Genomic DNA, 57671 nt, shown 5'->3' on the forward strand with positions numbered 1-57671 from the left:
CGCCGCTGGGGGTGGGCCGGGCGCGCGCCGGGCCGGGGGGGGGGCCGGCGCCCGGGGCCGCCCCCCCCCCCCCCCCCCACTAGGGGGTTGGGGGCTTAGCCCCCCTCTCCCCAATACCGGCCGGAGGCCGGGTCAGACGTTGGTCTGGCCCGGCCTCTTCTCGTTTGAAATCGTATATCTTCCCGATTCAGCTGCGCTGAAGACTTGAATCAGTCATAATTCGGAACGTGTCCACAGCTGCGGATTTTCAGGGCATGCTGCGTGGCGCGGCGCTGCGGGTGACGGCTCCGCGGGTTGCGGTGTTGACCGCAGTACATGAGCACCCACACTCGGATACCGACTCCATCTTGCAGCGCGTGCGCGAGACGCTCGGCGCCGTCTCCCACCAGGCGGTGTACGACGTCCTGCGAGCCCTCACCGATGCCGGCCTGCTCCGCCGGATCCAGCCCATGGGGTCGGTGGCGCGCTACGAGACGCGGGTCGGCGACAACCACCATCACGTCGTCTGCCGTTCCTGCGGCGTGATCGCCGATGTCGAATGCGCCGTCGGCGACGCACCCTGCCTGACCGCCTCGGACGACAACGGATTCGCCCTCGACGAGGCCGAAGTCATCTATTGGGGACTGTGCCCGGATTGCCGGGCAGCACAGCAACCCTCCTGAACAGCAGCCCGAATTATCACCTCCGGAAAGGAATCACCGTGTCCCAGGAACACCCGCCAATCGGAGAAGCGAACACGGAACCCGCCGCAGGTTGCCCCGTCACATCCGGTCGGCTCAAGTTCCCGACCGAGGGCGGCAGCGCCAACCGCGAGTGGTGGCCCAACCAGCTGAACCTGAAGATCCTGCAGAAGAACCCGGATGTCATCAATCCGCTGGGCGCGGACTTCGACTACGCCGCGGCGTTCAAGACCCTCGATCTGGCCGCGGTCAAGCAGGACATCATCGAGGTCATGACCACCTCGCAGGACTGGTGGCCCGCCGACTTCGGCCACTACGGCCCGTTCTTCATCCGCATGGCCTGGCACGCCGCCGGCACCTACCGCATCAATGACGGCCGCGGTGGAGCCGGCGCCGGCATGCAGCGCTTCGCGCCGCTGAACAGCTGGCCCGACAATGCCAGCCTGGACAAGGCCCGCCGCCTGCTGTGGCCGGTCAAGGCCAAGTACGGCAACAAGCTGTCCTGGGCCGACCTCATCGTCTACGCCGGCAATGTGGCGCTGGAGGACATGGGCTTCCAGACCTTCGGCTTCGGCGGCGGCCGCGTCGACCAGTGGGAGCCCGAGGAGGACGTGTACTGGGGTCCCGAGCAGACCTGGCTCGGCGATGAGCGCTACACCGGTCAGCGCGATCTGGAGAACCCGCTGGCCGCGGTGCAGATGGGCCTGATCTACGTGAATCCGGAAGGCCCCAACGCCAATCCGGATCCGCAGCTGGCGGCGGTCGATATTCGCGAGACCTTCCGCCGCATGGCCATGAACGATGTGGAGACCGCGGCGCTCATTGTCGGCGGCCACACCTTCGGCAAGACCCACGGCGCCGGCCCGGCCGATCACGTCGGCCCCGAGCCCGAGGCCGCCCCGCTGGAGGAGCAGGGCCTGGGCTGGAAGTCCAGCTTCGGCACCGGCGTCGGCAAGGACGCCATCACCTCCGGTCTCGAGGTCACCTGGACCCCGACCCCGACCAAGTGGGACAACTCCTTCCTGGAGACGCTGTACGGCTACGAGTGGGAGCTGTCCAAGTCGCCCGCCGGTGCGCACCAGTGGGTGGCCAAGAACGCCGAGGCGGTCATTCCCGACGCGTTCGACTCGTCGAAGAAGCATCTGCCGACCATGCTGACCACCGACCTGTCGATGCGGGTCGATCCGATCTACGAGCAGATCACCCGGCGCTGGCTCGAGCACCCGGAGGAGCTGGCCGAGGAGTTCTCGAAGGCCTGGTACAAGCTGACCCACCGCGATATGGGTCCCAAGGTCCGCTACCTCGGCCCCGAGGTGCCGGAGGAGACCCTGCTGTGGCAGGACCCGGTTCCCGCCGTCGACCACGAGTTGGTCGACGCCGCCGACATCGCGGCGCTCAAGGAGCAGATCCTCGCCTCGGGTCTGACCGTCGCCCAGCTGGTTTCGACCGCCTGGGCCGCCGCCTCGTCCTTCCGCGGCAGCGATAAGCGCGGCGGCGCCAATGGCGGCCGGCTGCGCCTGCAGCCGCAGGCCGGCTGGGAGGCCAACGAGCCCGATGCGCTCGCCCAGGCCATCCGCGTCCTGGAGGGCGTGCAGGAGTCCTTCAACTCCGCCCAGACCGGCGGCAAGAAGATCTCCTTCGCCGACGTGGTCGTGCTCGGTGGCGCCGCCGCCGTCGAAAAGGCCGCCAAGGCAGCCGGTTTCGATGTCGAGGTGCCGTTCACCCCGGGCCGCACCGACGCCACCCAGGAGCAGACCGATGTGGAGTCCTTCTCCGCACTCGAGCCCGCCGCCGACGGCTTCCGCAACTACCTCGGCAAGGGCACCCGCCTGCCCGCCGAGTACCTGCTGCTGGACAAGGCCAACCTGCTCACCCTGAGCGCGCCGGAGATGACCGTCCTGGTCGGCGGCCTGCGCGTGCTGGGCGCCAACCACGGCCAGTCCGCGCTGGGCGTCTTCACTACCAACCCGGGCGCCCTGACCACGGACTTCTTCGTGAATCTGCTCGATATGGGCACGAAGTGGGAGCCGACCGAGTCCGGCAACTACGAGGGCACCGATCGCGTCACCGGCGCGCCCAAGTGGACCGCCAGCCGCGTCGACCTGGTCTTCGGCTCCAACTCCCAGTTGCGCGCTCTGGCCGAGGTCTACGCCCAGGACGACAACAAGCAGAAGTTCGTCGCGGACTTCGTCAAGGCCTGGACCAAGGTCTCCAACCTGGACCGCTTCGATCTGGTCTGATCCGGGCCGGATCCGAACGCACGGAACCCCGCGAGCCGCTCGGCTCGCGGGGTTTCTTTGTGTGCCTCTTGCCTGTTCTTGGTCAGCGACCTAGTGTTGTTGGTCAGTGACCAACAAGGAGGATGTCGTGGCCGATTTCGATGTGGCGATTGCGGGAGCCGGGCCGGTGGGGCTGTGGCTGGCGGGGGAATTGCGGCTGGCGGGGGTTTCGGTGGTGGTGGTCGAGGCGCGGGAGGAGCGGGATCCGAATTCGAAGGCGCTCACGATTCATCCGCGGACCATCGAGGTGCTGGCCTCGCGGGGGCTGGCCGGGCGGTTCCTGGCGGAGGGGAGGCGGGTTCCGCGCGGGCATTTCGGGATGCTGGAGAACTGGCTGGATTTCGAGCTGCTGGATACGCCGTATCCGTTCACGCTGGTGGTGCCGCAGGCGCGGACCGAGGAGTTGCTGGAGGAGCATGCCCGTAATGCGGGAGCGGATATCCGCCGGGGGCAACGGGTTTCGGATGTCGTTCAGCACGAGGACGGCGTGACGGTTCGGATCGAGGGTCGGCCGGATCTGACCGCGCGCTGGGCCGTCGGATGCGATGGGGTGCGCAGTGCGGTGCGGCAGGCTGCCGGGATCGAGTACCCGGGAACGCCGGCCAGTGTGCTGGGCTGGCTGGCGGATGTGGAAATGACTGCGCCGCCGCAGGTTCCGGCGTTCAGTCGCTGGACGCAGGAGGGCATGGTCATGGTGGCGCCGATGCCCGGCGAGCGTTACCGGCTGGTGGGGTTGGCGCCGAAGGATATTCGCACGGACTGGCCCGGCGAGCTGACGCTGGACGAGGTGCGTGCGCGCGTGCGGGAGATCGTGGACGCCGACTGGGGGATGCATTCCCCGATCTGGTTGTCCCGCTTCGGGAATGCGAGCCGCCAGGCCGATCGGTACCGGCAGGGGCGGGTGCTGCTCGCCGGCGATGCGGCGCATCAGCACTTCCCCGCCGGCGGGGTCGGCATGAATGTCGGGATCCAGGACGCCATGAACCTGGGGTGGAAGCTCGCGGCGACCATTCACGGGCGGGCGCCGGATGGGCTGCTGGACAGCTATCACCTGGAACGGCATCCGGTGGGGGCCGCGCTGTTGCGCAGCACCCAGGCGCAGACGGCGGTCATGAGCGACTTCTCGCCGGAAGGCGCGCAGTTGCGGGCGCTGCTGTCCGAATTGATCGCTACCAGGCCGGGATTCGCGCGTCCGCTGGCCGAGCAGCTCGCCGGGCTGGCGGTCGCCTACCCGGCCGAGCCGGGCGCGCATCCGCTGACCGGCACGCGCGCACCGGATTTCGAGCTCCAGGATGGTTCGACGGTGTTCTCGGCGCTGCGTGGCGGGAGTCATCTGGTGCTCGATTTCACCGATTCGGTCTCCGCGCTCGCGAATTCGGCTGTTCACCGCGTGCTCCCGGTGTCGGGCAGGCCGGAATGGGCGGGAGTGGCCGCGGCCCTGGTCAGGCCCGACGGCTATCTCGCCTGGGTCGGCACCGACCCGTCGGGCCTGGCGGCCGCACTCGAGGCGGCGGGACTGCCGTCCTAGACTGGGTCAGTGACCAACAAGCAACCGGTGCGCACCGCGCGCGTGGGACTGGCTCGGGAGTCGGTGGTCGAGACTGCCCTGGAGATCCTGAACGAGAAGGGCCGCGACGCGGTGTCCATGCGCGCGATCGCGGACCGCCTCGGCGTGCGCATGAATACCGTCCTCTGGCATGCCAAGACCAAGAACCGGTTGCTCGAACTGATGGCGGACGAGATCCTCGGCGCCACCGACACCTCGAATCTGCCCGATGCCTGGGACGACCGGCTGCGAGAGCTCATGCACCGTGTCCGGCGCTCCCTGCTCGCCTATCGAGACGGCGCGGCGGTCGTCGCGGGCACCTATACCCCGGAGCCGGGGACCCTCCGCGTCGCCGATGCCATTGTCGCGGCCCTGCTCGACGGCGGCCTCGATGCCAAGCGCGCGGCGTGGACCTGTTGGACCATCGTGTATTTCGTGATCGGCCTCGTCCAGGAAGAACAGGGCTACCCGGCCGCCGATACGGCGCGGATGGCCGAGCACTTCTCCTCCGGCGTCTACCCGGCATTGTCCCGTGTCGCGGATCACTTGCGTGACAGCTCGTTCGACGATCGCTTCGAATACGGACTCGGTCTGATACTGGCCTCGCTGCGAGACTAGCGGCACGAATGGGGCATCCGCCCGATAGTGGTTGCTGGGTGAATGCGCGATGATCGAGATCCTGCTCGAACCCGATTCATGTCCCTCGACTGTGTAGGAGTGGCTTGTGACCTCTGCTCGAATCCTTTCCACCCTGGTGGCGGCCGGCGCCCTCCTGCTGGCCGATCCGGCCTTGGCCGCGGCCGAGCCGTCCGTGCAGGTGGTCGGCGGCCGGGAGCGCATCAAGATCGCGGTCGCCGGCACCGAGTACCCGGCCGATCGCTGCCTCGTCGACCCGGATTCCGAGCGGCACACCCAGAGCCTGCCGGTTCCGGCCTCGGGAACCCTTGTCGCCGAGGGCATTGCCGCGGGGCAGGCGCACGTCATGGTGTGGTGCCCGCAAGGTGGCGTCATCTGGCGCGGGTATGTCGAGGTGCAGCCGGGCAATCCGGTTCTCGATCTGCAGGACCGCGCCTTCGCCGCCGCGGGGAGCAGTGATCGGGTGACCGACCCGGCGCTGCGCTGAGGTCAGCGGATCGGGCCATCCAGAAGGCCCGCCGCACAACGCAAACCAGGCCCGGCAGCAAGCTGCCGGGCCTGACCTGTGGTGCTCTTACTTGGCCGGCTGCGCGTTGGGCATCGGCGAGTTGATGGTGGTGAAGTACTGGGCGGCGGCCAGGACGGCAACCGGGGCGGTGACGAAGATCTGGCCCGCCAGGGTGCCCAGGAAGCCGAGCGAGGAGGCGCCGATGAGGCAGCCGGCGAGGGGGCCGGCACCGAACATGAGCGCCAGAGGCCCGGTCAGCGCGGCACCGGCGATGCCGCCGATGACGCAGCCGACGGCCGCGCCGCCGATGCCGCCGACCAGGGTGGCGATGGAAGCGCCCAGGGCGATGGTGCTGGTCATACGGGACCAGGCGGCGACCTCACGGTCGTACTCGGACTTCCAGGGAGCCTTGTCCTCGTAAGGCAGGGCGACCGGCTTGTAGACGGCCTTGTCGATCTCGAACTGCGGCGTCAGCGTCGCGGTGCGGCCGGAGATCTCGGCGGCGATCGGGAACTCGAACTCGTCGACGCGGAACTTCAGCTCGGTGCCGGCGACGGTCGCGCCATTGGCGGCCTTGACCTTGAAGACACCGTCCTCGACCACCAGGGAACCGGCGTCGGTATTGATGATGGTGTTGGTCTCACTATTGGTGAGGGTGTAGTTGATAGCGTCACCCTCGGCGGTATCCGCCAGCGGCGCAGCGTGGCTCGCACCAGCGGTGAAGGTCGTGGCGACGGCGAGACCGGCGGCGATCAGGGCGGCCTTGGTGAATCTCACGGGGGTAGAACCTCTTTCTGTTCCCTCATCAGGACATGCGTCATCCGGCCCGGTGCATCGGTGGTCAATCGCAGTGCGGGCCATGCGAACACGGCTTCGTCCGGCCGGCGGGGGCTTGGAAACAGCTGACGTTTTGCTGAACGGCAGCTGTGAACCGGACAGCGGACACGTTAGGGTAGGTAAGCCTAAGTCGCAAGAGCTTCGTTTTGGAAGTGTTGCGCACGGGCCCGGCCCGCGGGGTCGCGGGGCCCGGGCGCAGCGTGGATCACCTGGAGAGATACGACCCTATGGATAGCCCGCGTTCGCGGTCCCGGCCCTGGTCAGGATGGTTATTGGCGGTGGCCGCGCTGGTGGCCGCCGCGCTGCTCAGCCTGCTCGTCGGCACCAAATCCATTCCGGTCGGTGAGGTCTGGAACGCATTGTGGGGGCCCGGTGAATCACCGGATCACCTGATCGTCATCGAGTACCGGGTGCCGCGGACGCTGCTCGGACTGCTCGCGGGGATCGCGCTCGGCGTGGCCGGATGCCTCATGCAGGGGCTCACCCGCAACCCGCTGGCAGATCCGGGTCTGCTCGGCATCAATGCCGGAGCGGCCTTCGGCATCACCCTCGCGGTGGCCTTCCTCGGTGCGGCCGAGATCACCTCGTACGTGTGGTTCGGCTTCGCCGGAGCCGCGGTGGTCTCGCTGGTGGTCTACCGGATCGGCACCGCGGGCAGGCAGGGCGCGGACCCGGTGCGGCTGACCCTGGCCGGCGTCGCCGTGACCGCCGTGCTGACCGGGCTCACCAAGGGCCTGATCCTGTTGAACGCGAAGGCTTTCGAGGAATGGCGGCACTGGGAGTCGGGCTCGCTGACCGGCCGCGGCTACGACGTGATCGCCGGGGCCGCGCCGTTCATCGCCATCGGCCTGATCGCCGCGATCATCGCCGCGCGCTCGCTCAATGCGGTGGCGCTGGGGGAGGACCTCGCGCATGCGCTGGGCGTCAATGTCGGCCGCACCCGGCTGCTCACCGCGGCGGCGCTGACCCTGCTGTGCGGCACCGCCACCGCGGCGGTCGGCCCGATCACCTTCGTGGGCCTGGCGGTGCCGCATATCGCCCGCTGGATCGTCGGACCGGATCAGCGCTGGATCGTGGCCTATTCGATGGTGCTCGCGCCGATCCTGGTGATCGGCGCGGATGTGCTGGGCCGCGTGCTCATTCCCTCCGATGAGGTGCCGGCCGGACTGGTGAGCGCCTTCCTCGGCGCACCGGTGCTCATCTACCTGGCCCGGCGGGCGCGAACGGGGGCGGCGGCATGAGCAACGGAATCGATTTCGGGCGTACCCAATTGGTGGTGCGCACCCGCGGGCTGACCGCGCGCGTGGGCGTGCGGACCGTGGTGGTGTGCGCGGTGCTGCTGGTGGCGGCGCTGGCCGTGGCGGTGCTGTCGCTCGGCAGCGGGGACTACCCCATTCCGCCGGACCGGGTGGTGCGCGCGCTCGTATTCGGCGATCAGCGCTTCGACCGGCTCGTGGTGTGGGAGTGGCGGTTTCCGCGCGTGGTGCTGGCCCTGGCGCTGGGAGCCGCGCTCGGGGTCAGCGGCGCGATCCTGCAATCGGTGACGCGGAATCCGCTCGGCAGCCCGGATATGGTCGGCTTCAACACCGGCGCCTACACCGGTGCGCTCATCGTCATTCTGACCATGGGGGGCGGGCCCTTCCCGACGGCCCTCGGCGCGCTGGTCGGCGGTCTCGCATCGGCGCTGATCATCCAGCTATTGGCCTTCCGGCACAATGTGACCGGCTTCCGGCTGATCATCGTGGGCATCGGCGTGAGCGCCATGCTGGCCTCGATCAATACCTGGCTGATCCTGCGCGCCGATCTCCAGTCGGCCATGTCGGCCGCCGCCTGGGGCGTGGGCACGCTCAATGGCGTGACCTGGTCGCAGGTCGCGCCCGCGCTGCTCATCCTGGCGGCGCTGGGATTGGCCGCGATTCCGGCCGCGCCCCGGTTGCGCACCCTGGAACTGGGTGATGACCTGGCACGATCCTTCGGCCTCGACGTGAGCCGAATCCGTCTGCTGCTCATCATGCTGAGCGTGGCGCTGACCGCCGCGGCCACGGCGGTGGCGGGACCCATCGCCTTCGTCGCGCTGGCCGCGCCGCAGCTGGGCCGCCGCCTGGCGCGCACGCCCTCCACCGCGCTGTTCCCGGCCGCGGCCATGGGCGCGCTGCTGCTGGTGGTCTGCGATTTCATCTCCCAGCGCGTCTTCGCGCCCACCACCTTGCCGGTGGGCGTCGTCACCGTCTCGATCGGCGGGCTGTATCTGGCGTATCTGCTGGTGGCCGAGGCTCGAAGGAACTAGAGGAAACTGTTCATGCACGAAAAGCGCAGTCCCGTCGCCGAGCCGGTCGCCGAGGACGCGAAAACCGCACGGCTGCGGGCGGATCGGGTTCGCCTCGGGTATCGGGGGCGGACCATCAGCGATGAGCTCTCGGTGGCTGTTCCCGACGGGGAGTTCACGGTCGTGATCGGACCGAACGCCTGCGGGAAATCCACGCTGCTGCGCGCCCTGGCGCGATTGCTCGCACCCGAATCGGGGGCGGTGTTGCTGGACGACAAGGCAATCGGCTCGTATCCGGCCAAGGAGGTCGCGCGCCAGGTCGGTCTGCTGCCGCAGACCTCCACCGCGCCGGACGGCATTCGCGTCGCCGATCTGGTGGCGCGCGGGCGCTTCCCGCATCAGACCCTGCTGCGGCAGTGGTCCAAGGCCGATGAGGAGGCGGTGGCCGCCGCCATGGCCGCCACCGGCGTCACCGAGCTGTCGGCGCGGCTGGTGGACGAGCTGTCCGGCGGTCAGCGGCAACGGGTTTGGATCGCCATGGTGCTCGCCCAGGACACCCCGATCATCCTGCTCGACGAGCCGACGACCTATCTGGATATCGCCCATCAGATCCAATTGCTGGATCTGTGCCGGCGGCTGAACCGGGAATCCGGGCGCACCGTGGTCGCGGTCCTGCACGACCTGAACCACGCCTTCCGCTATGCCGACCATCTCATCGCCATGAAGGACGGGCGGGTGATCGCGGCTGGTCCGCCCAAGCAGATCGTCACCGCCGATCTGGTGCGTGAGGTCTTCGCGCTGGGCTGCCGGATCATCGACGATCCGGAGACCGGCGCGCCCTTGGTCATCCCCTTGGCCGAGAATGCCGCGCCGGTGGCCTGAACCCCGGCCTTGACCGGCCGGAACAGGAAGGTTCCCACTTGGAATTAAACTTAGGCTAACCTATTTTGGCCCCTCCCTCGCTGGACTCATCGAGCCCGGGTGGACCGAGGGAGGGGCCGAATGTCGTTGAGGGTGAAGGGAGTTGCCGGTGGATCGGAACGGCTCGGGAGCCGACCAGGCCGGGGCGGTCGGGGCGGGATTGCCGCTCACCGGGCCGCAGCTGGGCATCTGGAACGCTCAGCGATTCGATCCGGAATCCGGCCGCTACCTGGTCGGCGAGGTCCTCGAGATCTCCGGCGACCAGCCCATCGACATCGACCTGCTGGCCGAGGCCATCCGCAAGACCGTCGCCGAATCCGAGAACATGCGGCTGCGCTTCCGGGAAACCGCCGACGGTCCGCGGCAATTCGTCACCGATGCGGCCGCCGAGCTGCGGCCGACCATCGACCTGCGGGCAGCGGCCGACCCGCTGGCCCTCGCGCACGAGGCCGTGGCCCTGGAACGGCATCGCGCCGCCGAATACTGCAAGGCCATGGTGGATCGGCAGCTGTACATCTACACGCTGATTCGGCTGAGCGACACCGAGGTGTGGTGCGTGCAGCTCTACCACCACCTGATCGTCGACGGCTACAGCGCGGCCCTGCTGTCCCGCCGCGTGGCCGGGCACTACACCTCCATGCGCCGCGGAACCAAGCCGCCCAAACAGACTTTCGGCACCATTGCCGCCCTCGTCGCCGAGGAGCAGGAATACCGCGCCGGCGAGCAGTTCGAACAGGACCGCCAGTTCTGGCGCGACCAGCTGACGCCGTGGCCGTCCCTGGACGGACGCGGACAGCATGTCGGCGGTGCGGTGGAGCGAACCATTCGCGGCGAGGCGATCCTGACCGCCGACACCCTCGCCACCTTGAAGGAATGCGCCGACAACTACGGCGTCACCTGGGCCGATGTCCTCGTAGCCTGCTACGCCGCCTTCATCAACCGCGAACTCGGCAGCTCCGACGTGGTCCTGTCCATGCTCCTCATGGGCCGCGTCGGCCGCGCCGCCCTGTCCACCCCCTCCATGGCCGTGAACGTCCTGCCCCTGCGCCTGACCGTGCGCGCCGACGACCGCCTCGGCGAACTCGCCCCGCGCGTCGCCGCGACCCTGCGCGAAGTCCGCGCCCACCAGCGCTACAGCGGCGACGACCTGGCCCGCGACTTCCACGGCTACGGCGCCGGCGAACTCCTGCACGGCGTCGGCATGAACCTCAAGGTCTTCGACTTCTCCCTCGACTTCGACGGCTCCCGCGGCGTCCTCCGCAATGTGGCGGGCGGCCCGCCCGAAGACCTCGGCGTGGTCGTCACCCCCCTGCCCGACGGCACGGTCCTGATCGGCTTTGAATCCGACGCCCGCACCAACGACGGCGACACCGTCCGCCGCCGCATCGACGGCCTGATGCGCGTGATCAACGCCTTTACCGGCGCCGACAAGCCCCCCGTGGGCGCCCTCGAACTACTCGACCCCGCCGAGCGGACGCAGTTGCTGGCCACGCGTTCGGTGCCCGCACCCACCACCGCCGTCGAGCTGGTTCCCGAGGCGTTCGACCGCCTGGTAGCCAACCACCCCGGCGCGATCGTGCTCGCCTCCGACGACATCGAGTGGACCGCCGCCGAATTCGGCTCCCACGTCAACCGCCTCGCCAACTACCTGCGCGCCAATGGAATTCGCCCCGACTCGGTCGTCGGCGTAGCCCTCCCACGCTCAGCGGAATTCGTAGTCGCCCTGTTCGCGATCTGGCAGGCAGGCGCCATCTACTTGCCCCTGGACCCTGAACACCCGCTACCCCGCCTGCGCGGCATGATCGCCGATGCCGCACCGGAATTGGTGCTGAGCGCCGGACAGCTGGCAGCGGACCTCGCCGCCGGCCCGCACGAATCACCGTCCGAAACGGCCGGCGCCGGGCTCGGCGCGCTCGACCCCGGAGACCGCGCGCGCGACGCGGCGGCCGGTGTGGCCGATATCCACCCCACCGCATACGCCGCCCGGACCGGCGCGAATGGCATCGAGGCGGGCGTGAAGGACGTCGGTTCCGGTGCCGGTGGGACCGGCACTCGCACCGGCGATATCGCGTCTGCTGCGGATGCGGTTGGAGATCGCCGGCGCGGCGAGCGGCACCGCGTGGTGGATATCGGCAGCGTGGAGTTCCAGTCGCGGCTGGAGGCCTGCCCCGGTTCACGGCGGCCGGAAGAGGCTGGCGCGCGGGTGAATTCGCGTCACGGCGCGTATTTGATCTACACGTCGGGGTCTACCGGGCGGCCCAAGGGCGTGCTGGTGGATCACGGGGCGCTGGCGCGGTTGGTGGCGGCGCATCGGGCTGGGATGTATGCCGAGACGGGGGAGCGGGCCGGGCGGGCGTTGCGGGTGGCGCATACGACGTCGTTCGCGTTCGATGCTGCGTTGGATCCGCTGTTGTGGATGCTCGATGGGCATTGTGTTCGGGTGTACGGCAGTGAGATTCGGCGAGATCCTGCCGCGTTGGTTGCGGCGTTCGGGCGGGACCGGATCGATGTCGTGGACGGGACGCCCGCTTTCGCGGCGGGGCTGCTGGATCACGGGCTGGCGGATATCGCGCCGCAATTGCTGGCGCTCGGCGGTGACGCCTGCTCGCCGGAATTGTGGCAGCGGATTCAGCGGGCGGGGATCGCGGCGGTCAATCTGTACGGGCCGACCGAGTCCACCGTCGACGCGATCACCGCGGTCGTGCGGGATGCGACGCCGCATATCGGGCAGCCGCTGCCCGGGACGCGAATCTACCTGCTCGACAATGGTTTGCAGGTTGTCGCGGACGGCCGGATCGGAGAGCTGTATCTGGCGGGGCCGCAGCTGGCGCGCGGATATCTCGGGCGACCGGACGCCACGTCGGACCGGTTCGTGGCCGATCCGTACGGCCCGCCCGGGGCGCGCATGTACCGCACCGGCGACCGTGCGCGCTGGGTGCCGGGCCGGGGTTATGAGTACCTGGGCCGCGTCGACAATCAGGTGAAGATCCGCGGACATCGCGTCGAATTGGGCGAGGTGGAGGCCGCGCTGGGCGGGCTGCCCGAGGTGCGCGCCGCGGCGGCCGATATCCGGGAAATCGCCGGGCGGCCGACCTTGATCGGATATGTCGTGGCGGGCGCGGACATCGCCTCGGATTCCGGTCGGCCCGCGGGTTCCGCGGGCGAATTCGCGCCCGGGCGGACCGCGCTGGATTCGGTCGAATTGCGTTCGAAGCTGGCCGATCTGGTCCCCGATCACATGGTGCCGTCGAGGCTCGTTTTTCTCGACGAGCTGCCGCACACCGTCAACGGCAAGCTGGACCGGGCGGCGCTGCCCGAGCCGCCGTCGGAGATCGGTGGGCGGGCGGCATCGACTGCCGCCGAGCAGTCCGTCTGCGCAGTGGTGGCGGTGGCGCTCGGCCATGACGCGGTGAGCATCGACGACGACTTCTTCGGGGTCGGCGGTGACAGCATCACCGCTATCAGCGTGAGCAGCCGGTTGCGGGAACAGGGGCTGATCCTGTCGCCGCAGGACCTGCTGACCCGGCGACCGCTGGCCGAACTCGCGGCGACTGCCGCTGCGGCCGCGACCTCCGCTGAGGCCACCGGTGCCCCGAAGGCGGAGCGCGGGATCGCTATGGCGTTGCCGCAGCGGAGCATTGACGAGCTGGCGGCGCAGTACGGGCCGGTCGCCGATGTGCTGCCGCTCTCGCCGCTGCAAGAGGGGCTGCTGTACCACGCGCTGCGTGATGGTGACGACGACATCTACACCATGACAGCGCGTTTCGAGCTGGCCGGTGCCGTGGACCCGGATCGGCTGGAGGTCGCGTTCCAGCGCATGCTGGCCCGGCATCCGAATCTGGGTGCGGCGTTCTGCTACGAGCAGTTCGATCAGCCGGTGCAGGTGGTGCCGCGCACGCCCGGATTGGGTTGGCGTGTAGCGGATTTGCGGGGCCTTGCGGTCGACGAGGCCGAGCGGGTCGCGGCGGAGCTGGAACAGCGGGCCGGTGCCGAGCGGTTCGATATCGCCGCGCCGCCGCTGCTGCGGGTGCTGCTGATTCGCGTGACCGATACCTCGCAGCGGCTGGTGCTGATCGCGCATCATCTGCTGGCGGACGGCTGGTCGGTGCCGATCATGCTGCGCGAGTCGCTCGCGCTGTACCACGGGGAAGGCGAAAAGCTGGCTGTCCCCGGCTATTACGGCGACTATCTGGCTTGGCTCGGTGCTCGCGATACCGAGGCTGCCGTCGACCGCTGGCGCGACTACCTGCTCGGAGTACCCGCGCCGTCTCTGATCGGCATTCCGGGACAGCGCTCGCATGCGGTCGGGTTGCGAGTTCCGCTGCCCGACAATGCCGCCGCAGCTCTGGAGGAGGTCGGCCGCCGCTTCGGTCTCACCATGAACACCCTGCTGCAGGGTGCGTGGTCCATGGTCTTGGCCGCTCATCTCGGCCGCACCGATGTGGTCTTCGGCACGGTCATCTCCGGCCGCCCGGCGGATCTGCCGGATGTCGAGACCACCGTGGGCCTGTTCAGCAATACGGTTCCGGTTCGCCTGCCGCTGGATCCGCGGCGGTCGCTGCCGGATCAGCTCGTCGATTTCCAGCGCACCTCGTTCGAGATGCAGGCTCAGGGCTACCTGGGACTGGCCACCGTCGAGCGGGCCGTGGGTCTGGGCCACCTGTTCGACAGCCTGGTCGTATTCGAGAACTTCCCGAAATCCGGGCTGCGCCAGCCGGAATCGCATGAACTGCGGGTGGCGGACGTCTTCGTCCACAGTCTCACGCACTACCCGATCGTGGTGACCGCGCGGCCGGGCGAGCGTTTCGATCTGCTGCTGCACCACGATCCGGCCGCGGTGCCGGAGGCGGTGGCCACCGAACTGGCGGACCGACTGGGGGCGGTGCTCGCCGCCCTGATCGCCGATCCGGACGCCACCGTCGCCGCGGTGACCGAGACGACCCGTCAGCGCGAAAGCCATGCCGACACCCTCGCCACGTGGGGCGCGACCATCGATCCCACAACACCCGCGGTGACGGCCGAATGCGTGACGATCAACTACGGCGACTTCCACGCCCGCGTGAATCGCCTTGCCCGCTGGTTGATCTCACAGAACCTCGGTCCCGAAACCGTTGTCGCGGTGGCAATGCACCGCTGCACCGATTCGGTGATCGCCGCCCACGCGATCATCCGATCCGGCGGCGTCTACCTCCCGATCGATCCCGAGCAGCCGGCGCAACGCATCGACAGCATTCTCGAAACCGCCGCCCCGGCACTGGTTTTCAGCACCACCACCGATGGCTTCGACACCGGCCGCGCCCCCGTCGTCGCCGTCGACCGGCTGGATACCACCGGATTCGCGGACTCCGAGATCTCCGATGCGGAGCGAATCGCACCGCTGCGCCCCGCGAATTCCGCCTACCTGCTGTTCACCTCCGGCTCGACCGGTGTGCCGAAGGGTGTCACGGTCGCCCACGAATCGATCGTGAACACCTTCGAATGGCTGCAGCGCCAGCAGAGTTTCGGCCCGGGCGACACCATCCTCTACCGGACCCCGCCCACCTTCGACGCCTCCCTGCTCGAACTTTTCCTTCCCCTGCTGGTCGGCGCCCGCATCGTCCTCACCCGCCCGAACGGCCACAAGGACCCCTACTACCAGGCCCAGCTCATGGCCGACGAGCAGGTGACCACCGTCCAGATGACGACCTCCATGCTCACGGTCCTGGCCGAGGAAACCGACCTCACCGCCTGCACCGCCCTGCGCTGCGTCATCACCGGCGGCGAGGCCCTCCCGCCCGCCACCGCCCACCGCGTCCGCGCCCTCACCGGCGCCCACGTCAACAACCTCTACGGCCCCACCGAGGCCGCCGTCTGCATCACCTACCACGACACCACCGACGCCGACACGACCTCCGTCCCCATCGGCCGCCCCGCCACCCGAGCCGGAGTCCGCGTCCTCGACGACCAATTGCGCCCCGTCCCAGCGGGAACGATCGGCGAGCTGTACCTCACCGGCATCCAACTGGCCCGCGGCTACCTGGCCAAGCCCACCCTGACCGCAGGCTCGTTCGTCGCGGACCCGCACGGCCACGGCGACCGCATGTACCGCACCGGCGACCTCGTGAAGTGGAACCCCCAAGGCGAACTCGACTACATCGGCCGCGCCGACAGCCAAGTCAAACTCCGCGGCCAGCGCATCGAACTCGGCGACATCGAATCCGCCCTCCTCACCTGCGAAGGCGTAGCCCAAGCCGCCGTCCTCCTCCGCGAGGACACCCCCGGCGACCAACGCCTGGTCGCCTACCTCATCGCCCGCTCCGGAGCCGAACTCGCCCCCGCCGCAGTGCAATCCGCACTCACCCAACTCCTCCCCGCCTACATGATCCCCGCCGCCTACGTCGTACTCGACCACATCCCACGCACGGCAAGCGAAAAGATCGACCGCAAGGCGCTCCCCGCTCCGGGGCATAACAGTGCACCCGCGCCCGGCAGCGCACCCGCGCCCGGCAGCGCACCCGCGCCCGCACCCGGGACAACCCCGGCAGCAGGCGCATCCCCCCGTCATCCCGGCGTGCTTTTGGCCGGGATCCAGGCGCGCAGCACACCACCGAATATGGTGGATTCCGGCCAAACCCACGCCGGAATGACGGAGGCGAGTTTGCTCGCTGACGTCCGCGCCGCCATGGCCGCGGTGCTCTCGGTCCCCGAAATCGGCGCGGACGACGACTTCTTCGCCGCCGGCGGGCATTCGCTCACCGCGGTCCGGCTGATCGGCAGACTGCGGCGCTCAGGAGTAGCGGCGGTACTCGACGACGTATTCGCCGCGCCCACCCCGCGCGCACTGGCGGCAAGGATCTCCGCGACATCCCCAGCCGGCCTCGCGTCGACCGCTGCATCGGACCTCGGCACCGCCGCTGGCCGATCCGGCGCTGCCAGTTCGGATTCGGCGGCGGCCGCCGCGTCGGGAGCACGCTCGGATGCCGTCGCCGGAGCGGTGCCGGATTTCGCGACCAGCACGTCGATGGGCCGCGAGAGCGCTGTGCCTTCGAACTCAACTGCCGTCGGACCGGCCGCGTCTGCTGCTGGGCCGGGCCCCGCGACCGGTGTGACGCACGGCTCGGGCGCCGCGAGTGTGCACCTCGGACTTGGTGCAGCGGCTGCCGCGGACCGTGCCGAATGGCTGGCCATGATGGGCAGCCGCCTCGACCATGTGCTGGAGCTGCGTGCTGCGGGATCGCTCGCGCCGTTGTTCTGTGTGCATCCGGTCGGCGGGACCGCGTGGCAGTTCGGGCCGTTGGCGCGGGTGTTGCGGGCGGATCGGGGGATTGTCGGGTTGCAGTTGCCTGCGTTGGGGGGCGATGACTTCCGGGCGGGGTCGCTGGAGGAGTTGGCCGGGTATTACCTGGGGACCATTCGGAGCATTCAGCCGGAGGGGCCGTATCACCTGCTCGGGTATTCGCTGGGCGGGAATGTCGTGCATGCGATCGCGGCGCAGTTGGAGGCGGCGGGGGAGTCGGTGGCCTTTGTGGGGCTGGTCGATTCGCATCCGCTGGCCAATCTGGTCGAGCAGGCCGGGCGGGCGCTGGGGGATCCGGCGGCGCTGGATCGGCTGTTGCCCGAATTGCCCGAGGACGCACCGGAACTCGCGGCGGCCGTGCGATCGGCGGCGGCCGAGTTGCTCGGGATGGTCGGGGAATCGGCGACCCCGCGGTATGGCGGGGCCATGAATTTGTATGCCGCCGATGACGGTTCGGCTCCCGCGCGCACCGAGGCGCAGGTGAGCGGCTGGCGGGCGGCGGGGGCGCGGCTGGTGGTCCGGCGGCTTCCGTACTCGCACTTCGGCATCGTGTCCCCAGCCGGGTGGACCGAGGTCGCGGCGCTGCTCGACGTCGATCCCGCGATCGCCGGATGAGCTTCCCCTCCGGGGATTTCCACACCGAAAGAGAAAGAACACCCAATCCAATGACGTTGTACCGAATGACGGCTCGCGTGCGCGCCGCCGTCGCGCTGCTCATCCTCGCGCTGGTCGCGGTGGTGGCCGGCTGCAGTAGCTCCTCCTCCGACGAGGCCGGCAAGTCGGGTACCCGGGAGGTGCAGACCGCCAAGGGCGCGGTCACCGTGCCCGCCGATCCGCAGCGGATCGTGGTGGTGAACGGCTCGCTCGCCGGCTACCTGTTCGACCTGGGCGCGAAGGTGAAGGCCGCGGATCCGCGCGTACTGGGCGTGACCCTGAAGCCGGGCGAGTTCCCGGCCGCGTGGTCGGAGGACGCCAAGAAGCAGGGCACCGAGGTGCTGCCCTCCGGTGACAACATCAATCTGGAGTTCATCGCGGCCCAGCAGCCGGACCTGATCATCGGTGGCGGCCAGGGCTTCCCGGGCCAGCAGTCCATCGACGGCTACGACAAGCTGGCCGCCATCGCGCCGACCGCGCTGGTGCCCTCGGACCTGCTGCAGTGGCAGGACCAGCTGAAGGTGGTCGCGGACATCGTCAACCAGTCCGACAAGGTCGACGGCCTGATCAGCAACTACAACGACAAGGTCGCGAAGGTCAAGGCCGGCATCAAGGTGCCGCAGGGCGCGGTGTCGGTCTACCAGTCGCGCAAGGATCAGAAGCCCTCGGTGATCGCCCCCGGCACCCCGCTGGCCACGCTGCTCACCGCGGTCGGCTTCACCATCGACGACAAGGTGGAAGCCAAGGCGGGCAACCCGACCCGTCCTGCGGCCGCCGACTGGGTGAACTTCAGCCCCGAACTGGCGAGCACCGTCGTCGACGCCCCCAACCTGTTCGTCGTGCAGCTCGACGGCGGCCGCAGCATCGCCCAGCTGAAGGAGGACCCGGTCATCGCGAAGCTGCCGGCCTTCCAGTCCGGCCACGTCTACGAGCTGCCCGTCACCGCGCAGCGGCCCGACTACCGCAACACCATGGCCACCCTCGATCTGCTGGGGGAGCGCTTCAAGTGACAGCCGTCGGCGGCCTGCTCATCGATACCTCGCCCCTGAAAGCCAGCCGCGGATTCCGCTGTGCCTTCGCGGCCCGGCTGGTATCGGTGCTCGGGATCGGCCTGCTCATGGTGGCCCTGCCCGTGCAGGTCTACCAGCTCACCGGATCCTCCCTGCATGTCGCCGGCGTCACCACGGTCACCGCGGTCGCCCTGTTCGCCGGAAGCCTGGCGGGCGGGGTGATCGCGGACCGGTACGACCGGCGCGATGTCATCCAATGGTCGCGCAGCGCGGCCGGTCTGGGCTTCCTGGCCCTCGGCGTGAACGCGCTGCTGCCGGATCCGCAACTGGCCGTGATCTATACCGCCGGCGTGGTCGACGGCCTGGCCGGCGGTATCAGCGGATCGGCGCTCATGGCGCTGGTCCCGCAATTGGTCGGCCGGGAGAAGCTGGCCGCCGCCGGAGCGCTCACCGCGCTCACCTCCGACCTCGGGACCATGATCACTCCGGCCCTCGCCGGTCTGCTCATTGCCGAAACCGGTGTCGGCCCGGCCTTTTTCATCGCGGCCGCCGCCACCGCCGCGACCGTCGGGCTCATCCGCGCCATCGGCCCTTCACCGGCGCCGGCCCGCAACACCCAGCATCCGCTGCGCGAACTCGCCACCGGCGTCCAATTCGCCATGCGGCACAACCTGATTCGCGCCGTCCTGTTCACCGGCCTGGTCGCCATGCTGGTGAGCGGCCCGCTGGTGCTGCTCCCGGCCTTCGTCGACGTCGAACTCGGCGGCGGCCCGACGGTGCTCGGCCTGCTGTATGCCGCGCCGGGCGCGGGTGCGGTGCTCGGTTCGCTGACCAGCGGCTGGATCGGCCGCTCGGGCCGCCCCGGCCGGGCGCTGCTGCTCGCGGTGGCCCTCATGCCGCTCGGCGTGATCGCGGCCGGACTGTGGGCCAATGCGGCCTGGGTCTTCCTCGGCCTGGCCGCCTTCGGTCTGGCCCGCGCGGTCAGCATGGTGCTGCGCTACACGCTGCTGCAGCAGCAGTCCCCGGAGGAGTTCCGGGGCCGGATCTCCGGCCTGCTGATGGTGCAGGCGGTCACCGGCTCCGCGATCGGCTCGATGGCCGCCGGCGTGGTGGGACAACTCTTCGCGCCGGACACCGCGTTCCTCGCCTACGGCATCGCGACGCTGGTGCTGGCGGGTCTCGCGGCGGCCTTCGCGGGTCCGCTGTACCGGCTGGGCGGAAACGACGGCGCCGCACCGGTTCCCGCCCCGGCCCCGTCTCATGGAAAGGAAGAAAACTGATGGATCGCGCGGCCTACGCCGAACGCATCACCGAAGTGCTCGCCGGTGAGCACGGGCACAAGGTCGGTTATCCGATCGGATTGTGCGCCGTGGAAGTAGCGCGCACCGTGCCGGTGGGCGCGGGCCTGGTGCGGATCACCTTCCGCGGTGAGGATCTCGCCGGATTCCACAGCTATGTGCCGGATGAGCATGTGCGCCTGGTCTTCCCGGGTGAGGACGGGGTGCTGCGGCTGCCCAGGAAGGACGGGCTGTCCCTGGAATGGGGCAACCCGCGCCCGGTGTCGCGCGAGTACACCGTGCGCCGCTTCAGCGCCGAAGACCGGGAACTGGATATCGATTTCGCCATCCACCCCGGCGGGCTGGCCTCGGAGTGGGCGCTGGCGGCCGTCCCCGGCACGCCGATGCACATTGCGGGCCCGCCCGGTGGCGTGGTGGTGCCCAAGACCTATGACAAGTATCTGCTGATCGGCGATATCACCGCGCTGCCCGCCATCGCCCGCTGGCTGGAATGGCTGCCGCGCGAATCCTCGGGCTGGGCGTTCATCGAGGTGACCGGACCCGACGAGGAAATCGCCATCGACGCCCCGCCGGGCTTCACCGTGCACTGGGTGCACCGCGGTGACGCCGAGCCGGGTACCGGCGACGCGCTGGAGAAGGCCGCCCGCACGGTGGAAATTCCTGCCGGGGAACGGGTTTACGCCTGGCTGGCCGGTGAGTCGGGCGTGCTGAAGCCGATGCGCCGCTGGGTGCGCACCGAGCTCGGCATCGGCCCCAAGGACTGCCTGATCGCCGGGTACTGGAAGCGCGGCGTCGCCGACTACGATCGAGACGAGTGAGGGATCATGACGAACGAAACGACCGCCCTGTCCGAGCGGGTCATCGAGGATGTGGCGGCGGCGCTGGGCGTCGGCGCCGATGAGCTGACCGTCGAGACGAATCTCCTTGACGCCGGCCTGGATTCGGTGCGGATCATGTCGCTGGTGGAGAAGTGGCGGGCCGACGGGTTCGAACACGTCGACTTCCCCAGCCTCGCAGCGGATCCCGTGCTGGGTTCGTGGATCGACGTGCTGTCTTGACGGGTGGCGCGGCCGTCTCCGCGCCACCCCGCGGTGCGGTAGCCGCACGGCCCTCGCGGGCTGTGCGGCTATTGCCGTCAGTTCCGTTGCGCTCCTTCGGCGAGCACCTGGCGCAGTTCCTTGCGGCTGATCTTGCCGACGCCGGTCTCCGGGAAGTTCTCCACGACCACCACCGAATCCGGCATCTTCCAGGCCGCGACACCGCGCTCCCGCACGAAGGCGCGCACGGTCATGAGGGTGAGCTTCGCGTCCGCGTCGACCGGCTGGACGAAAGCGCAGATGCGCTGCCCCAGTACCGGATCCGGCGTACCCACGATCACGGCGTCGCGCACGCCCGGATGCGCGAGCAGGTGGCCCTCGAGCTCCTCGGCCGACACCTTCTCGCCACCGCGATTGACCCAGTCGCCGGCGCGGCCGCGCACCTCGAGATTGCCGTCGGGGCGCAGGCTCACGATATCGCCGGTGCTGTACCAGCCGTCGGCGGTGAAGCTGCGGGCATTGGCCTCGGCATTGTCGTAGTAGCCGCGAATCGTGTACGGGCCCTGGGTGAGCAGATTGCCGTCCGTGCCCGGCGGCACCTCGACGCCCTGGTCGTCGACCACCTTGACCCGGTCGTACTCGGACATGGGGCGGCCCTGGGTGGCGATCACCACGTCCGTGGGATCGTCCAATCGCGTGTAGCAGACCAGTCCTTCGGCCATGCCGAACACCTGCTGCAAGGTCACCCCCAGCGCCGGTCCGACACGTTCGGCGAGCTCCTCGGGGCAGCGCGCACCGCCCACCAGCACCACCCGCAGGCTGGACAGATCCGGAGTGTTCCCGGCCTCGGCCCGCTCCACCCACAGCCGGGCCAGCGGCGGCACCAGGCCGGTGATGGTCACCCCGAACTTCTCGATGAGCGGAAACGCCGTCGCCGGTGTGGGATCCGGCGTCATGGCCACGGTGCCGCCCGCCCACAGCGCGCCCAGAATGCCGGGCGAGCTCATCGGGAAGTTGTGCGCCACCGGCAGTGTCGCGAGATACACGCTGTCGCTGCCGAGTTCGCAGATCTCGGCGCTGCGCCGCACGCTGAACAGGTAGTCGTCATGGGTGCGGGGGATGAGCTTCGGAATGCCCGTGCTGCCGCCGGACAGCTGCAGGAACGCCACGTCACCGGCATTCAGGACCGGCAGTTCGCCCGGCTCGTCGCGGAACTCGGCGATATCGTGCGCACCCGCGGGCAGGTCCGCGTCGCCATCGCCGACGACCACGAGATGCTCGAGCGAGGCGACCTGCTGCCGGATCGAATCCGCCAGCGCCGCATAGTCGAACAGCTGATGCTTGCCGCAGGTGATCACGGCCTTCGCCGCGCTGGCGGTGGCGATCGGCACCAGTTCGGCCTGCCGGTGCGCGGGCAGGCAGAACACCGGCAGCGCGCCCAGCCGGAACAGCGCGAAGATCACCTCGACGAATTCGGCCCGGTTCGGCAGCTGCACCAGCACCCGGTCCTGTCGGCCGATGCCGAGCCGCGCCAATCCGGTGGCCAGCGATCGGGAGCGCCGATCCAGTTCGGCGTAGCTCCAGGAATTGGCCGTATCGACCACGGCGATCGCCTCGGGCGTGGCGGCCGCCCGGGCGGCCAGCATGTCCCCGAAGGTCTCGCCGGTCCACAGGCCGAGCTCTCGATACCGTTGGGCGTCGGCCGCCGGCCACGGTGTGAAGCCGGGGAGCACGGTCGATGACATTGCAGGACACCTCTTTTCAGCAGATTTCGGACGGCGCGCTCGGTGCCGGAAAGCTAACTTTGCGAACGAGCGCAACCTATTCTTATCAGGTTAGGCTAACCTTATGGTCATGATCGATTCGGGTGAGCGCGTGGTCGTCGTGACCGGAGCCGCCGCGGGCATCGGAGCCGCCGTCGCGGCGGCCCTCGCGAGCGACGCCGGCGCGATATCGCTGTGGGACCGAGATCCGCGGGTCCATGACGTGGCACGGGAAATAAGCGCCGGCACAAAGGCTTCCGTCACCGCCGTCGAGGTGGACGTCACCGACCGTAGCGCAGTCGCGGACGCCTTCGACAAACTGGTGGCCGAGCACGGCCCGGCCGATGTGGTGGTGCACGCGGCCGGAATCATGCTCGCGGGCACCGGCCTGGACACCACGCCGGAGGATTGGGAGCGGTCGCTGGCGGTCAATGCCACCGGCACCATGCACGTCACCCAGCGGGCCGCCAACGACATGGTCGCGGCGGGCGGCGGCGCCATCGTCGTCGTGTCCTCCAATGCGGCGAGCACTCCGCGCGTCGGCATGGCCGCCTACTGCGCCTCCAAGGCCGCGGCCACCGCCTTCACCCGCGCGCTCGCCCTCCAGGTCGCCCCGCACGGCGTCCGGGTGAATCTGGTCTCGCCCGGCTCCACCGACACCCCCATGCTGCGCGGCATGTTCGCCGACGGCGACCAGCCGCTGGACGAGGCTTCCCACACCGCCCTGCTCGATGGTGATCCGACGGCCTACCGCCTCGGAATTCCCCTGCGGCGCATTGCCGCTCCCGCCGATATCGCCGCGGCGGTCCGCTTCCTGGTATCCGACGACGCCCGCCACATCACCCTGCACGATCTGCGGGTGGACGGCGGGGCGACGCTCGACATGTGACCCGAGAGGATGATCCCCATTTCCGCCACCACCCCCGATACCTCGGAACCCGCCTTTATCCTGGCCCGTCCGCACCGGACCGTGGTCGCGCAGGGCGTCGGCCGGGTATTCCACACCGCCGCCGAGGCCGTCGCCGCGCTGCGTAGCGGGCAGGTCGAATATATTGTCGGCGCACTGCCTTTCGAGGTCGGCGCACCCGCCGCACTGTTCGCGCCGCACTCGATGTCGGTGCGGGACAGCGCCTACCGGCCCGCCGCGCCGGAGCACCTACCCCGGTTCGAGATCGATTCCGCGGTGCCGCCGAGCGCGCACATGGAGCGCGTCGCCGCCGCGGTTCGCCTGCTGGCCGATCCGCTTCACTCGATCCGGAAAGTGGTGCTGGCGCGGTCGATTCGCGCGCGGTCCGAGCAGCCCATCCGGGCCGCCGAACTGCTGGATCTGCTCGTCGCCACCGATTCGGCCGGCAATGGGTTCCTCGTCGATCTCTCCGGTGCGGGCGAGGCATATCACGGCAAGCATCTGGTCGGCTCCAGTCCCGAAATCCTGGTTCGCCGTGAGGGATCCGAGGTGCTGAGTCACCCGCTGGCGGGTTCGGCCCGGCGCGCACCGGATTCCGACGCCGACCGTGCGGCCGCCGATAACCTGCTCGGCTCGGCCAAGGATCGGCACGAGCACGGTTATGTGGTCGATCAGGTCAGCGGTGTGCTGCGCGACCGCTGCGCCACCGTGCACACCCCGGCCGGTCCGGAGCTCACGAGCACGCCGGAGATGTGGCATCTCGGAACCCCCATCACCGCCACCGTGCCGGTCGACGGCCCGTCCGCGCTCGAACTCGCGGCCGCGCTGCACCCCACGCCCGCCATCTGCGGCACCCCGACCGCCGCGGCCGCGCGGCTCATCGCGGACCTCGAAGGCGATCGCGGTTTCTACGCGGGCGCGGTGGGCTGGTGCGATGCCGAAGGCAATGGCGAATGGATGGTCAGCATTCGCTGCGCCGAGCTCGCCGCCGACGGTCGCAGCCTGCTCGCCCATGCGGGCGGCGGCATTGTGGCCGAATCCGATCCGGCCGCCGAATTGGCCGAGACCACCGGCAAATTCCAGCGCATCCTCGGCCCCCTGGGTATTGCGGATGTTCCGGTCACCGTCGCCTGATCGGCGGCCCTGACCACCCTTTCCGGCCACCGGCCGATGTCACCCACGAAGACGACACCCGGAGTTCTGATGCCCATCCCCCCGATTGCCCCGTATTCGATGCCGACCACCGCCGAGGTCGTCCCCAACCAGGTCGACTGGACCATCGATCCCAGCCGTGCGGCGCTGCTCATCCACGACATGCAGCAGTACTTCATCTCGGCCTACGACACCACGCGCGATCCCGCGAGCACTCTCATCGACAACATCGCGACCCTGCGCGCCCGCTGCCACGACCTCGGCGTTCCGGTCATCTACACGATGCAGCCCGGCAACCAGCATCCCTCCCGGCGGGGGATTCTGGCCGACTTCTGGGGCAGCGGCATGTCCGTGGGGCCGGACACCGAGGTGATCGAGGAACTACGGCCCACACCGCGCGATATTCAGGTCACCAAGTGGCGCTATTCCGCTTTCCAGCGCACCGACCTGCGTGATCTGCTCAGCTTCTACAACCGCGATCAGCTGATCGTCACCGGCGTCTACACCCACATGGGCTGCATGCTCAGCGCGGCGGACGCGTTCATGTCCGATATCCACCCGTTCCTGGTGCAGGACGCCACCGCGGACTTCACGCGTGACGAGCACCTGATGGCGCTCAACTACGTCACCCGGCGCTGCGGCGCGGTGGCGACCACCGCCGAGTTGCTGCACCAGTTGGGCGGCGTCCCGGTCTCGGCCGGTGCGGGTCAGGCCGATTCGCGGTAGACGGCGATCACGGGGATCCGCCGGGTGGTCTTCGCGCGGTAGTTGGCGAACTCCGGCAGGAGTTCGACCATGCGGTTGAAAAGAGTCTCGGCCTCGTCACCGGTGAGGAATTCGGCCTTGCCGGTGTAGGTTTCGGCGCCGAGCTCCACCGTGAGCCGGGGATTGGCGCGCAGATTGTGATACCAGGCGGGGTGCTTGTCGGCCCCGCCATTGGAGGCGATCAGCACGATGCGATCGGTATCGGGGACGTAGACCAGCGGATTGGTGACCGGGCGGCCCGACTTGGCGCCCGTGGTGGTGATGAGGACCATGTACCGGCCCTCGAAGGTGCCGCCGACCTTGCCGTCATTGGCACGGAACTCCGCGATCACGTTCTCGTTGAACTCGTTCATCTAACCTGCAACAGAGGTTACGCCGGGAAAACTTCCCGGCCGAAACGATCGAAATGTGGTTCGGTGGATTGCATGACATCGACAGGGCAACCGCGGGCGCGCGATATCGGACTCGAATTTCCCGGCACACCGGGGCCTTTCAATGCCATTACCGATGTGGCGGGCGTCGAGGTCGGGTACCGGACGCTCATCGAGGGCGAGGGCGCGCTGTCGGTCGGGCGCGGACCGGTGCGCACCGGGGTCACCGCCATCCTGCCGCGCGGGCGGGCCGGGCTGGGGCGGCCCTGCTCGGCGGGGTGGTTCTCGCTCAATGGCAATGGGGAGATGACCGGCACCACCTGGATCGACGAGGTGGGGGAATTGGCTGTGCCCATTACGATTTCCAACACCCACGCGGTGGGCGAGTGCCATACGGGCGTGATCGAATGGGTCAACGAGGTGCACTCGGGCCGGGGCCGGGAGTGGCTGCTGCCGGTGTGCGCGGAGACCTGGGACGGCTACCTCAACGACATCAATGGCGGACATGTGACGCCCGCGGTGGTGCGGCGAGCCCTGGACTCGGCGCGGTCCGGCCCGGTCGCCGAGGGCTCGGTGGGCGGCGGCACCGGCATGAACTGCTACGGCTTCAAAGGCGGCAGCGGCACCTCCTCACGTCGAATCGCCTTCGGCGCCGAGACTTTCACCCTCGGTGTCTTCGTTCAGGCCAACTTCGGTGCACGCGCGGAACTGACCGTGCTCGGCCGCCCCGTCGGAACCCAGCTCGACGTGCCCAATCCCATGCAGGCGCCGGCGCGCCCCGAACCGCCCGCCCCGGCCGGCGCCGGATCGGTCATCGCCATCGTGGCGACCGATGCGCCGCTCTCGCCCGGGCAGTGCAAGGCGCTCGCGCGCCGGGTTCCCATGGGGCTGGCCAGAACCGGGACCACCGGCAGCTTCTTCTCCGGTGACATCTTCCTGGCCTTCTCCACCGCCGACGACCGCGAATCCACCACGAACTTCCCCGGCGGGGAGATCTCGGAGACCGAGATCGAATCGCATCGGATGATGCCGTGGAACCGCATGAACCTCTTCTACTCGGCGACCGCGCACGCCGTCGAGGAAGCGGTCCTGAACTCGCTGATCGTCAATCAGGACATGACCGGCAGGGACGGTAACTTCTCGCCCGCCCTGCCGCACCAAGCCCTGCTGGAACTGCTGAAGCAGTAGGGATTTCACGCCGCAAGCGCACCATTGATCTTGCGGATCAGTTCGGCGGCGGCCGGATGCGGCCGCCCGCCGTACACCTGTTCGGCGGCGCTGATCGCCGTGGCGATGGTGCCGCGGAAGTTGCCGACCTCCTGCGGGGCCTCGGTTTCGAGGATCCGCACCGACGCGGTGAGGGCGGGCAGCACGACATCGGCGATGTCGGCCACGGTGCGCCCCTTCACATTCGGCTTCGCCTTCTTGTCATTGACGACGTGCCCGACCAGCCCCGTCGCGGAGGTCAGCGCGGCAGCCGCCGCCATGCTGATGGCCCCCGCCCGTCCCCGATCGGCGCACGCCAGCAGGGTGACGACCCCGTGCGCGGCGGTCTGCACGGTCCGCTGGTCGTCCAGGCTCAGGGTGATGGTGCTCATTGTCTTGCTCCGTTTCGGTTGGTGTGTCGTGCCGTTCGGCGTGCTTCACACAGTGCTCGCCGCCGCTGACAGCGCCCTGACGGCCCGCCTACACCCGCTGACAAGACCGCGGTTTCGCGACCGTTAGCGGTTCGTTGGTCGATGCAGAGTCACTCCTCGGACCATCGGTGCAGAACACAAGCAAGGGTGATCCGAACCGCAGTCAACGTGGGGCTGATCAACCCACCAGAAAGGTGAGAAGACCATGACCATCGCCCCCAAGTCCGCCCTGAAGCGCACCGCCATGGCCGCCTCGGCCTTCGCGCTCGCCGCCGGCGCCCTGCACCTCGGCACCGCCCCCGCCTACGCCGTCGCGGGCCCGACCTCGAAGTACGAATGCCGCGACGTCCAAACCCCCGGCAGCCTCTTCCCCGGCGACGAGGTCGCCTGCACCCTCACCGTGAGCACCGCCGGCAATGACACCTTCACCAATGTCGTCGCCGAAGTGACCCTCCCCGGCAACACCGTCTACCAAACCGGCGGCGCCCTCCAAGGCACCCAGAAGGTCGTCTTCAACCTCGGTGAAATCACCAAGGCCAAGAGCGCATCCGCCACCCTCACCGTCATGGTCGAAGGCAAAACCCCCGACAAAACCGCCATCTCCAGCGAAGCCGTAGTCAAGGGCTTCGCCCCCAACGGCGCCTTCGACACCACCGCCGCCTCCAACACCCTCACCACCACGACCAACGGCGCCGGCCAGGGCGGCGGCAAGTTGACCGCCAAGGAGGACCGCGCCTCCGTCAACACCTTCGGCCGCGCCGAAACCCCCATCTCCGACCTGGTGGACGCCCCCGCCGGCGTCACCCCCAAGATCGAACTGGTGACCAGCACGGAGCCCAAGAAGGGCTACGTCATGTCCGCCATCATCGACAACGGCCAGAAGATCGCCTGGTCCGCCCTCTGCACCGCCACCGCCCAGGAAAAGACCGAAACCTTCACCGTCAAGATCACCGCCAACGGCCAGACCGTCGAAGCAAAGGTCACCGTCCTCCTCGGCGACAACGTCGCCAACCAGGGCCTCGTGCAGCCCGCCAACTGCGCCCCGAAGCCCTGACCCCATCCGCGCACGCGGCCCCCAATGGCACGGTCGGTGCGGCTCCTCGAAGCCGCGCCGACCGTGCTTTCGTGTGCGGACAACACGATTCGGTGCGGATAGCAAGGGATCGACAGTCCGTGGAAGCGGTGCGGGCGGCGCACAAGAATGAGGGCATCGACGGATCGGAGGAACTCATGGAGCTCGGATTTCATCTGCCCATATTCGAGATCGACGGGGGCGCAACGGCTATCGCTGGGGAGTTGGCGAGGGTAGGGGTTGCGGCGGAGGCGTCGGGGGCCACCTGGTTGTCGTTCATGGATCACTTCTTCCAGATCGAGCCGACCGGGTTGCCCGCGGAGTCGAACATGTTGGAGGGGTACACCACGCTGGGTTTCATGGCGGCGCACACTTCCACGATCGAGCTCGGGCTGCTGGTTACCGGGGTGACTTATCGGCATCCGGGGCTGCTGGCCAAGATTGTCAGCACGCTGGATGTGTTGTCCGGTGGGCGAGCCGCGCTGGGGATCGGGGCGGCCTGGTTCGAGCGGGAGCATCGGGGGCTGGGGGTTGCGTATCCGCCGGTGGCCGAGCGGTTCGAGCGGCTCGAGGAGGCGTTGCGGATTTGCGGGCAGATGTGGGATCCGGAGAACAACGGGCCGTTCGAGGGGAAGCACTATCAGCTTGCGGAGACGTTGTGCGCGCCGCAGCCGTTGCATCGGCCGAAGGTGCTGATCGGTGGGGCGGGGGAGCGGAAGACGTTGCGGTTGGTTGCTCAGTATGGGGACGCTTGCAATTTGTTCGCCTCCGATCCCGCGGAGGTCGAGCACAAGCTCGGGGTGTTGCGGCGGCACTGTGATGATGTGGGGCGGGATTACGAGGAGATTCGCAAGACCGTGCTGGCGTATTACCAGTATGAAAATCCCAATGGACGTGACGAATTCGTGCGGAGCATGGCTGATTTCGCCAAGCTCGGGATCGATACCGCCATTGTCATGCCGCCCGGCGAGTCGCCTGCGGCGTGGATCGATGGGATCGCGCCTGTTGTTCCGCGGCTCGCCGAACTCGGGTAGGCGGGCTATTCGAAGCCGTGGGCTTGGGCCACGAGGTCGAAGAAGACCCAGACTCCGCCCTTGTCGTAGGAGTCGGGGTGTTCGGAGCCGCCCAGGAAGGGGTAGGGGGTGGCGATGTAGACCTCGTCGGGGGCCAGGGGGCCGAGGCGCTTGCGGATCTCGGCGACGTGGCCGGGTTGCAGGACGTAGGTCACGAAAGACGGGTCGAAGAGGACCTTGTCGATGAAGTCGGTGACTTCGGTGAAGGCGCCGTAGCTCTTGGTGCCGGCGCTGTAGGGGTCGAGAACTCCGTACTCGCCGGTCCGGGTGCTCATCAGGAAGGCGTGGCCCAGGTCGGTGTAGCCGACCACCGTGTCGAACTGCGGGAAGTGCTCCGCCCAGGCCGGCATGACCCGGTCGAGGCGGACGGATTCGATCAGTCGGAAGGGCACGCTCGTCACGTGCCCATCCAACCAGAGGCCCGATCCTCTCCCGACCGCCCAGTCTGCACCTCAGCCCGCGAGCGCCCCGGCGATCTTCCGCATGATCTCCGTCGCCGCCGGATTGGCCCGTCCCTCGAGGCAGTAGTCCGCCGCCTCGATCGCGGTCGCGATGGTCCGGCGGAAGTTCTCCACCTCGCCGGGCGCCCGAACCTCGAGGATCCGCACCGAGGCCGTGATCGCCGGCAGCACGACATCCGCGATAGCGGCGATCGTGCGGCCCTTCAGGTACGGCTGCGGCCGCTTGTCGTTCAGCACGTGACCCACCAGCCCGGTAGCCGTCCGCAGCACATTTCCGGCGGCCGCCCCGATGCGCGCCGACATCGTCCACTCGGTGTCCCCGGCGGCCAGCAATGCGACCACCCCGAAGGCCGCGGTCTGCAGGGTGTGCTGATCGTCCTTGCTCAGCGTGACGGTGTTCATCGTGCTCTCCTCATCGGTTCTCCGCGCGGCCCATCCGGCGTGCTTCACACTGTCGCCGCCCCCGCTGACAGCGCACCGACGGTCCGCTGACAGCACCCGCGGCCATCGTCGAATGGAGTCCGGGCCGACGCGGTCGCGTCCGAATCCCATTGCGCCCGAATGGGTCGAGTGCGACCATGGCGCGTGTTGCTCATGCCGAAAAAGGTGCTGTGCCAAGGGGCGGAACATGAGGTCGGGTACCGCGACGGGCGGGTGACGGCGCCCGCGCACGATGAGGTCGCGGTGGAGCGGGAACGGGCGCTGGTGGCGCTGGGCGGTACGGCCGACGGGTGCTTCGCTCTGCTGTTCGGGGGATATCAGGCGTGGATAGCGCAGCGGATGGAACGGGCATTGCAGCGCGACGGAGTCGCGGCGGTCGAGGAGATGGCGGAGCTGGTGCGGTGCGGGGCGGACCCGAACCGGCGGGATCCGCGGAATCAGTTCACGCCACTGCATCGGGCGGTGCGGAGTAAGCGGGCCGACGTAGCGGAGGTGCTGCTCGGAGTGGGCGCGAATGTCGAGGCGCAGGCGGAACGCCACGGTACCCCGCTCCGAATGGCCTGTGCCATGGGCGATTCGGAGATGGTCCGAGTCCTGCTGCGATTCGGTGCGGACCCGCTGGCCGGACCTGATCGGCCACTGCATGCGGCGGCCGAGTACGGGCGGGCCGAGATCGTCGGGATGCTGCTCTACGAAGGGGTGGAGGTCGATTTCCGCGACGGGGCGGGCCGGACGGCCCTGCATGTGGCGGCCGCCAACGGGCAGTCGGGAGTGGTGATGTTCCTACTCGCGGCGGGGGCCGATCGCGACCTCGTGAACAAGCGCGGGCGCACGCCCGCGCAGGAGGCCATGGCGCAGGGGCATTTCGGGGCGGCCATGCTGCTGGCCTGAGGATCAGGCGCCGGCGTGCTCGACCGTGACGGATTCGATCCACGCGGGCGGCCGCGGCGGATCGGCGCCGATGAGCACCGCGATCAACCGGGCTCCGGGCGCGGCTTCGGGCCACGGGGTATAGCCGTCGGTGAGCACCACGATGACCTGGGGCCGATGCGGAAGCCGCAGCGCCGCTTCGATACCGACGGTGAGATCGGTGCCGCCTCCGCCGCGCAACTCGATGTCCTCGAGGCGGTGAATGCGACGGACCGAGTGCACCTCGGCATCACAGGCCAGGACGGTGATGCGATCACCGCCCAGGCCCACGGTCCGCAGGATGCCGGTGATCTCGCCATAGGCGGCGGCCAGGTCCCCGGGCAACATGGAACCGGAGGTGTCGATGACCACCGCGACCCGGGGGAGCGGCCGCGCCAGGGCGGGCAGGACCACGCGCGGCACCGCCACACCGCGGCGCGCGGGACGGCGGCGGGTGTAGTCGATGGCGCCGCTGGCCCACGAAACCGCTTCGCGCAGACCGCCGGCCAACCGGGTGCGCCAATCGACGACGGGTTCGAGGGTCTGATCCGCCCACAGCAGCCAGCCCTCCGGCACCGAACCGGCGGTGCGATCGTGCGCACGGATCGCCTCGGCCGTGGATTTGCGCAAGGCGGCGGCCTCGGCGGCGTGCACGGCGGGCGTCTCCGAATCCGCGGCGGTTTCCCAGGGACGGGCGCCGGGAACCGCACCGGAACCGCAATCGGTCCGCGGACCCGGGGGCAACCCGAACCGGTCGGCCAGACGGTCCGCTGGATCGGACCCGTCGTCGTCCCCGGAGCCCGAGGGCCCGCCCGAATCCTTCTCGTCCGCAACGGCTTTCGCGAGCAGCCGCAGGTACTCCTCGAACAGCCGCCCCGCCGGCCACTCGAACAGTCCGGGATGCACCACGCCCTCGGGCAGCACCAGTCCGTCCTCGAGCAGATCGTCATTGATCTCGCAGTCCTGCGCGATGTTCACCAGCATCGGATGCACCGGCTCGGCGAGCTGCGCCGCCCGCTCGAAGTGCGCGCGCAGCAGATGCGACACCTCGTGAATGAGCACCCCGGCCAGCCCCGGAACCTCGGTGCTCGCAACGAATTCCGCGTTCACGTAGCAGCGCCAGCGCGCATCCACCGCCAGCGTCGGCACCAGCTCGGAGGGCACCATCGTCAGGGCATACAAGGCCGTCGCCAGATACGGCCGATCCGTGGCGGCGCGAAACCTGGCCGCCAGCAACTTGGTCCGATCCAGCTCGCGCGAATCGTCCATCAGCGCGCCGGCATTCGCCCGGACAGCCGCAGCACATCGATGAAGGCATCCAGCACCGCCGGTGCGGGCCAATCGAATCCGGTGCGCAGCGCCGCCAGATCGAAGGCCGCGCGCGCCGCCACATCGGGTGATCCGGCGTGCACCGCCTTGCCCAGCACGTCCCAGGCGGCCTCCCAGCGTTCCCGGGTCACCCGCCCCTGCACCGCCGCCACCACGGCGGTGAGGAAGGCCAGCTGCCGGTCACCGCGCCGCGGCAGCGCGAAGGCCGCCGGATCGGCCAGCACCGCTTCCGGATCCGGCAGATCCAGTTCGGCGATGAAGGACAGCAGTTCCAGCCCCGCGCCCGGCCCGACCGCGCCGGACACCGCCAGCGCGACCGCCTGATCGTCGGCGCCCGCGGCGAATCCGAAGGCGAGCAGCCGCACCACCATCTCCCAGGTGCGCGGGGACGGCCAGGCGCGGCCCCGCTCCTCGGTAGCGGAGGGCAGCCGATGCGTGAGAGTCGGCCGCGCGGACAGGAATCCGGCCACCAGGCCGCGCGCCTTGGCGACCGCCGAGGTCCCGGCCGCGGCATCCACCCGCGGCACCGTCACCGCCGGCCAGGTCCCGGCCAGCCCGCGCGACACCACCGCCGGATCGTGCACCCAATCCAGATGCACGAAGCGATTGGCCAGCGGCGGGCTCAGATGCCATCCGTCGGCCGCACTCGCTGCCGGATTCGCCGCCGCCACGATTCGCACCGGCGGCGGCAGATCGAGGCTGCCGACCCGGCGTTCCAGCACCACGCGCAGCAGGGCGGCCTGCACCGCGGGCGGCGCGGAGGACAGCTCGTCCAGGAACAGCAGGCCCTGCCCGGCCCGCCCGAGCCGCACCGCCCAGTCCGGCGGCGCCATGGGCACGCCGTTCACGGTGGGATCCGGGCCGACGATCGGCAGACCGGAGAAGTCCGACGGCTCGTGCACGCTCGCGATCACGGTCTCGACGGTGATGCCGAGCCCGGCGCCGAGCTGCCGCAGCGCGGCCGTCTTCCCGATTCCCGGCTCGCCCCAGAGCAATACCGGCAGATTCGCGCCCACCGCCAGCGCGAGCGCGGACACCGCCGGATTCTCCGCGGGTTCGAAGCGGTAATCGGTGCAGCGCTCAAGTAAGGCGTCCGCCGCGGCCAGCGCCGGCGGCGGAACGGGCGCACCGGCAGACGATAGGGGTGCAGCGTTGGATGCATTCGCCGACGCCGTGTGCGTATTGGCCGTCGCCGTGTGCGCATTCGTGGATGCCGGGTGCGCCTCCGCGGTAGCGGTGTGTGAATTCGCTGAAGCTGTGTTCGGGGCCGCCGAACCTATCGGTGCGGTCGCCGGACCCGTGGTCGCGGTACCCGAACCCGTGGTCGCGGTCGCCGAGTCCGTGGGCGCGATCGCCGAACCCGTGGTCGCGGTCGCGGAGTCCGTGGTCGCGGTCGCCGAATCTGTGGGCGCGGTCGCCGGACTCGTATCAGTGGTCGCCGCTGTGGAGTTCGTAGCGGTACGGCTGTCCGCCCCCGCCCGGTCGCCGGGCCGATCATTGTGCTGGTAGATCACAGTCGGATTCCCTCGTTGTCCCGCGCCCGGTCAGCGGATTTCGCTCCGGCCCGAATCACCGTCGAGCCGCCCGGCCCCCACGCCCAGGTATACACCGAGATCGCCGGTGCCGCAGGCGAGTGCGGGATCGGGTTAGTGTTGGATAGGTGTTCCAATTCCTCGGCGACAGATGAGGTCAGCGGAATGTCCAAAGCTCCCAGGCGCGCCTACCGCACCGGCTTGTCGCGCGATGTGATCGTCGATGCCGCCGTGGCGCTGACCGCGGAGCGCGGCATCGACGGGTGGAGCATGCGCGATCTCACCGGACGACTGGACACCTCCCTGTCGGTCATCTACCACCACGTCGGAGATCGCGGGCGGGTGTGCGCGGCGGTGGTCGACAAGATCTACGCCGACATGGCGCTGCCGATCGAGGAAACCGATTGGCGGGGACAGATTTCCGGCGTGCTGTCGCCGATGATCGACCATTTGGCGCGCTATCCGGGAGTCGCGGCCTGGCTGCTGCGCAACGGCCCGCAGACCGAGGGCCTGGTGCCGGTCATGGAGGCCGGGGTCACCCGCATGATCGAAGCCGGCTGGGGAGACGAGGCCGCGGAGGCGTACTCGGTCGCCTTCAATACCTGCCTCGGATTGATCGCGCTGGGCGATCAACCGGCCGGCAGCGGCGAGTCCGGGCTGACCGGCCTGCAGCGCACCATCGAAACCCATCCGCAAGCCGGGCCCGGAGCCGAGCGCATGCGGGAACTGGCCGCACGCTTCACCGGTGACGCCGCGGCGGCCGCGCGCCGGGAGTACTGCCGCTATGCCCTCGACCGTGTGCTCGATGGGCTCGAGGCCCGGCTGCACGCATTGAAAACCGCAGGTTCCGCCCAGCGCTGAGCTGATCCCCGCGCACCTTCGCGCGGTATCGGCAGGGCTGAACAACACCCTTGCCAGTGCCGTGAGTTCCGCTGTAGCCTCGAAATTAGAACAGTGATCTAATACGCCTGCGGGGAGCTCATGAGTACAGCGGTTATGGATCAGGTCCCGGTCGTCGAGGAATCGCCGCCGCTCAAGAGCCCCGGGTTGAGCGTCGTGCTCGCCCCGGTGCGCGGCAGGCTGGCCGTCGCGGCGGGATTGCAAGCGGTCGCGGCGCTCGCCGGTTTGGCTCCCTATCTCGCCGTGGTCGAGATCGCGCGCGAATTCCTCACCGGCACAACGGTCGATCGCGGTGCGGTGTGGCTGTGGGTGGTGGTCGCGGTGGCCGGATTCGCACTGCGGACCGCGTGCTCGGGCGCGGCCTACACTCTCGGCCATATCGCGGATGCCGATGTCGGCCTGCGGATTCGGCGCGAGATGGCCGTCCGGCTGGGCCGGGTCCCGCTGGGCTGGTTCACCGAGCGCAGCTCCGGGCGGGTGAAGCGGGCACTGTCGGACGACGTGGCCGCGGTGCATCACGTGGTGGCCCACGCGCTCAACGATCTGGTGGCCGCGGTGATCTTCCCGGTCGTGGCCCTGGCGTATCTGTTCGTGCTCGACTGGCGGCCGGCCCTGATATGCCTTGCGCCCCTGGCGGTGTGGTTTGTCATCAACGCGTTCATGATGCGCGACGAGGAAGTCCAGATGCGGCGCTGGACCGCCGCGCTGGACAAGGTCAATGCCGCGGTGGTCGAGTACGTCGACGGCATCGCGGTGGTGAAGGCCTTCGGCCGGGCCGGACAGGCGCAGGATCGCTATCGCCGCGCCGGCGACGACCTCGCCCGGTTCCTCAGCGCCTGGGCCGGGCCCATGCAACGGCTGGAAGCCGTCTCCTCGGTGCTCATCGCGCCGCCGGTGCTGCTGCTGGTGGCCCTGGGCGGCGGGGTGTGGCTGAGGGTCGATCCGGTGGAACTCATCGCCTTCGTCATGCTGGCGGTCGGACTGGGCGGCCCGGTGCTCGCGCTCGGATTCGGCGCGATGGCACTGCAGGTCGCGACCGATGCGGCCCGCCGGATAGGCGAACTGCTCGCGACGCCGGAGCTGCCGCGCGCCGATGGAGACCCGAAGGGCGGGAACGGAATACGGGCCCCACTCGATGCGCGAGTCGAGTTCGACGGGGTGCGGTTCTCCTACGACGGGCGCACGACCGTGCTCGACGGCATCGACCTCACCTTGGAACCGGGCACGGTCACGGCTCTGGTGGGCCCCTCGGGGTCGGGTAAATCGACACTCGCGCAACTGCTTCCGCGCTTCTGGGATGTCGACGCCGGCGCGGTGCGCATCGGCGGGGCGGATATCCGCGAGATCCCGGGCCGCGAGCTCTACCGCCGCATCGGGTTCGTCTTCCAGGACACCGCCCTGCTGCGCACCAGCATTCGCGACAATATCGCCCTCGGGCGACCCGACGCCGGGATGGCCGAGATCGAAGCCGCGGCGCGCGCCGCGCAGATCCACGATCGCATCATGGCGCTGCCCCGCGGCTACGACAGCATTGCCGGCACCGAGGCGCGGTTCTCCGGCGGCGAGGCCCAGCGCCTGTCGATCGCCCGCGCCCTGCTGGCCGACACCCCCGTCCTGGTGCTCGACGAGGCGACCGCCTTCGCCGACCCGGAATCCGAAGCGGCGGTGCAGGATGCGCTGTCCCGGCTGGTATCCGGCCGCACCTTGCTGGTGATCGCGCACCGCCTGCACACCATTCGCGGCGCGGATCGCATCGTGGTGCTCGCCCAGGGCCGGGTGGCCGAGACCGGCCGTCACGACGAATTGCTCGCCGCCGATGGCGAATACGCCCGAATGTGGGCCGCCCAGTCCGCGGCTCGGAAGGAAACGGCCCGGAAGGAAACACTGTGATCGGCAAGCTGTTTCGAATGATCGACGGCGGCGACCGGATCCGGTACATCCGCTGGATCGCCCTCATCGTCGCCTTCTCGGTGCTGCAGGGACTCTGCGTCCTGCTGGTGGTTCCGGTCCTGCGCCCCTTGCTGACCGGTGATCGTGACGCCGCCACATCGTGGCTCATCGCTCTCGCGGTGACGGTGGCCGCCGCCGCGGTCGTCTACTACGTCCAGGCCACCCACGGCCAGCGCATAGCCAACGACCTGTTGATCGGCATCCATCACCGCATCGGGGATCACCTGGCGCGCTTGCCCCTCGGCTGGTTCGGCGCCGACCGCACCGGCCGCCTCACCACCTCCGTCGCACAGGGTTCGATGAATATCGTCGCCGTGCCCGCCCACCTCATGCAGCCGGTGATCAGCGGCGCCGTGACCCCCGCCGTGGTGGCCGCGGGCATGTTCGTCTTCGACTGGCGCCTCGGCGCGGGCCTGCTCATCGCCGGCCTGGTGCTCCTGGCAACCCATACCTGGGCGCAGGAGGCCATCGCCCGCAGCTTCGGCGCCATCGACGATGCGGCGGTCGAATCCGCGGGTCGCGTGGTGGAATTCGCGCAATGCCAGCCGGTCCTGCGCGCCTTCGGCCGCGGCGAGGACGGCAACCGCCTGCTCGACGACGCCCTGACCGGCCAGCGCCGCGCTTATGGCGCGATGAATCGCAATGCGGTCTCGGCCCTGCTGTCCTTCTCCGTCGCCGTCCAAGCGGCCTTCCTCGCCCTCGTCGCCCTGGGAGTGGCCCTGGCCCTGGGCGGTTCGCTCGACGCCGCCGCACTGATCGCCCTGCTGGTGCTGATCACCCGCTTCGCCGGCCCCCTCATCGAACTCGTCGACCACTCCGCCGCCCTGCGCATGGCTTCCGAGGACATCGACCGCATCGACGAGGTGCTCGCGGTGCCGCCGCTGCCCGAAGGCCAGGTGGCCCAGCCTGTTTCGCCCGGCGCCGTGACCTTCGAGAACGTCGCCTTCGGTTACGGGGATCGACCGATCCTGCGCGATATCACCTTCGACGCCCGCCCCGGTACCCTCACCGCCGTAGTCGGCCCCTCCGGTGCGGGCAAGACCACCCTCCTGCGCTTGGCGGCACGTTTCTGGGATACGAATTCCGGCACCGTGCGCATCGGCGGCGTCGACGTCCGCGACCTCACCTCCGAGGCCCTGATGGCCCAGCTGGCCATGGTCTTCCAGGACGTCTACCTCTTCGACGACACCATCGAAGCCAATATCCGCCTCGGCCGCCCCGACGCCACCGCCGCCGAAATCCACGAGGCCGCCCGCCTGGCCCGCGTCGACGAGATCATCGATCGTCTCCCCGACGGCTGGAACACCCGCGTCGGCGAGGCGGGCGTCGCCCTCTCCGGCGGTGAGCGCCAACGCGTCTCGATCGCGCGCGCTCTCGTCAAACAGGCGCCCATCGTCCTGCTCGACGAGGCCACCGCCGCCCTCGACCCGGAGAACGAAGCCGCCGTGGCCGATGCCCTCCGCGCCCTCGCCCGCCACCGCACCGTGCTGGTCGTGGCCCACCGCCTGCACACCGTCGCCGCCGCCGACCAGATCCTCGTCCTCGACGACGGCCGCATCACCCAGCACGGAACCCATGACGCCCTGCTCGCCGAACCCGGCCGCTACCAAGACTTCTGGCGTGAACGCGAACGCGCACAGGGCTGGCGGCTCACTGGGTAGTCGCGTTGGCGGCCAGGACGAGCACCACCTCCTGCTCGTTCTCCGGCAGGTAGCGGACCTGCACCACCCGCCCGATCTGAACCTGGGAGACCCCGGCGGGCGGGAGGAACTTCTCGGTGTGGGTTTCGAAGGTGCTGCCGTCGGGGCGGGTGACCAGCAGGATCAGGTCCAGGCGGGTGTGGCCGTCGCGGATCTCGCCGGGAACCGACAGGGAGCGGACCACGGCCTGGGCGGGAATGCCGCGCTCGGCGATCTCGAGCTTGGCGGGGGTGGTGAAACCCTTGCGGATCATGGCCGCGTTCATGGCCTGCTGCGCCGCCGAGGCGTCACCGGACAGGTCGACCTCGACGCGATCGGTGCGGCCGGGCAGGTAGCGCACGGGCAGCACCACGCCGGGGCGCAGCAGGGCCAGCTCGGTGAGCGGGACGATCATCTTGGCGTGCGAGCCGAAGGTCTTGCCGTCGGCGCCCTCGACCCGGAATTCGATGCGCACCTGCGGTTGATCATTGAGCGTGACGCCCGTGTGCCGGAAGGATTCGACCGTGCCGATACCGATCAGGCCATTCCGGAACTCGGAGCTGTTGGCGCCGGTCAGGGCCGACAGAATGCTATCGCCGGTGAAGGCGAAAGCGAAGGGCACCAAGGTGATCGCGATGATCGGCAGCGCCATCTGCCAGCCCGCCCAGGCGAACATGTCGTCGGAGAGCAGGATGTGCACGAAGTAGTAGCCGAAGGAGCAGGCGAGAAAGGCGAGAGCGGCGGCGCGAATGCGGGTTTTCATGATGTCCTCGAAATCGATGGCGGGAGAGCCGATGTGGTGGAAGAGGGTGGATCCCGCTCATGCCGTGCGGCATGAGCGGGCGGGGGCGGGATCAGCCGCCGATGATGCCGCTGCAGGCGAAGGTGATCTCGAAGGTCGAGTTCTTCGCCCCGGCCAGCGGATTGGTGAGGTCGGGCGTGCCCACGCCCTCACCGGTGACGGTGTAGGTGGTGCCGGACTTGACGACCTTGGCCGAACCGCCCGGCATGCCGTTGCCGAAGCCCAGCGCGTACGGCAGGCCGTTCTCGCCGCCCTTGCTGCCGGCGATGCCGACCGCCTGCACGGTGTCGCCGGACACGGTCGCGCTCACGGCGAGCTCGCCGTAGGTGGCATTGGCGGTGTCCGTCAAGGCCAGTGCCAGCGTTCCGGCCTGCTCCACGCAGGTGGTCTCGAACTTGGCGGTGAGCGCCTTGCCGTCCACGGTGGCGGACGACTTGCCGGCCGGCTCGGCGGTGCCGGGGCCGGTGCTGCCCGGTGCCGGGGCCGAGGTCGCGGCGGTGGAGGCGGGCGAGCTGCCGGAATTGTCACCGCAGCCCGTCACCAGCAGGGCGACGGCGGAAGCGGCGGCGAAGGTGGCGGTCAGGCGAATCGACGTGGTGTTCATGATGGTTCCTCGTTCTGGTCCGTTCGGCTTCCCGGTGGAGCCGATGCCAGAACGGTAGGAATCGGTGATCGTCCTACCGATCCCAACTTTCGCCGCGCGCGGCACTCGGAAACTCCGCTAACCTGGGCGAATGCGACGACCGCGGGCGATGGTGCTGGATGAGGTCTGGCGCCGCCTCGACGGTGTGGACGCGCTGAGCGGACCACACGGCGGGCCACTGCGGCGCACGGTGAAGTTGATCCTGGATCCGCTGGTGATCCGGCCGGTGCAGCATCCCCTGTGCGCCGGATCCATCCTGAGCGCGGACGGGGCGACGCTGCTGGCGGCCCGGATTCACGCCGCCGCCGATGTACTGCGCGCGACCGCCGCCTGGTTCACGCTGCTCAAGCAGACGCGGCGCGCCCTGCGGATCACCGAGGGCAATGCCCAGGATCTGTACTTCCAGCGCTGTTTCGAACTCGCCACCGTGTCCGGAATGCCGGATCTCATGCGGGATCGGGCCGCCGCCGAGGCCGCACTGCGCGAGATCCACGATCTGACCGCGGGCCGCACCACGCAGGCCCTCAAGGAATACCTGGCCGATCCGCAGCGCACGCGCGAACTGACCGCGCTCATCGGCACCGCCTGGCGGCGGCGTCCCCTCACCGACACCCCGGATCACAGTGCCGCACTGGCCGATCTGCTGGACGCCTGCGCGGCGGGACGCCTCGGCGAACCGGTCGGCGATACGGGGCTCGACGACCTGGTGACCGCCCTGGCCGGCACCCATATCGGAATCGGGCTGTGGCAGACCGACAATGCGCAGCGGCTCGGCCTCACCCGGCATCCGCGGCCGCAGCCGCCCGCGGTCGGCGCCTCGGCGTCGAAGGCGAGCCTGAGCCCGCCGTTCGACCGCACCATTCACGAGCGGGTGTTCACCGTGCTCCAGGCCTCCAGCGAACGCGCCGAGCTGCCACCGATTCCGGAGCTGGTGACCGCCGAGATCGCCCGCGCCTGCGCACCGTGGGCGCTGCTGGACGAATCGCTGCGGGTGACGGCCGCCGCCGGGGTCGCGCTCGCGGTGCAATTGCGACCGGCCGACGGCTCGACGTCGAGTTCGGCGGCCGCGCGCATTGTCAACGGCCGGTGGCAGCGGGAAGCCTATGTGCTGCAGGCCCGCCGGATGACCGTGCGCGAAACCGCGCCCGAGACCGCGGGACCGCTGGCCGCCATCGCCGCCGAGCTGCGCGTGCCGTGGCGGCCCTACCTGCGGCGACTATGGCCGCGCCTGCACGGCCGGGATGTGCGCGACCTGCCGGTGTTCACACCGGATGAACTGTGGGATGTGCTCGACGGCGTGGCCCGATCGGTCATTCTCGACCACCGCCAGCGGGTGAAGAAGGCATTGGCCGCAACGGCTCCGGCCATGGCGGGCGATCCGGGGACAACAGAACTCGATCCGATGGAATCGAGGGCAGGATGACGAATTCGACTGTGCTGATTCAGCAGTTCGCCGATGGCCTGCGGGTCATCGCACCGCCGGGTGCGCCCACCGCGCTCGACGCCACGGCCGACGTGGACGTGATGGTCCTCGAAGTGGCGGGCGGGCATCTCACCTGGAATGTGCTCGCCGGGCAGCCGATTCCGGCCGCCGTCATCCACGACCCGGACCAGGCCCAGGAATGGGTGTGGGCCATCTACGGCGAACCCGTCGCCCTCGCCCTGGACGAGGGCCGCATGACCGAGCTGCCGGCCGCGCCCGCCCTGCCCGCCCTGGCGGCGAGCGCCCGGCGACTCGCGTACGCGCACTGGGCATCCCAATGGTGGCCCGCCTCCACGCTGGACGGGATACCGGCCCTCGATCCGGTCCTGCTCGACCAGGACGTCGCCGCGCTCACCACCGAGTGCGAATACCTGGTCGACGGCGCCGACGCCATCGTGCCGACCGTGACCGCGCTGGTCGAATCCTTCCCGCGCGCCGCCGATTACGCGCTCGCCGCCGGTGATGAAGCCCATCCGGGGGCCCTGGTGCTAGCCCGGGGCAGCGGCGGCTGGGACTGGCGGCGCTGCCCGCCGCGGCTGCTCGACGCCTCCGAACGGGCCGTGTCCTGGCGGGTGATTCGCGATGCGGGAGTCACCACGGTCGCCGTTAGCGCCGTCGCCGCCCCCGGAGCGCCCGCCACCGTTCCGGCGTACCTGCGGCCGTGGGCGCGCATCGAAACCAGTGGGGGCGAGGAGCAGACCGGATTGGAGCTCGCCGGTGGCGCGTGGACCGGGGAGGCCGTGGTGCCGTCCGCGACCGCCGTGCACGTGGACATCCACCTGCCCGGTTTCGGCGTTCCCGCCGATCCGGACCCGGCCGCGACCGAACTACGCCGCCGGGTCCGGGAATTCGCCGCCGCGCGCCTGCGCCGTGCGGCCGGTACCGCGACCGCTGCCGAGGCTCCGGACGCGCCCTTGCTCGCCGAAATCGCGGCGGCCGCGGAGGATTCGGATTTCTGAGGTGACGGACACGACGAGCGAGCCCGGCTGGGATCTGATGCGGGCCGGGGCCGACGCCATGGCGCGCGGTGAGCTCGGCGAAGCACTGCGCATCTTCGAGGACGCGGCCCGCACGGCGACCGGGGACGTGCGGGTGGCCGCCCTGGTCAATGCCGCGGTGGTGACCGACCACTCCGGCGATCACGCCGGGGCCGTGGCGAGATTCCGGGAAGCCTTGGCGCAGATGCCCTCCCACGCACCGCGTGTGCGACCGGGGGCCTTGATCGGCCTCTCGCAGGCCCTGCAACACCTCGGTGACCTGGACGCGGCCCAAGAGGTCCTGGAACAGGCCCGGACCGTGCTGGCGGCCGACGACGCCCCCGGCGATCTGCGCTTCGCCTGCGGCGTCTCGGCGACGGCGATCGCGCTGCACCGGCGCCAATGGGCGCGCGCCATCGAATTGGCGCACGAATCCCTGGACGCGGCAACCCTGTTCGCGCCCGAACAAGCCGGTCATCCCCTGATGAACCTGGCCGCCGCGCATTTCGAGACCGGCCGCTGGGATCTCGCCGAGGACTTCGCGGGCCAGGCTCTCGACGCCTTCGAAGCCGCCGGCGATCTCGACGGCATTGCCGAAACCCGCCAGAACCTCGCCCTGATGCACACCCGCAGCGGCCGTTTCGACGAAGCCGAACCACCGCTGATCGCCTCCCAGGACCACTTCGAGGCGGCCGGCTTGGCCTACCGCGCCGGAATCGGCTGGAAAGTCATGGGTTTCATCGCCGAACACCGGCAGGATGCCCGCACCGCGACCACCCGATACCGCCAGGCCCTGGAACGTTTCGAGCAATCCGGCGCGGAAATCGACGCCGCCGACGTCCGCGTCCGCCTGGCCACCGTGGCCTGCACCGTCGGCGACCACTCCACCGGCGAAGCCGAACTGGCCGCCGCCCGCCGCACCTACGCCGCCCGCGGCCTCGGCTTGCACTGCGCCCAACTCGACTTCTGGCACGCCGGCCTCCTCGAACCCCTCCTCCACAACACCCCCGCCCTCCTGCCCCGAGCCATCGACCTCGCCGTCCCCGCGGCCCTCGCCCTCGACGCCGTCCGCTACGAACTCCCCGACGGCGCCCAACGCGAGAACTGGAACCGCCGCATGGCCGACCCGGCCCTGCGCCTGGCCTTCCGCTACGCCCACCTGGCCGCCGACGCCCGCCTGCTCGCCGACCTCATCGAAACAATCTGCGCGGGAACCACTCTGGACCTCGACCGCCTGACCGGCACCGCCCCCAGCCTCCCGTTCGACACCCTGGATCCACCCACCCCACCCGAAGCGCCCCAAACCCCTGTCCCGGCAGCCCTGCAACTCGGCACCGCCCTGGCCGCCGTCGCCGCCAGCGCGGGCCTGCCGGTCACCCTCCCACCCCGCCTCGCCATCACCCCCGGCGATCACATCGCCCTCGGCGACTGGATCACCACCGCTGAACAACGCTACGGCCGCCCACTGCGCGACAACCGAGTGATCCCAGCATGATCAGCGCAGACGGCAGCCTCTCTCGTCGTCCCCGCGTGGTCGTTCGTCGTCCCCGCGTGGTCGTTCGTCGTCCCCGCGTGGTCGTTCGTCGTCCCCGCGTGGTCGTTCGTCGTCCCCGCGTGGTCGTCCGTCGTCCCCGCGTGGTCGCTCGTCGTCCCGACATGCCGCCTCGTCATCCCGGCATGCTTTTGGCCGGGATCTCCAACGGCGCGGTGGATTCCGGCCAAAAGCGCGCCGGAATGACTGGAGGACGCGCAGAAATGAGAGGACGCGCCGCAAGGACGAGAGGACGCGCCGCAAGGACGAGAGGACGCGCCGCAAGGACGAGAGGACGCACCGCAAGGACGAGAGGACGCACCGCAATGACGAGAACCCGCACCGGAATGGCGCGGAGAACCGTAGACCATGCGCTCACTCGGGAGGTTCGACGATGACTGCTGAACAGCCCACCGCGCTGGTGCGGATGGCGGATGCCGGGGATCTGTACGTCACTTGGCGCTGGGTGGATGACAGTGCCGCAGCGGGTGTGGGCGTTGTTCCCGAGGCGCAGGCCGGGGAGGTGGTGCGGCGTTTCGGGGCCGCGCTGCCCGCGCCCGGAGTACCCGGCGGGCTCGAAGCCGCGCTCAGTACTGGCGAATTGGCTTCCTACAAGGCGGAACATGAACTGGCCCAGGCGCTTTCGGCGGCGTTCCTGCCGTACAAGCTGGCCGAGCAGCTGCATGAGCTCTATGTCCGGGGTGTGCGGCCGCACGTGCGTATTCAGCCGTCACCGCGGGTGGCGCAGATTCCGTGGGAGCTGATCGCTCCGGATCCTGGACTGCGGCTGGTGGATATCGCCGATGTGAGCCTGCTCGCGCCGACGGGGATCGTGCACGCGCCCGCGCGGATCGGCCGGTCCTGGGAGCGGACCCGGGAGTCGCCGGTGGTCGCCGTGCTCGACCCGCGCATTCCGGGGTTTCGCGCGGATTCCGCGCTCGGATCGGTGCTCGGCCGGATGGACTCGGCCGCGCCTTTGGCCGTGCGGGTGGCCGAGTACGCCGGTGCGGAGCGGTTGACGCCGCGGGTGGACGATCCGGTCGCAGCCTTCCGGCGCACCGATGTGGATCGGGCTTGGCTCGGGGAAGCATTGCGGGCGGGGGCATCTCGGTTGCTTTACGTCGGCCATGTGACGGCGGCGGCCCCGGCGTCCGGCCGGAGCGAGTCGGCCACACTGCATTTGACGTGCACGGCCGACAGCGTCGGGTTCGCGCCCGTGCAGCGCGACCACCGCCCGCTGTCCGCGCGTGATCTGCTGCTGGGCACACACACGCTGTCCGACGATCCCCGCAGCGGCCCGGCGCTCTGGCCGATTCCGAGCCGGGTCGCGCTCATCGCCTGCGAGAGCGGCGGCGATCTGCGCTTCGGCGAACCGCTGGGCCTGGTGGCCGCCATGCTCACCGGCGGTGCGGAGCTCGTGACCGCGGGTCGCTGGCCGTTGCCCACCGATCTGGCCTTTCAGCGCTTCGGCGGTGCGGCCCCGGACAGCCGCCCGCTGCAGGAGGCGGTGTGCGCGATCGATGCCGCCCACGAATCCCCGGATCCGGTGGCGGCCCTGAACGACTGGCAGCGCACCCAATTGTCGATCTGGCGGGAAAACGGCGACATCGCGCACTCGCCGCTGGTCTGGGCCGGGTTCGCCACCGTCGACGCGCGCTGATCGGGCGGCGGAATCGCGGCGGGATTTATGCACTCGACCAAACGTGGTGCCGAAAGTCTGTCGAATTCCGGATACGGGTGACGCACGCCACGCGGTGTACTGATATCCGATTCGTATGGGCGTCAATGGCGACGCCCTCGCCGAAATGGAGACAGATGGTGAAAGCGTCGGGGCTTTGCCGATGGGTTGCGGCTCCCGTGACCGCACTGTGCGTGACAATGGCGGGCGGTGGCCTCGCCGCCGCGGATCCGCTGCCGGTCTTCCCGCCGGACCAGAATCAATTGCCGCAGCTGCCGTCCGAGCCCCAGCTCTATGACGCACTGCCGATTCCGGTCCCCGACGAGGATCCGTGGTACGACGATCCGGCGGACCTGGAATCGTATGCGCCCGGCCAGATCATCCGCACCCGCTCGGTGCAGACCCGGCTGCTCGGCATTCCGTTCCCGGTCGACACCAAACAGCTGCTGTACCGCAGCGAGGACGTGCACGGAAACCCCATTGCCACCGCGACCTCGGTGATCACCCCGGGCATTCCGTGGATCGGCAGTCCGCGCCCCGTGGTCTCCTTCCAAGAGGCCATCGACTCCACCGACTCCTCCTGCAACCCGTCCTACACCCTGCAGGTCGGCACCATGAAGGAAAGCCTGCTGGCGCAATACTGGCTGGCGCAGGGCTTCGCCATCAACGTCCCCGACTTCGACGGAAAGTTCAACACTTTCAACACCTTCGACGAAGGCAAAATGGTGCTGGACAGCCTCCGCGCCATGAAAAACGAACCCACCCTGGGCCTGACCAATTCCGGCATCGCCCTCTACGGCTACTCCGGCGGCGGCTCCGGATCCATTCGCGCCGCCGAACTCCGCCAAACCTACGCGCCCGACGTCCAACTCCTCGGCACCGCGGTCGGCGGCATGCCCGCCAATCTGGTGGAACAGGCCCGCTATGCGATCCAGCAGCAGCCCGGCCTCACCGGAATCAGCAATTTCACCATGTGGCTCGGCTTCGCCGCCCTGTCCCGGGAATATCCGGACGCCTTCAATGCCGAGGAATTGCTGACCGAGGAAGGCCAGGCCATCCTCGACGATTTCCGCAGCCGCTGCGTCCTCACCATCGCCCCCACCGGCATGTACCGCCCGATCAGCGCTTATTTCCAGCCGGGTAAATCCCTGGAGGCCTCGCCGGCGGTCATGCAGGTCCTGCGGGACAACAGCCTGGGCAAGCACATCCCGGATACGCCCATCTTCTGGTGGCACGGAATCTGGGACGAGTTGATCCCCACCTCCGCCGTCCTGCCCACGGTCAACGACTACTGGAACCGAGGCGCGGACCTGCGCTTCTACACCATGCCGCTACCCGAACACGTGGTGAACGCCGTCGCAGGCTGGCCGCCCGCGGTGGCGTGGACCAGCGCCGTCCTCCGCGGCCTCGCACCCGGCCCGCGTTTCAAGGCCGATATCCCGCTGCCCGGCAACTGACGCTCGGTCCGATATCACTCGGCGCGGAGCACGACGATGCCCGGCACCGAATTCACGTAGTCGAAGAACGGGGAGTCCACGACCTTGTTGTTGGCGGCCAGCGAGGAGGCATTGCGGAACACCGGGCCGGAGGCGGTCATGGCGAACAATCCGGTGTGGGTGACGTCGAGGCCGGGCAGGTCGGTGTACGCGCCGATGAAGTCACCATTGCGGAGTTGGCCGACCAGGTTCTGATCGACGTACCGGCTCGGGATGTAGGTGATCCCGCGCTGCACGACCGGCAGGCCCGGCAGGTAGGCGCTCCCGTCGCCCTTCGCATTGAGCGCCTTGTCCACCGTCACCGCGTTCGGGCTCAGCGCGGCCGTGATGTCCTTGGCATTGACCGGGGAGGTCTGCGCCCAGTCGGTGAAGAAATGCTTGCGGTGCGCGAAATCGATCTGCCCGTCGACATACCGCTGCTGGACCACGTTCTGCACGAACTGCGCGCGATCACTCGATTTGCTCAGCGCCGCCACGTAATCCAGATACGTGAAGCAGTCCAGCCCCCGGAAATCGATGACCAGTTGCTCCGGCTGATTCGCCGAGCCGACGAGCATATTGGCGACATACGGCGTGCCCAGGAACTGCCGGGAGACCACCTCGGCGAGTTCCCCCTTGCTCACGCCGCCCGCTCCTGCACGGGCCGCCAGCGCCTCGTCGAGCTTGCGGGCGGTGGCATCGTCGAGATTCACCGTCGGCGTGGCCTGTGCCGCGGGCAGCGTCAGCGCGACGCATCCGGCCAGCGCGAGCAGGACGAACAGGAGTCGGCGAATCACGTGCACGGTGCCTCCAGCGGTTCCTAGAGCGAATCCCTCGCACCCACCCTAGCCATGCCGCCCACCCACCCGGCAAGTCACCAGCGGGCCGATCAGTCGCAGCAGGCGCAGTCGTCCGTGGCCGCGACGGCACCGGGCGGAGGCATGGCGCAGCAGGTGTCGCCGCGCCAGGCGTTCCCGCCCTCCTTGACCGCGATGGCGGCGATGACGAGGCCGGCGAGAGGATCGGCCCACGACCATCCGAACAGGCTGTTCAGCAGCAGGCCCGCCAGCAGGACCGCCGACAGATAGGTGCACAGCAGCGTCTGCTTGGAATCGGCGACCGCCGAGGCGGATCCGAATTCCCGCCCGGCCCGGCGCTGCGCCCACGACAGCGCCGGCATGACGGCCAGACTCACCGCGGCCAAAACGATTCCGATGGGGGAGTGCCGCGCTTCGCCGAGGCCGAGCAGCGACCGCACGGCATCGACGCTCACGTACAGCGCGAGCGCGAAGAACGAGAACGCGATGATGCGCAAGGCGATTCGCTCGCGCCGCTGCGGATCGCGCGCGGAGAACTGCCAGGCCACCGCGGCCGCCGAGGACACCTCGATCACCGAGTCCAGACCGAAACCGATGAGGGCGGTGGAGGATACGCGGGTTCCCTCGGCGAGCGCGATCACCGCTTCGACGAGGTTGTAGGTGATCGTCGCGGCGACCAGCAGCCGGATGCGCCGGGCCAATACCGCGCGCCGCTGCGGCGAGGGTCCGGCGGCAAGGGACGGCATGCCCAAAGGTGCGCTCATCGGCAGCACCCGTCCGAATCGGCGTCGGGGCAGCAGTTCGGATCCACGGCCAGCACCAGGCCGAGCAGATCCTCCAGGGCGTGGCCGATCTTCGGATCGGCCAGTTCATAGCGGCTGCGCCGGCCCTCCGGCACCGCCACCACCAGTCCGCAGCCACGCAGGCAGGCAAGGTGATTGGAGAGGATCTGCCGGGAGACGCCGATGCGCTCGGCCAGGTCGGACGGATAACTCGGACCCGTGCGCAGCTGCAGCAGGATGCGGGTCCGGGTCGAGTCCGAGAGCGCATGACCGAACCGGCTGAGCGCGTCGATGTGCAGCAGCGTATCCACGAAGCTGACAGTACATCAGATTCTGTATTCAGAAAATAATGTACTCATATTCCGGCTGAAACCGAGGTCACGGACCCGCCCCGGAAACTTTCGCCCCTGTAATTCGGGGGCTACGAATCGATAACGAGTGCCCGAGACTGCCGATGAGTCGAACGGAAGTGCGGCAGAGGAGGACTGGGTGTTTCGGTGGTTGGCGGGCCTATCGGTGGCGGCGCTCGCGGCGGCAATGATGCTGGTCGTCATGCCCGCGGCGCAGGCCGCACCCGATGGGCTGAAATGGTGCGAGGTCAGCAGCGGGCGGGAGCCGCAGCGGGCGACACCCGAAGAGGTGGGCCTGGATTCGGCGGCCCTGCGCAAGGCGACCGAATTCGCCGCCGACCGCACCCGCTTCACCTTCTCGGTGTTCCGCAACAACTGCCTGGTCGCCGAGGGGCCGACCAATGACCGCGCCGGCGGTATGCCGTGGAACATGTGGAGCAGCACCAAGAGCGTGGTGGCCATGGTGGCCGGCATCGCGGTGGATCAGGGCCGGTTGCGCGTCGACGATCCCATCGACCGCTATCTGCCCGCGGGCCTGGGCGATGCGGCGCATCGCGCCATCACCGTGCGCAGCCTGCTCACCGAGACCTCGGGCATGCAGGTCGCGGTCGCCTCGGAGGGCGTCACCGGTCTGATCCAACTGGATCCGAATGTGGTGGCCCAGGCCGTCGCCATGCCGATCGCCTACGAGCAGGGCACCACCTGGCAGTACAGCCAGCGTGCCGTGGATCTGCTCGCCTATGTGGTGCAACAGGCGGTCGGAGAAGACTTTCAAGTCTTCGCACAGCGAAACCTCTTCGAGCCCTTGGGAATTCCGGAGACCGACTACTACTGGGCCCGGGACCGCAGCGGGAACACCTACGGCTACGCCCATCTCGTGCTCCCGCCCGACGACTTCGCCAAGCTGGGCCTGCTCGTCATGAACCACGGCGATTGGAACGGCACCCGGGTGATCTCGGCGGACTATCTGGCCGAGGCCACCACGACCGCCACCGCCGCCAATGACTGCTACGGCTTCCTGTTCGTGGTCAACGGCCCCGACTGCGCCTCGGGCTTTCCGGGTCTGCCCGCCGACGCCATCCAGATGTCCGGCATGATGCGCCAGGACAACATCATCGTCCCGAGCCTGGGCCTCATGGTCAGCTGGACCGGCATCACCGTCCCCGGCAGCGCGGTCAGCTTCCCGCACGAGGTGCTGCGCGCCCTGGAGGCCGCCTTCCGCGCGCCCACGCTCGCCGATCCTGGCCCCTACCAGCAGAAGCCCGATATCAGCCTCGCCGATCCACAGATCTCGAATCCGGACGCCACCTTCGCCGCCCTCGGGCTGGGGCCCATGGCCTATCCCGGTTGCGGCCTGCTGACCTGCCTCGACAAGCCGCTCGCCCCGCCCGTCTCGGACTGGCCGCCCGGCTGTTACGTGGTCGGCTGCTTCGGTTCCGATCCGGCGACGCCCGGCATCCGCTGAGCCGAGTTGTGGGCCCGGCCATAGACTTCGGCGAGGGTGAGTCGATTCACGGTGCAGGTCGTTAGCGCGCGTAACTACGGTGGAGGGCGCTCGTGCCTCCGAATCGAAAGTAGAACGCTATGCCGATCATCAACCTCGGTTCCGCCGCGCTCGACCTGGCGAACTCGGTGACCGCTCTCGCCGCCAATGTCACTTACCTGTTGAAGGCTTGGGGTCTCGCCTGAGGCGACGCTGTTCAGCGAGCGGGGGTGAGCGCCGGCGGTTTCCAGCCGCCGTCGAGCACCTCCTGCTTCGGCCCGTACAGCCGCATGGTGAGCGAGAAATTCCCGGATTCCGGGATCGGCAGCCAATTGCCCTGGGGCACAGCGATACCCGGATCGTCGTTCTGCACCGCGATATCGACGGTGCCATCGGAATTGACCACGATCGGCACCTCGTGGCCGATGGCGTAGATGCCCGCCGCATTCGGCACCAGATAGCTGTTCGCGTCATAGGCGGTCAGTGACCAGAAGGCGTCCACCGGCGGCAGCTGCCCGGCCGGGAAGTGCAGGCGATACCGGACTTTCTGGCCATTGTCGTCGGCCTTGCCGAAAATGCTGGGGTACACCGCATCCTGCGCCAGATTCGCGCCCAGCCCCTGCATGGCGGTCCGGGCGCGCAGCGCGTAGTTGGTGCCGTAGGCGCCCAGATCGGTGGAGAAGGTCCAGCCGTTCTCCTTCTTGGTCCTGGGGTCGTCGTACTTCGGAATCTCTGATTTCGCGTGCGCGGCACCGTCGTTCAGCACCTCCGCGGAGATCCCCTCGGTCGTCGCCCCGGGCTTGATGCCGATCGTGGCGAAGCGTTGCAGCGCGGGAGCATCCGCGGGCGCGGCCGGATCGGCGGCCATGAGCGCGCACATGCGATCGAAGAAGGCGGGCCCGTCCATGGCGGCGACCACGGCGGGCGGCGGCGTCCGACCCGGATCCGGGACCAGCGGGCGGCCGGGAGAATCGGTCTCGCCGCGCAGCCAGGCGCGCAACGGCACCAGCTTCAGACGATCCTGTAGCTCGTGCACCCGCGGTGCGTCATCGCGGCCGTTGACCTGAATACGGCAGATCGCCCACGCGGTATTGGTCGGCACATCCAGCCGGGTCATCCCGTCCGGCACCGGACCCGACCAACCGGGCCCGGCCACCAGATAGGTATAGGGCGGGGCCTGAACCCCGGACGCCGTCCGCGGATGCAAGCTGCTCGGGTTCTGCCGGGTATTGCTCCAGGCATCCAGGATCTGCAGCAGCCAGTACCGGTCGGCCATATCGGGCACCTGCAATACGAGCGGCCCCTCGCGCAGGTCCAGCCAGGCCTGCGAGTAGAGCGTGTCCAGGTTCATCCGCACCACCAGCCGATCGGCCGGGGTGGGCAGGGTCGTGGAGTTCACGAACTGGTTGGTGGTGCCCAGCGCCGCATGGGTGGCGTCCATGAGCACCAGCGGGTATCCGAACGAATAGGCGTCGGCGGCAATGGCTTTCGGATCATCGGACTTGCCGCCGGACGAACTCGGTTCTTCGTCCGAGCCGCAGGCGGCCACGGCGAGGCCGGTCACGACCGCCGCGCTCATGCCCAGCATCGCGCGCCGCGTCACCTGAGGTTTCCGCACGTCGCTCTCCATTCGTCGGATGGCTGCACCGGAGCATAGCTATGGATCGGCTATTTCGACCCGAGGTGCTTTCCGAGACGGACCGTGTTTCGAGCGGAATCCGCTCAGGCCCGCAGCAGCGCGGTCTGGACCTGGCGCAGCCGCTCGACATCGCCGCGGAATCCGGCCACGGCGTCGTTGTAGAGGAACGCCTCCCACAGCCGCACCAGCGCGTAGGCGAGGGTGCCGCGTTCGATCGGCGGCCGATAGCCCTGCGCCTCGGCGCTTTCGATGAGCCGCTCGACCATGGCCACCGCCGCCTGGTGTACCGGGCCGTTGCTGCGGGTGATCATGCGCAGCGCGGCGGTGGACTCATTGTCGAAATACGTGCGCAGCGAATCGTGGTCGACCAGCCACTGCACGGTGGTGTTGAGCACCTCTTCCAGGCGCTTCTCGCCGGTGCTGCGGCAGCGGCGGTCGGTGTGCGCGACCATGCGTTCGAGCTGGCGGCTCAGCACCGCCCCGACCAGCCCGTCGCGCGAGCCGAACCAGCGGTAGATACTGGCGCGGCTGACGCCGAGCTGGGTGGCGATGGCGTTCACGTCGATGCGCTGGCCGTCGACGAATACCGCGGTGGCGGCCTTCAGCACCTCCTCCGGACTGGCCGAGGCCGGCCGCCCCGGTGTCCTGGTCCCCACGCCACTGCTCACGCGGAAAGCATAGGGGTCAGGAAGGGGGCCAAGGCGCGGGCGGTGGCGGCGCGGCCGAGTTCCAGGGCCTGGCTCAGCACGCCGTGATCGCGAGCCACGCGCCCGATATCGGGTGCGCCGTGCGGCGGGCGGATCTGCAACACCGCCGGATCGGTCGCGAATTCCCGCTCGTCGCGCTGATAGTGATCCGAGCGCGACAGCCAGGTCTCGACGGTGCCGGGCGCGTGCCGGGTCAGGAACCGGGCGACCACGCGGCTCTCCAATCCCGAAGGCGGGCGCGAGGTTTCATCCGCCCGGCGGGTGCGCAGCACCAGCACCCGGGTGGCGCCCTGCGCGAATGCCGTTCGGATGGGCACGGATTCGGAGAGTCCGGCATCGACATAGCGGCGGCCGCCGATGCGCACCGGCCGCCCGGCCAGGATGGGCAGGCAGGTGGTGGCGCGCAGCGCGGCCTGGACCGCGGGGACATCGGTGAGCCCGGGATGCAGATCCACCGCCGCGCCGGTGTCGGCATCGGTGGCCATGGGGTGGAAGGTGATCGGATTGGCCAGGATGGCGGGGAAATCCATGGGCACGATGCGCTCGTAGACGGTGTGCACCAGATAGCGGGTGTCGACCACGATGCCGCCGCGCAGGGCGCGCGCGGGGGAGATGACGCGATTGATGACCTCGGGATTCCAGGCGCGGCGCGCGGTCACCGCCCGGCCGCACAGCAGCCAGGCGCCATTGAGCGCACCGGCCGAGGCTCCGTAGACGGCGTCGAAACAGGTGAGCACGCCGAGTTCTTCGAGGCCCATGGCCATGCCGTGGGAGTAGGCGCCGCGCGCGGAACCGCCCTCGATGACCAGGGCCAGTCGATGGCCGTCGGTGCGCCGGCCCGGCAGGCTGCCCTCCCGGTGCCGGCGCGCGACGAGGTCGCCGACGCCGAGGGTGGGGTCGCTGTTCGGCACGGATGCTCCCTTCTGTCGATCTCATCCTATCGAGGTATTTGAGACGTTGGACCTTCTATGTATCATATTCGGCATCGACGGGGTCACCGCCCGGCTGTGTCCCGGTCGAACGAAACTGGAGGTCAACGCATGCAATTGGCGCTCACCGACGACGAGCTCGCGTTCCGTGACGAGCTCCGCGCCTTCTTCCGCAACGAGATTCCGGCCGAGATCCGCAATCGCGCCCGGCACGGGCAGCACCTGTCCAAGGACGACATCGTCACCAGTCAGCGCATTCTCAATGCGCACGGGCTGGCCGTGCCGAACTGGCCGGTCGAATGGGGCGGCCGGGACTGGACGCCGGTACAGCGCCATATCTGGCACGACGAACTGCAGCTGGCCTCGGTGCCGGAGCCGCTCACCTTCAATGCCAACATGATCGGCCCGGTGATCGCGCACTTCGGTTCACAGGAGCTCAAGGAGCGCTTCCTGCCCGCCACCGCCAACCTCGACATCTGGTGGTGCCAGGGCTTTTCCGAGCCCGAGGCCGGTTCCGACCTGGCCTCGCTGCGGACCACCGCGGTGCGCGACGGCGACTCCTACATCGTCAACGGCCAGAAGACCTGGACCACGCTGGCGCAGCACGCCGACTGGATCTTCTGCCTGGTGCGCACCGATCCGGCGGTCAAGAAGCAGGCCGGCATCTCCATGCTGCTGTTCCCGCTGGACACCCCGGGCGTGACCGTGCGGCCCATCGAGCTCATCGACGGCGGCTACGAGGTCAACGAGGTCTTCCTGGAGAACGTGCGGGTTCCGGCGAATCAGCTCGTCGGCGCGGAGAACCAGGGCTGGACCTACGCCAAGTTCCTGCTCGGCAACGAGCGCACCGGCATTGCCGCCGTCGGCCAGACCAAGGTCCGGCTGTGGCTGGCCAAGGAGCACGCCAAGCAGACCCGGGTGGGCGAGCAGACCCTGCTCGACGATCCGCTGTTCGCCGCCCGCCTGGCCGAACTCGAAAACGAGCTGCTGGCACTGGAACTGGTGCAGCTGCGGGTCGCTGCCGGCTCGGCCGACGGCAAGCCGAATCCGGTGTCGTCCATCCTCAAGCTGCGCGGCACCGAACTCCAGCAGGCCGTCACCGAACTGCTCGTCGATATCGCCGGACCGGATTCGCTGGCCCGCGAGGACGAGTCGAGCCCGGACTGGGCGCGCCGCAGCACCGCCACCTACCTGAACTACCGCAAGACATCGATCTACGGAGGATCGAACGAGGTGCAGCGCAGCATCATCGCCTCGACGATCCTCGGATTGTGAGGCAGCGCCATGGATTTCGATCTCACGACTGAACAGGAAATGCTGCGCGACACGGTGCGTGACGTGCTCGCCCGCGGCTACACCCCCGAGCGCCGCACCGAAATCGTCGGCACCGAACTGGGCTGGGACCCGCAGCTGTGGCGCACCTTCGCCGAAATCGGCCTGCTCGGGCTGACTTTCGCCGAGGAGGACGGCGGCATGGGCGCGGGCCCCATCGAGGCCATGCTGGTGCTGACCGAGCTCGGCCGCCGCCTGGCGCCCGAGCCGCTGCTGGACTGCGCCCTGCTGCCGGGCGGCCTCATCGCCCGCGCCGGCACCGACGCCCAGCGCAAGGAACTGCTGCCCAAGGTCGCCGAGGGCGAACTGCGCCCGGCCTTCGCCCACGCCGAGCCCGGCCTGCGCTGGCCCGCCGCCGCGAGCGCCACCCAGGCCGTCCGCGACGGTGAGACCTGGACGCTCTCCGGCCGCAAACACCCGGTCCCGCATGGTGATTGCGCCGATCTGCTGATCGTCACCGCGCGCATGGAGAACGGTCTCGGCCTGTTCCTGGTCGACCCGGCCGATCCCGGTGTGCGCCGCACCGGCTTCGCCACCCACGACGGGCTGCGCGGCGCGGACATCGCATTCGACGGCGCGACGGCCGAACCCCTCGGCGAACCCGTCGACGCCACCGATGCCGTCACCGCCGCCATTGCCATCGCCCAGGCCGCCCTGTGCGCCGAGGCCGTCGGCTGCATGGAGGAGTCCCTGCGGCTCACCGCCGAATACCTGAAGACCCGCAAGCAGTTCGGCGTCCCGCTGCGCAGTTTCCAGACGCTCACCCAGCGCGCCGCCGATATGTACGTCTCCCTGGAACTGGCGCGCAGCATGAGCCTGTACGCCTCCATGTCCCTCGCCGACGGCATCGTCGACCCGGTCGTGGCCTCACGCGCCAAACTGCGCATCGGCCGCTCCGCCCGGCACATCGGCCAGGAGGCCATTCAGATGCACGGCGGCATCGGCATGACCGCCGAATACCCGGTCGGCCACTACACCGCCCGCCTCACCGCCATCGAGCACACCCTCGGCGACTCCAGCGACCACCTGCGCTACCTGAGCCGCTCGGTCGCCGACCATCAGATGGTGGAGATCTGAGGCGCGCCGAACCCGATCAGCGCTGAGCTCGATCCGGATCGAGCAGGGCTCGCAGCGCCCGGCCGATGGCCGCGGAGGCCGCGCGCTGCGACAGCCCGCGCCGATCGACCAGCTGATGGCGGTAGGCCCAGGTGGCGGTGGCCTCGACCAGATCGAGCAGTTCCCGGTCCTGGGTACCGTCCCGGGTCAGTTCGGGCGCGAACGCGCGCGCCAGGGCATCGCGGATCCGCTTGTCGGTCAGCCGCATTCGCTCATCGACCGCCGGGATCGTCTTGGACTCCAGCAAGCCCAGCGGGCGGGGATTGCGCTGCGCGGTGAAGACGGCCTCGCTCTGCCGCACCACGGCGTCGATGCGTTCGTCCAGCGGTAGCTCCGGATCCGGGTTCACGATCAGTGTTTCGACATAGTCGGACTGCGCGCCCGCGCCCGCGATGCGCAGTTCGGTGAGATCCGGGAAGTGCACGAAGACACTGCGCTCGGAGACGCCCGAGGCGGCGGCCAGCTCCTTGGCGGTCGGGTTGTACCGCCCGGCCTGCAGTGCCTCGATCAGGGCGTCGAGGATCGCCTGGCGGGTCTGCTCCGGATTGCGCCTGCGGCGGCGAGCTGTCGTGCCGTCGTCACTCATATCCGTATCCGATCACAGCGCGCCGCGGCCGGGTGAGAGCGGGTTAGGCGGATCGCGCAGGACCACTATTGCAGTCTTGCTGCAATAGACGGTAAGGTGAGTGTCGTATCGCGAACTTTCAGCTAACTAATGTTTGGCTGGTTCGCGTGTACCTGCTCGATCAATGACAGGAGCGCGTGGTGGCCCTCGGTGACAAGTCCGAAGAAATCGATAGCTCGGACAAGGCTCGGCCCGGCGGGGTGTCCCGGCGCGGCATGCTCGGCGTCGGCGCGGCGGCACTGGCCGCCGTCGGCGTGGGCGGCGCACTGAGTGCCTGTGGGTCATCCGACGAGGTGAATCCGTCCGCCACGCAGACCGATCCGACCGATGCCATTGCCGAAGCCAATCGGAAGGTCGCCGATATGTACCCGTTCTCCGACACCACCGACTTCGCCGATGCGGACCGGGGTTT

50 protein-coding genes (1 of these 50 cut by a window edge) are annotated in these 57671 nt (G+C 69.3%); 33 read left to right on the top strand and 17 right to left on the bottom strand.

Going from position 1 to position 57671, the window contains the following annotated elements:
• Positions 1 to 227: 227 nt before the first annotated feature.
• The 5 genes from ACFVIV_RS30430 to ACFVIV_RS30450 all read left to right on the top strand — a co-directional run bounded on the left by ACFVIV_RS30430 (position 228) and on the right by ACFVIV_RS30450 (position 5628).
• A complete protein-coding gene (locus ACFVIV_RS30430) occupies positions 228 to 662 on the top strand; it encodes a Fur family transcriptional regulator (protein ID WP_379202218.1) in 435 nt (144 codons plus the stop codon).
• 38 nt (positions 663 to 700) lie between these two features.
• Positions 701 to 2920: a catalase/peroxidase HPI gene (gene katG / locus ACFVIV_RS30435; RefSeq protein ID WP_379202220.1), complete on the top strand. Its 2220-nt coding sequence runs from the start codon at positions 701 to 703 to the stop codon at positions 2918 to 2920.
• 106 nt (positions 2921 to 3026) lie between these two features.
• A complete protein-coding gene (locus ACFVIV_RS30440; RefSeq protein ID WP_379202222.1) occupies positions 3027 to 4487 on the top strand; it encodes an FAD-dependent monooxygenase in 1461 nt (486 codons plus the stop codon).
• A gap of 9 nt (positions 4488 to 4496) precedes the next feature.
• On the top strand, positions 4497 to 5123 hold the full coding sequence (locus ACFVIV_RS30445) for a TetR/AcrR family transcriptional regulator C-terminal domain-containing protein (protein WP_379202224.1): 627 nt from the start codon (positions 4497 to 4499) through the stop codon (positions 5121 to 5123).
• Between the two features lie 106 nt (positions 5124 to 5229).
• A complete protein-coding gene (locus ACFVIV_RS30450) occupies positions 5230 to 5628 on the top strand; it encodes a hypothetical protein (protein WP_379202226.1) in 399 nt (132 codons plus the stop codon).
• 87 nt (positions 5629 to 5715) lie between these two features.
• On the opposite strand, the gene ACFVIV_RS30455 is transcribed toward ACFVIV_RS30450, so the two are convergent.
• The gene (locus ACFVIV_RS30455) at positions 5716 to 6426 is read right to left on the bottom strand and encodes a hypothetical protein (RefSeq protein WP_379202228.1); all 711 of its coding nucleotides are present in this window, start codon (positions 6424 to 6426) and stop codon (positions 5716 to 5718) included.
• Between the two features lie 338 nt (positions 6427 to 6764).
• Here ACFVIV_RS30455 and ACFVIV_RS30460 point away from each other — a divergent pair, with 338 nt between their 5' ends.
• The 8 genes from ACFVIV_RS30460 (at position 6765) to ACFVIV_RS30495 (ending at position 20969) form a co-directional block, all read left to right on the top strand.
• The gene (locus ACFVIV_RS30460; protein WP_379202230.1) at positions 6765 to 7727 is read left to right on the top strand and encodes a FecCD family ABC transporter permease; all 963 of its coding nucleotides are present in this window, start codon (positions 6765 to 6767) and stop codon (positions 7725 to 7727) included.
• The gene (locus ACFVIV_RS30465; protein ID WP_379202232.1) at positions 7724 to 8773 is read left to right on the top strand and encodes a FecCD family ABC transporter permease; all 1050 of its coding nucleotides are present in this window, start codon (positions 7724 to 7726) and stop codon (positions 8771 to 8773) included. Before ACFVIV_RS30460 ends, ACFVIV_RS30465 begins: the two co-directional genes overlap by 4 nt.
• 12 nt (positions 8774 to 8785) lie before the next feature.
• Positions 8786 to 9634 (top strand): ABC transporter ATP-binding protein, encoded by an 849-nt coding sequence (locus ACFVIV_RS30470; RefSeq protein WP_379202234.1) that lies wholly within the window; start codon positions 8786 to 8788, stop codon positions 9632 to 9634.
• A gap of 148 nt (positions 9635 to 9782) precedes the next feature.
• Positions 9783 to 17564: an amino acid adenylation domain-containing protein gene (locus ACFVIV_RS30475; protein ID WP_379202235.1), complete on the top strand. Its 7782-nt coding sequence runs from the start codon at positions 9783 to 9785 to the stop codon at positions 17562 to 17564.
• A gap of 65 nt (positions 17565 to 17629) precedes the next feature.
• Positions 17630 to 18613, top strand: a complete 984-nt coding sequence (locus tag ACFVIV_RS30480) for an ABC transporter substrate-binding protein (protein WP_379202237.1) — start codon at positions 17630 to 17632, stop codon at positions 18611 to 18613.
• Complete coding sequence (gene entS, locus ACFVIV_RS30485; RefSeq protein ID WP_379202239.1) at positions 18610 to 19893, top strand: enterobactin transporter EntS; 1284 nt, start codon at positions 18610 to 18612, stop codon at positions 19891 to 19893. The genes ACFVIV_RS30480 and entS overlap by 4 nt, the downstream gene beginning before the upstream one ends.
• A complete protein-coding gene (locus tag ACFVIV_RS30490; protein ID WP_379202241.1) occupies positions 19893 to 20729 on the top strand; it encodes a siderophore-interacting protein in 837 nt (278 codons plus the stop codon). Before entS ends, ACFVIV_RS30490 begins: the two co-directional genes overlap by 1 nt.
• Before the next feature lie 6 nt (positions 20730 to 20735).
• The gene (locus ACFVIV_RS30495) at positions 20736 to 20969 is read left to right on the top strand and encodes a phosphopantetheine-binding protein (protein ID WP_379202243.1); all 234 of its coding nucleotides are present in this window, start codon (positions 20736 to 20738) and stop codon (positions 20967 to 20969) included.
• A gap of 77 nt (positions 20970 to 21046) precedes the next feature.
• Here ACFVIV_RS30495 and ACFVIV_RS30500 read toward each other — a convergent pair whose 3' ends face one another.
• Positions 21047 to 22693, bottom strand: coding sequence for a (2,3-dihydroxybenzoyl)adenylate synthase (locus ACFVIV_RS30500; RefSeq protein WP_379202244.1), 1647 nt, complete (start codon positions 22691 to 22693; stop codon positions 21047 to 21049).
• Positions 22694 to 22796: 103 nt separating this feature from the next.
• On the opposite strand from ACFVIV_RS30500, the gene ACFVIV_RS30505 reads away from it, so the two are divergent.
• The 3 genes from ACFVIV_RS30505 (at position 22797) to ACFVIV_RS30515 (ending at position 25496) form a co-directional block, all read left to right on the top strand.
• Positions 22797 to 23600 (top strand): SDR family oxidoreductase, encoded by an 804-nt coding sequence (locus ACFVIV_RS30505; protein ID WP_379202246.1) that lies wholly within the window; start codon positions 22797 to 22799, stop codon positions 23598 to 23600.
• Positions 23601 to 23609: 9 nt separating this feature from the next.
• Positions 23610 to 24752: an isochorismate synthase MenF gene (locus tag ACFVIV_RS30510; protein ID WP_379202248.1), complete on the top strand. Its 1143-nt coding sequence runs from the start codon at positions 23610 to 23612 to the stop codon at positions 24750 to 24752.
• A gap of 69 nt (positions 24753 to 24821) precedes the next feature.
• Positions 24822 to 25496 carry an isochorismatase family protein gene (locus ACFVIV_RS30515; RefSeq protein WP_379202250.1) on the top strand — a complete coding sequence of 225 codons (675 nt, stop codon included), beginning with the start codon at positions 24822 to 24824 and terminating at the stop codon, positions 25494 to 25496.
• Here ACFVIV_RS30515 and ACFVIV_RS30520 read toward each other — a convergent pair.
• The gene (locus ACFVIV_RS30520; protein WP_379202252.1) at positions 25478 to 25888 is read right to left on the bottom strand and encodes a nitroreductase family deazaflavin-dependent oxidoreductase; all 411 of its coding nucleotides are present in this window, start codon (positions 25886 to 25888) and stop codon (positions 25478 to 25480) included. The genes ACFVIV_RS30515 and ACFVIV_RS30520 overlap by 19 nt on opposite strands.
• Before the next feature lie 72 nt (positions 25889 to 25960).
• Here ACFVIV_RS30520 and ACFVIV_RS30525 point away from each other — a divergent pair, with 72 nt between their 5' ends.
• Positions 25961 to 27094 carry a P1 family peptidase gene (locus ACFVIV_RS30525; RefSeq protein WP_379202254.1) on the top strand — a complete coding sequence of 378 codons (1134 nt, stop codon included), beginning with the start codon at positions 25961 to 25963 and terminating at the stop codon, positions 27092 to 27094.
• Positions 27095 to 27099: 5 nt separating this feature from the next.
• Here ACFVIV_RS30525 and ACFVIV_RS30530 read toward each other — a convergent pair whose 3' ends face one another.
• Complete coding sequence (locus ACFVIV_RS30530) at positions 27100 to 27504, bottom strand: hypothetical protein (RefSeq protein WP_379202255.1); 405 nt, start codon at positions 27502 to 27504, stop codon at positions 27100 to 27102.
• A gap of 244 nt (positions 27505 to 27748) precedes the next feature.
• On the opposite strand from ACFVIV_RS30530, the gene ACFVIV_RS30535 reads away from it, so the two are divergent.
• Positions 27749 to 28597 carry a hypothetical protein gene (locus tag ACFVIV_RS30535; protein ID WP_379202257.1) on the top strand — a complete coding sequence of 283 codons (849 nt, stop codon included), beginning with the start codon at positions 27749 to 27751 and terminating at the stop codon, positions 28595 to 28597.
• Positions 28598 to 28773: 176 nt separating this feature from the next.
• On the top strand, positions 28774 to 29649 hold the full coding sequence (locus tag ACFVIV_RS30540; protein ID WP_379202363.1) for an LLM class F420-dependent oxidoreductase: 876 nt from the start codon (positions 28774 to 28776) through the stop codon (positions 29647 to 29649).
• A 5-nt stretch (positions 29650 to 29654) separates the two neighbouring features.
• On the opposite strand, the gene ACFVIV_RS30545 is transcribed toward ACFVIV_RS30540, so the two are convergent.
• Together ACFVIV_RS30545 and ACFVIV_RS30550 are read right to left on the bottom strand one after the other, a co-directional pair.
• Positions 29655 to 30089, bottom strand: a complete 435-nt coding sequence (locus ACFVIV_RS30545) for a T6SS immunity protein Tdi1 domain-containing protein (RefSeq protein WP_379202259.1) — start codon at positions 30087 to 30089, stop codon at positions 29655 to 29657.
• 51 nt (positions 30090 to 30140) lie between these two features.
• Positions 30141 to 30551, bottom strand: a complete 411-nt coding sequence (locus ACFVIV_RS30550) for a hypothetical protein (protein ID WP_379202261.1) — start codon at positions 30549 to 30551, stop codon at positions 30141 to 30143.
• Between the two features lie 192 nt (positions 30552 to 30743).
• Here ACFVIV_RS30550 and ACFVIV_RS30555 point away from each other — a divergent pair, with 192 nt between their 5' ends.
• Complete coding sequence (locus ACFVIV_RS30555; RefSeq protein WP_379202262.1) at positions 30744 to 31481, top strand: ankyrin repeat domain-containing protein; 738 nt, start codon at positions 30744 to 30746, stop codon at positions 31479 to 31481.
• Between the two features lie 3 nt (positions 31482 to 31484).
• On the opposite strand, the gene ACFVIV_RS30560 is transcribed toward ACFVIV_RS30555, so the two are convergent.
• Positions 31485 to 32768 carry a VWA-like domain-containing protein gene (locus ACFVIV_RS30560; protein ID WP_379202264.1) on the bottom strand — a complete coding sequence of 428 codons (1284 nt, stop codon included), beginning with the start codon at positions 32766 to 32768 and terminating at the stop codon, positions 31485 to 31487.
• A complete protein-coding gene (locus ACFVIV_RS30565; RefSeq protein ID WP_379202266.1) occupies positions 32768 to 33865 on the bottom strand; it encodes an AAA family ATPase in 1098 nt (365 codons plus the stop codon). Before ACFVIV_RS30565 ends, ACFVIV_RS30560 begins: the two co-directional genes overlap by 1 nt.
• 115 nt (positions 33866 to 33980) lie before the next feature.
• Here ACFVIV_RS30565 and ACFVIV_RS30570 point away from each other — a divergent pair, with 115 nt between their 5' ends.
• From ACFVIV_RS30570 to ACFVIV_RS30585, 4 genes are all read left to right on the top strand, one after another.
• Positions 33981 to 34337, top strand: a complete 357-nt coding sequence (locus ACFVIV_RS30570; protein WP_379202268.1) for a hypothetical protein — start codon at positions 33981 to 33983, stop codon at positions 34335 to 34337.
• Positions 34338 to 34525: 188 nt separating this feature from the next.
• Entirely contained in the window at positions 34526 to 35221 is a 696-nt protein-coding gene (locus ACFVIV_RS30575) for a TetR/AcrR family transcriptional regulator (protein ID WP_379202270.1), read from the top strand.
• A 120-nt stretch (positions 35222 to 35341) separates the two neighbouring features.
• Complete coding sequence (locus tag ACFVIV_RS30580; protein ID WP_379202272.1) at positions 35342 to 37150, top strand: ABC transporter ATP-binding protein; 1809 nt, start codon at positions 35342 to 35344, stop codon at positions 37148 to 37150.
• Positions 37147 to 38871: an ABC transporter ATP-binding protein gene (locus tag ACFVIV_RS30585; protein WP_379202274.1), complete on the top strand. Its 1725-nt coding sequence runs from the start codon at positions 37147 to 37149 to the stop codon at positions 38869 to 38871. The genes ACFVIV_RS30580 and ACFVIV_RS30585 overlap by 4 nt, the downstream gene beginning before the upstream one ends.
• Here ACFVIV_RS30585 and ACFVIV_RS30590 read toward each other — a convergent pair.
• Both ACFVIV_RS30590 and ACFVIV_RS30595 read right to left on the bottom strand, forming a co-directional pair.
• Positions 38861 to 39652 (bottom strand): hypothetical protein, encoded by a 792-nt coding sequence (locus ACFVIV_RS30590; protein WP_379202275.1) that lies wholly within the window; start codon positions 39650 to 39652, stop codon positions 38861 to 38863. The genes ACFVIV_RS30585 and ACFVIV_RS30590 overlap by 11 nt on opposite strands.
• 91 nt (positions 39653 to 39743) lie before the next feature.
• A complete protein-coding gene (locus ACFVIV_RS30595) occupies positions 39744 to 40295 on the bottom strand; it encodes a lipoprotein LpqH (protein WP_379202277.1) in 552 nt (183 codons plus the stop codon).
• A 148-nt stretch (positions 40296 to 40443) separates the two neighbouring features.
• On the opposite strand from ACFVIV_RS30595, the gene ACFVIV_RS30600 reads away from it, so the two are divergent.
• The 5 genes from ACFVIV_RS30600 (at position 40444) to ACFVIV_RS30620 (ending at position 47460) form a co-directional block, all read left to right on the top strand.
• Positions 40444 to 41757 carry a hypothetical protein gene (locus ACFVIV_RS30600; protein ID WP_379202365.1) on the top strand — a complete coding sequence of 438 codons (1314 nt, stop codon included), beginning with the start codon at positions 40444 to 40446 and terminating at the stop codon, positions 41755 to 41757.
• Complete coding sequence (locus tag ACFVIV_RS30605; RefSeq protein ID WP_379202279.1) at positions 41754 to 42776, top strand: hypothetical protein; 1023 nt, start codon at positions 41754 to 41756, stop codon at positions 42774 to 42776. Before ACFVIV_RS30600 ends, ACFVIV_RS30605 begins: the two co-directional genes overlap by 4 nt.
• 1 nt (position 42777) lies before the next feature.
• Positions 42778 to 44289, top strand: a complete 1512-nt coding sequence (locus tag ACFVIV_RS30610; RefSeq protein WP_379202281.1) for a tetratricopeptide repeat protein — start codon at positions 42778 to 42780, stop codon at positions 44287 to 44289.
• Positions 44290 to 44719: 430 nt separating this feature from the next.
• Complete coding sequence (locus tag ACFVIV_RS30615; protein WP_379202283.1) at positions 44720 to 45985, top strand: CHAT domain-containing protein; 1266 nt, start codon at positions 44720 to 44722, stop codon at positions 45983 to 45985.
• Between the two features lie 218 nt (positions 45986 to 46203).
• Complete coding sequence (locus tag ACFVIV_RS30620; protein ID WP_379202285.1) at positions 46204 to 47460, top strand: lipase family protein; 1257 nt, start codon at positions 46204 to 46206, stop codon at positions 47458 to 47460.
• A 14-nt stretch (positions 47461 to 47474) separates the two neighbouring features.
• Here ACFVIV_RS30620 and ACFVIV_RS30625 read toward each other — a convergent pair whose 3' ends face one another.
• The 3 genes from ACFVIV_RS30625 to ACFVIV_RS30635 form a co-directional block, all read right to left on the bottom strand.
• A complete protein-coding gene (locus ACFVIV_RS30625; RefSeq protein ID WP_379202287.1) occupies positions 47475 to 48281 on the bottom strand; it encodes a DUF1460 domain-containing protein in 807 nt (268 codons plus the stop codon).
• Between the two features lie 86 nt (positions 48282 to 48367).
• Complete coding sequence (locus ACFVIV_RS30630) at positions 48368 to 49060, bottom strand: cation transporter (RefSeq protein ID WP_379202289.1); 693 nt, start codon at positions 49058 to 49060, stop codon at positions 48368 to 48370.
• Positions 49057 to 49389, bottom strand: a complete 333-nt coding sequence (locus ACFVIV_RS30635) for an ArsR/SmtB family transcription factor (RefSeq protein WP_379202291.1) — start codon at positions 49387 to 49389, stop codon at positions 49057 to 49059. The genes ACFVIV_RS30630 and ACFVIV_RS30635 overlap by 4 nt, the downstream gene beginning before the upstream one ends.
• Before the next feature lie 178 nt (positions 49390 to 49567).
• Here ACFVIV_RS30635 and ACFVIV_RS30640 point away from each other — a divergent pair, with 178 nt between their 5' ends.
• Positions 49568 to 50893 (top strand): serine hydrolase domain-containing protein, encoded by a 1326-nt coding sequence (locus ACFVIV_RS30640; protein WP_379202292.1) that lies wholly within the window; start codon positions 49568 to 49570, stop codon positions 50891 to 50893.
• A 235-nt stretch (positions 50894 to 51128) separates the two neighbouring features.
• On the opposite strand, the gene ACFVIV_RS30645 is transcribed toward ACFVIV_RS30640, so the two are convergent.
• The 3 genes from ACFVIV_RS30645 to ACFVIV_RS30655 form a co-directional block, all read right to left on the bottom strand.
• Positions 51129 to 52529, bottom strand: a complete 1401-nt coding sequence (locus ACFVIV_RS30645) for a DUF1254 domain-containing protein (RefSeq protein WP_379202294.1) — start codon at positions 52527 to 52529, stop codon at positions 51129 to 51131.
• Between the two features lie 104 nt (positions 52530 to 52633).
• The gene (locus tag ACFVIV_RS30650) at positions 52634 to 53218 is read right to left on the bottom strand and encodes a QsdR family transcriptional regulator (RefSeq protein WP_379202296.1); all 585 of its coding nucleotides are present in this window, start codon (positions 53216 to 53218) and stop codon (positions 52634 to 52636) included.
• The gene (locus ACFVIV_RS30655) at positions 53215 to 54168 is read right to left on the bottom strand and encodes a patatin family protein (protein WP_379202297.1); all 954 of its coding nucleotides are present in this window, start codon (positions 54166 to 54168) and stop codon (positions 53215 to 53217) included. The genes ACFVIV_RS30650 and ACFVIV_RS30655 overlap by 4 nt, the downstream gene beginning before the upstream one ends.
• 129 nt (positions 54169 to 54297) lie before the next feature.
• On the opposite strand from ACFVIV_RS30655, the gene ACFVIV_RS30660 reads away from it, so the two are divergent.
• Both ACFVIV_RS30660 and ACFVIV_RS30665 read left to right on the top strand, forming a co-directional pair.
• The gene (locus ACFVIV_RS30660) at positions 54298 to 55461 is read left to right on the top strand and encodes an acyl-CoA dehydrogenase family protein (protein WP_379202299.1); all 1164 of its coding nucleotides are present in this window, start codon (positions 54298 to 54300) and stop codon (positions 55459 to 55461) included.
• Positions 55462 to 55470: 9 nt separating this feature from the next.
• Positions 55471 to 56595: an acyl-CoA dehydrogenase family protein gene (locus ACFVIV_RS30665; RefSeq protein ID WP_379202301.1), complete on the top strand. Its 1125-nt coding sequence runs from the start codon at positions 55471 to 55473 to the stop codon at positions 56593 to 56595.
• Positions 56596 to 56611: 16 nt separating this feature from the next.
• Here the strand turns inward: ACFVIV_RS30665 and ACFVIV_RS30670 are convergent, their stop codons facing one another.
• Positions 56612 to 57220: a TetR/AcrR family transcriptional regulator gene (locus ACFVIV_RS30670; protein ID WP_379202303.1), complete on the bottom strand. Its 609-nt coding sequence runs from the start codon at positions 57218 to 57220 to the stop codon at positions 56612 to 56614.
• Positions 57221 to 57621: 401 nt separating this feature from the next.
• On the opposite strand from ACFVIV_RS30670, the gene ACFVIV_RS30675 reads away from it, so the two are divergent.
• Positions 57622 to 57671, top strand: the beginning of a protein-coding gene (locus ACFVIV_RS30675; RefSeq protein ID WP_379202367.1) for an alkyl/aryl-sulfatase. It continues 1795 nt past the right edge of the window; only the first 50 of its 1845 coding nucleotides appear in the window; it begins with the start codon at positions 57622 to 57624; its stop codon lies beyond the right edge, outside the window.

The sequence above is a fragment of the Nocardia sp. NPDC127526 genome (genome assembly GCF_042672265.1).
Lineage (GTDB): Bacteria > Actinomycetota > Actinomycetes > Mycobacteriales > Mycobacteriaceae > Nocardia.

Bases quoted from the DNA above. Each gene is read 5' to 3' on its own strand.
- ACFVIV_RS30465 (WP_379202232.1), top strand. From the start codon at position 7,724: ATGAGCAACGGAATCGATTTCGGGCGTACCCAATTGGTGGTGCGCACC.
- ACFVIV_RS30470 (WP_379202234.1), top strand. From the start codon at position 8,786: ATGCACGAAAAGCGCAGTCCCGTCGCCGAGCCGGTCGCCGAGGACGCG.
- ACFVIV_RS30480 (WP_379202237.1), top strand. From the start codon at position 17,630: ATGACGGCTCGCGTGCGCGCCGCCGTCGCGCTGCTCATCCTCGCGCTG.
- ACFVIV_RS30490 (WP_379202241.1), top strand. From the start codon at position 19,893: ATGGATCGCGCGGCCTACGCCGAACGCATCACCGAAGTGCTCGCCGGT.
- ACFVIV_RS30495 (WP_379202243.1), top strand. From the start codon at position 20,736: ATGACGAACGAAACGACCGCCCTGTCCGAGCGGGTCATCGAGGATGTG.
- ACFVIV_RS30500 (WP_379202244.1), bottom strand. From the start codon at position 22,693: ATGTCATCGACCGTGCTCCCCGGCTTCACACCGTGGCCGGCGGCCGAC.
- ACFVIV_RS30505 (WP_379202246.1), top strand. From the start codon at position 22,797: ATGGTCATGATCGATTCGGGTGAGCGCGTGGTCGTCGTGACCGGAGCC.
- ACFVIV_RS30510 (WP_379202248.1), top strand. From the start codon at position 23,610: ATGATCCCCATTTCCGCCACCACCCCCGATACCTCGGAACCCGCCTTT.
- ACFVIV_RS30515 (WP_379202250.1), top strand. From the start codon at position 24,822: ATGCCCATCCCCCCGATTGCCCCGTATTCGATGCCGACCACCGCCGAG.
- ACFVIV_RS30520 (WP_379202252.1), bottom strand. From the start codon at position 25,888: ATGAACGAGTTCAACGAGAACGTGATCGCGGAGTTCCGTGCCAATGAC.
- ACFVIV_RS30525 (WP_379202254.1), top strand. From the start codon at position 25,961: ATGACATCGACAGGGCAACCGCGGGCGCGCGATATCGGACTCGAATTT.
- ACFVIV_RS30530 (WP_379202255.1), bottom strand. From the start codon at position 27,504: ATGAGCACCATCACCCTGAGCCTGGACGACCAGCGGACCGTGCAGACC.
- ACFVIV_RS30535 (WP_379202257.1), top strand. From the start codon at position 27,749: ATGACCATCGCCCCCAAGTCCGCCCTGAAGCGCACCGCCATGGCCGCC.
- ACFVIV_RS30540 (WP_379202363.1), top strand. From the start codon at position 28,774: ATGGAGCTCGGATTTCATCTGCCCATATTCGAGATCGACGGGGGCGCA.
- ACFVIV_RS30550 (WP_379202261.1), bottom strand. From the start codon at position 30,551: ATGAACACCGTCACGCTGAGCAAGGACGATCAGCACACCCTGCAGACC.
- ACFVIV_RS30555 (WP_379202262.1), top strand. From the start codon at position 30,744: ATGCCGAAAAAGGTGCTGTGCCAAGGGGCGGAACATGAGGTCGGGTAC.
- ACFVIV_RS30560 (WP_379202264.1), bottom strand. From the start codon at position 32,768: ATGGACGATTCGCGCGAGCTGGATCGGACCAAGTTGCTGGCGGCCAGG.
- ACFVIV_RS30575 (WP_379202270.1), top strand. From the start codon at position 34,526: ATGTCCAAAGCTCCCAGGCGCGCCTACCGCACCGGCTTGTCGCGCGAT.
- ACFVIV_RS30580 (WP_379202272.1), top strand. From the start codon at position 35,342: ATGAGTACAGCGGTTATGGATCAGGTCCCGGTCGTCGAGGAATCGCCG.
- ACFVIV_RS30590 (WP_379202275.1), bottom strand. From the start codon at position 39,652: ATGAAAACCCGCATTCGCGCCGCCGCTCTCGCCTTTCTCGCCTGCTCC.
- ACFVIV_RS30595 (WP_379202277.1), bottom strand. From the start codon at position 40,295: ATGAACACCACGTCGATTCGCCTGACCGCCACCTTCGCCGCCGCTTCC.
- ACFVIV_RS30600 (WP_379202365.1), top strand. From the start codon at position 40,444: ATGGTGCTGGATGAGGTCTGGCGCCGCCTCGACGGTGTGGACGCGCTG.
- ACFVIV_RS30605 (WP_379202279.1), top strand. From the start codon at position 41,754: ATGACGAATTCGACTGTGCTGATTCAGCAGTTCGCCGATGGCCTGCGG.
- ACFVIV_RS30615 (WP_379202283.1), top strand. From the start codon at position 44,720: ATGACTGCTGAACAGCCCACCGCGCTGGTGCGGATGGCGGATGCCGGG.
- ACFVIV_RS30620 (WP_379202285.1), top strand. From the start codon at position 46,204: ATGGCGGGCGGTGGCCTCGCCGCCGCGGATCCGCTGCCGGTCTTCCCG.
- ACFVIV_RS30630 (WP_379202289.1), bottom strand. From the start codon at position 49,060: ATGAGCGCACCTTTGGGCATGCCGTCCCTTGCCGCCGGACCCTCGCCG.
- ACFVIV_RS30660 (WP_379202299.1), top strand. From the start codon at position 54,298: ATGCAATTGGCGCTCACCGACGACGAGCTCGCGTTCCGTGACGAGCTC.
- ACFVIV_RS30665 (WP_379202301.1), top strand. From the start codon at position 55,471: ATGGATTTCGATCTCACGACTGAACAGGAAATGCTGCGCGACACGGTG.
- ACFVIV_RS30670 (WP_379202303.1), bottom strand. From the start codon at position 57,220: ATGAGTGACGACGGCACGACAGCTCGCCGCCGCAGGCGCAATCCGGAG.